Source organism: Pseudomonas khavaziana (assembly GCF_036704165.1).
Classification (GTDB): Bacteria; Pseudomonadota; Gammaproteobacteria; order Pseudomonadales; family Pseudomonadaceae; genus Aquipseudomonas; species Aquipseudomonas khavaziana.
The window spans coordinates 2,654,229-2,710,982 of record NZ_CP129946.1 but is presented as its reverse complement, the minus strand read 5'-3'; the positions used below and the strand labels follow the sequence as shown (position 1 = coordinate 2,710,982).

At 61.7% G+C, this 56,754-nt stretch carries 51 protein-coding genes (2 of these 51 running past the window's edge); 18 read left to right on the top strand and 33 right to left on the bottom strand.

Translation table 11 applies throughout. The annotated features are described in order from the left end of the window. From QYQ93_RS12125 to QYQ93_RS12105, 5 genes are all read right to left on the bottom strand, one after another. Nucleotides 1-285, bottom strand: the beginning of a protein-coding gene (locus tag QYQ93_RS12125) for a hypothetical protein (RefSeq protein WP_338477044.1). 1,203 nt of this gene lie to the left of the window's left edge; the window shows 285 of its 1,488 coding nt (coding positions 1-285); the start codon lies at nucleotides 283-285; its stop codon lies beyond the left edge, outside the window. 135 nt (nucleotides 286-420) lie between these two features. Next, nucleotides 421-969 (bottom strand): histidine phosphatase family protein, encoded by a 549-nt coding sequence (locus QYQ93_RS12120; RefSeq protein ID WP_338477043.1) that lies wholly within the window; start codon nucleotides 967-969, stop codon nucleotides 421-423. 172 nt (nucleotides 970-1,141) lie between these two features. Next, nucleotides 1,142-2,461 carry an MFS transporter gene (locus QYQ93_RS12115; protein WP_338477042.1) on the bottom strand — a complete coding sequence of 440 codons (1,320 nt, stop codon included), beginning with the start codon at nucleotides 2,459-2,461 and terminating at the stop codon, nucleotides 1,142-1,144. A 33-nt stretch (nucleotides 2,462-2,494) separates the two neighbouring features. After that, a complete protein-coding gene (locus tag QYQ93_RS12110) occupies nucleotides 2,495-4,024 on the bottom strand; it encodes a class I adenylate-forming enzyme family protein (RefSeq protein ID WP_338477041.1) in 1,530 nt (509 codons plus the stop codon). Between the two features lie 3 nt (nucleotides 4,025-4,027). Further along, nucleotides 4,028-5,206 carry an acetyl-CoA acetyltransferase gene (locus QYQ93_RS12105; protein WP_043051716.1) on the bottom strand — a complete coding sequence of 393 codons (1,179 nt, stop codon included), beginning with the start codon at nucleotides 5,204-5,206 and terminating at the stop codon, nucleotides 4,028-4,030. Nucleotides 5,207-5,335: 129 nt separating this feature from the next. On the opposite strand from QYQ93_RS12105, the gene QYQ93_RS12100 reads away from it, so the two are divergent. After that, nucleotides 5,336-5,908: a LuxR C-terminal-related transcriptional regulator gene (locus QYQ93_RS12100; protein ID WP_043051715.1), complete on the top strand. Its 573-nt coding sequence runs from the start codon at nucleotides 5,336-5,338 to the stop codon at nucleotides 5,906-5,908. Between the two features lie 610 nt (nucleotides 5,909-6,518). On the opposite strand, the gene QYQ93_RS12095 is transcribed toward QYQ93_RS12100, so the two are convergent. After that, nucleotides 6,519-7,586: an NAD(P)-dependent alcohol dehydrogenase gene (locus tag QYQ93_RS12095; protein WP_046072191.1), complete on the bottom strand. Its 1,068-nt coding sequence runs from the start codon at nucleotides 7,584-7,586 to the stop codon at nucleotides 6,519-6,521. Between the two features lie 142 nt (nucleotides 7,587-7,728). On the opposite strand from QYQ93_RS12095, the gene QYQ93_RS12090 reads away from it, so the two are divergent. From QYQ93_RS12090 to QYQ93_RS12080, 3 genes are all read left to right on the top strand, one after another. Then, entirely contained in the window at nucleotides 7,729-8,625 is an 897-nt protein-coding gene (locus QYQ93_RS12090; protein ID WP_338477040.1) for a glyoxalase, read from the top strand. Then, the gene (locus tag QYQ93_RS12085; protein WP_338477039.1) at nucleotides 8,622-10,013 is read left to right on the top strand and encodes an alginate export family protein; all 1,392 of its coding nucleotides are present in this window, start codon (nucleotides 8,622-8,624) and stop codon (nucleotides 10,011-10,013) included. Before QYQ93_RS12090 ends, QYQ93_RS12085 begins: the two co-directional genes overlap by 4 nt. Nucleotides 10,014-10,111: 98 nt before the next feature. Continuing rightward, on the top strand, nucleotides 10,112-10,930 hold the full coding sequence (locus tag QYQ93_RS12080; RefSeq protein ID WP_043051593.1) for an alpha/beta fold hydrolase: 819 nt from the start codon (nucleotides 10,112-10,114) through the stop codon (nucleotides 10,928-10,930). A gap of 221 nt (nucleotides 10,931-11,151) precedes the next feature. Here QYQ93_RS12080 and QYQ93_RS12075 read toward each other — a convergent pair whose 3' ends face one another. Further along, entirely contained in the window at nucleotides 11,152-11,538 is a 387-nt protein-coding gene (locus QYQ93_RS12075; RefSeq protein WP_043051592.1) for a DoxX family protein, read from the bottom strand. A gap of 80 nt (nucleotides 11,539-11,618) precedes the next feature. After that, a complete protein-coding gene (locus QYQ93_RS12070; protein WP_043051591.1) occupies nucleotides 11,619-12,494 on the bottom strand; it encodes a LysR family transcriptional regulator in 876 nt (291 codons plus the stop codon). 211 nt (nucleotides 12,495-12,705) lie between these two features. Between QYQ93_RS12070 and QYQ93_RS12065 the strand changes: the two genes are divergently transcribed. Beyond that, nucleotides 12,706-13,704: an NAD(P)H-quinone oxidoreductase gene (locus QYQ93_RS12065; protein ID WP_338477038.1), complete on the top strand. Its 999-nt coding sequence runs from the start codon at nucleotides 12,706-12,708 to the stop codon at nucleotides 13,702-13,704. A gap of 223 nt (nucleotides 13,705-13,927) precedes the next feature. On the opposite strand, the gene QYQ93_RS12060 is transcribed toward QYQ93_RS12065, so the two are convergent. From QYQ93_RS12060 to QYQ93_RS12050, 3 genes are all read right to left on the bottom strand, one after another. Then, nucleotides 13,928-15,058, bottom strand: coding sequence for an alkene reductase (locus QYQ93_RS12060; RefSeq protein WP_338477037.1), 1,131 nt, complete (start codon nucleotides 15,056-15,058; stop codon nucleotides 13,928-13,930). A gap of 78 nt (nucleotides 15,059-15,136) precedes the next feature. Then, the gene (locus tag QYQ93_RS12055) at nucleotides 15,137-15,814 is read right to left on the bottom strand and encodes a type 1 glutamine amidotransferase domain-containing protein (protein ID WP_043051588.1); all 678 of its coding nucleotides are present in this window, start codon (nucleotides 15,812-15,814) and stop codon (nucleotides 15,137-15,139) included. Then, nucleotides 15,811-16,440: a TetR/AcrR family transcriptional regulator gene (locus QYQ93_RS12050; protein WP_043051587.1), complete on the bottom strand. Its 630-nt coding sequence runs from the start codon at nucleotides 16,438-16,440 to the stop codon at nucleotides 15,811-15,813. The genes QYQ93_RS12055 and QYQ93_RS12050 overlap by 4 nt, the downstream gene beginning before the upstream one ends. Nucleotides 16,441-16,613: 173 nt before the next feature. On the opposite strand from QYQ93_RS12050, the gene QYQ93_RS12045 reads away from it, so the two are divergent. Continuing rightward, nucleotides 16,614-17,552: a GlxA family transcriptional regulator gene (locus QYQ93_RS12045; protein ID WP_124377537.1), complete on the top strand. Its 939-nt coding sequence runs from the start codon at nucleotides 16,614-16,616 to the stop codon at nucleotides 17,550-17,552. Nucleotides 17,553-17,715: 163 nt separating this feature from the next. On the opposite strand, the gene QYQ93_RS12040 is transcribed toward QYQ93_RS12045, so the two are convergent. Continuing rightward, on the bottom strand, nucleotides 17,716-18,354 hold the full coding sequence (locus QYQ93_RS12040; protein WP_043051768.1) for a GNAT family N-acetyltransferase: 639 nt from the start codon (nucleotides 18,352-18,354) through the stop codon (nucleotides 17,716-17,718). 48 nt (nucleotides 18,355-18,402) lie between these two features. Here QYQ93_RS12040 and QYQ93_RS12035 point away from each other — a divergent pair, with 48 nt between their 5' ends. Then, a complete protein-coding gene (locus QYQ93_RS12035) occupies nucleotides 18,403-19,275 on the top strand; it encodes an undecaprenyl-diphosphate phosphatase (protein WP_217882249.1) in 873 nt (290 codons plus the stop codon). 115 nt (nucleotides 19,276-19,390) lie between these two features. Here the strand turns inward: QYQ93_RS12035 and QYQ93_RS12030 are convergent, their stop codons facing one another. From QYQ93_RS12030 to QYQ93_RS12010, 5 genes are read right to left on the bottom strand one after another with little or no spacing between them, the layout of a single operon-like run. Next, the gene (locus tag QYQ93_RS12030) at nucleotides 19,391-20,344 is read right to left on the bottom strand and encodes a Dyp-type peroxidase (RefSeq protein WP_043051770.1); all 954 of its coding nucleotides are present in this window, start codon (nucleotides 20,342-20,344) and stop codon (nucleotides 19,391-19,393) included. A gap of 50 nt (nucleotides 20,345-20,394) precedes the next feature. Next, complete coding sequence (locus tag QYQ93_RS12025; protein ID WP_338477035.1) at nucleotides 20,395-21,213, bottom strand: sugar phosphate isomerase/epimerase; 819 nt, start codon at nucleotides 21,211-21,213, stop codon at nucleotides 20,395-20,397. A gap of 1 nt (nucleotide 21,214) precedes the next feature. Next, entirely contained in the window at nucleotides 21,215-22,414 is a 1,200-nt protein-coding gene (locus QYQ93_RS12020) for an NAD(P)/FAD-dependent oxidoreductase (RefSeq protein WP_338477034.1), read from the bottom strand. Beyond that, complete coding sequence (locus tag QYQ93_RS12015; protein ID WP_338477033.1) at nucleotides 22,411-22,737, bottom strand: MocE family 2Fe-2S type ferredoxin; 327 nt, start codon at nucleotides 22,735-22,737, stop codon at nucleotides 22,411-22,413. Before QYQ93_RS12015 ends, QYQ93_RS12020 begins: the two co-directional genes overlap by 4 nt. 30 nt (nucleotides 22,738-22,767) lie before the next feature. Beyond that, the gene (locus tag QYQ93_RS12010) at nucleotides 22,768-23,859 is read right to left on the bottom strand and encodes a fatty acid desaturase family protein (RefSeq protein ID WP_338477032.1); all 1,092 of its coding nucleotides are present in this window, start codon (nucleotides 23,857-23,859) and stop codon (nucleotides 22,768-22,770) included. A 163-nt stretch (nucleotides 23,860-24,022) separates the two neighbouring features. Here QYQ93_RS12010 and QYQ93_RS12005 point away from each other — a divergent pair, with 163 nt between their 5' ends. After that, the gene (locus QYQ93_RS12005; protein ID WP_043051775.1) at nucleotides 24,023-25,072 is read left to right on the top strand and encodes a LacI family DNA-binding transcriptional regulator; all 1,050 of its coding nucleotides are present in this window, start codon (nucleotides 24,023-24,025) and stop codon (nucleotides 25,070-25,072) included. 676 nt (nucleotides 25,073-25,748) lie between these two features. On the opposite strand, the gene QYQ93_RS12000 is transcribed toward QYQ93_RS12005, so the two are convergent. Beyond that, complete coding sequence (locus QYQ93_RS12000) at nucleotides 25,749-27,710, bottom strand: sigma-54 interaction domain-containing protein (protein WP_338477031.1); 1,962 nt, start codon at nucleotides 27,708-27,710, stop codon at nucleotides 25,749-25,751. A gap of 184 nt (nucleotides 27,711-27,894) precedes the next feature. Here QYQ93_RS12000 and QYQ93_RS11995 point away from each other — a divergent pair, with 184 nt between their 5' ends. From QYQ93_RS11995 to QYQ93_RS11985, 3 genes are read left to right on the top strand one after another with little or no spacing between them, the layout of a single operon-like run. Next, nucleotides 27,895-28,914, top strand: a complete 1,020-nt coding sequence (locus QYQ93_RS11995) for a Gfo/Idh/MocA family oxidoreductase (protein WP_338477030.1) — start codon at nucleotides 27,895-27,897, stop codon at nucleotides 28,912-28,914. Then, complete coding sequence (locus QYQ93_RS11990; RefSeq protein ID WP_338477029.1) at nucleotides 28,911-29,690, top strand: TIM barrel protein; 780 nt, start codon at nucleotides 28,911-28,913, stop codon at nucleotides 29,688-29,690. Before QYQ93_RS11995 ends, QYQ93_RS11990 begins: the two co-directional genes overlap by 4 nt. 19 nt (nucleotides 29,691-29,709) lie before the next feature. Then, nucleotides 29,710-30,636: a sugar ABC transporter substrate-binding protein gene (locus QYQ93_RS11985; protein ID WP_338477028.1), complete on the top strand. Its 927-nt coding sequence runs from the start codon at nucleotides 29,710-29,712 to the stop codon at nucleotides 30,634-30,636. 228 nt (nucleotides 30,637-30,864) lie between these two features. On the opposite strand, the gene yghU is transcribed toward QYQ93_RS11985, so the two are convergent. Beyond that, nucleotides 30,865-31,695, bottom strand: a complete 831-nt coding sequence (yghU, locus tag QYQ93_RS11980) for a glutathione-dependent disulfide-bond oxidoreductase (protein ID WP_046072168.1) — start codon at nucleotides 31,693-31,695, stop codon at nucleotides 30,865-30,867. 42 nt (nucleotides 31,696-31,737) lie between these two features. Continuing rightward, a complete protein-coding gene (locus QYQ93_RS11975) occupies nucleotides 31,738-32,964 on the bottom strand; it encodes an MFS transporter (RefSeq protein ID WP_338477027.1) in 1,227 nt (408 codons plus the stop codon). Nucleotides 32,965-33,029: 65 nt separating this feature from the next. Between QYQ93_RS11975 and QYQ93_RS11970 the strand changes: the two genes are divergently transcribed. Together QYQ93_RS11970 and QYQ93_RS11965 are read left to right on the top strand one after the other, a co-directional pair. Next, nucleotides 33,030-34,016, top strand: a complete 987-nt coding sequence (locus QYQ93_RS11970; RefSeq protein ID WP_338477252.1) for an AraC family transcriptional regulator — start codon at nucleotides 33,030-33,032, stop codon at nucleotides 34,014-34,016. Between the two features lie 85 nt (nucleotides 34,017-34,101). Next, a complete protein-coding gene (locus tag QYQ93_RS11965; RefSeq protein ID WP_338477026.1) occupies nucleotides 34,102-34,698 on the top strand; it encodes a glutathione S-transferase family protein in 597 nt (198 codons plus the stop codon). A 134-nt stretch (nucleotides 34,699-34,832) separates the two neighbouring features. Here the strand turns inward: QYQ93_RS11965 and QYQ93_RS11960 are convergent, their stop codons facing one another. After that, entirely contained in the window at nucleotides 34,833-35,600 is a 768-nt protein-coding gene (locus QYQ93_RS11960; RefSeq protein WP_043051575.1) for an SDR family NAD(P)-dependent oxidoreductase, read from the bottom strand. Nucleotides 35,601-35,739: 139 nt separating this feature from the next. Here QYQ93_RS11960 and QYQ93_RS11955 point away from each other — a divergent pair, with 139 nt between their 5' ends. Further along, the gene (locus tag QYQ93_RS11955) at nucleotides 35,740-36,888 is read left to right on the top strand and encodes an aldose epimerase family protein (protein WP_043051576.1); all 1,149 of its coding nucleotides are present in this window, start codon (nucleotides 35,740-35,742) and stop codon (nucleotides 36,886-36,888) included. Nucleotides 36,889-37,002: 114 nt separating this feature from the next. Here QYQ93_RS11955 and araH read toward each other — a convergent pair whose 3' ends face one another. The 7 genes from araH to QYQ93_RS11920 form a co-directional block, all read right to left on the bottom strand. Beyond that, on the bottom strand, nucleotides 37,003-37,971 hold the full coding sequence (gene araH, locus QYQ93_RS11950) for an L-arabinose ABC transporter permease AraH (protein WP_057011311.1): 969 nt from the start codon (nucleotides 37,969-37,971) through the stop codon (nucleotides 37,003-37,005). A 9-nt stretch (nucleotides 37,972-37,980) separates the two neighbouring features. Next, nucleotides 37,981-39,483: an L-arabinose ABC transporter ATP-binding protein AraG gene (araG, locus tag QYQ93_RS11945; RefSeq protein ID WP_338477024.1), complete on the bottom strand. Its 1,503-nt coding sequence runs from the start codon at nucleotides 39,481-39,483 to the stop codon at nucleotides 37,981-37,983. Next, entirely contained in the window at nucleotides 39,480-40,484 is a 1,005-nt protein-coding gene (locus QYQ93_RS11940) for a substrate-binding domain-containing protein (protein WP_338477022.1), read from the bottom strand. Before QYQ93_RS11940 ends, araG begins: the two co-directional genes overlap by 4 nt. Before the next feature lie 145 nt (nucleotides 40,485-40,629). Then, nucleotides 40,630-41,493: an SMP-30/gluconolactonase/LRE family protein gene (locus QYQ93_RS11935; protein ID WP_338477020.1), complete on the bottom strand. Its 864-nt coding sequence runs from the start codon at nucleotides 41,491-41,493 to the stop codon at nucleotides 40,630-40,632. Nucleotides 41,494-41,509: 16 nt separating this feature from the next. Continuing rightward, nucleotides 41,510-43,090: an aldehyde dehydrogenase (NADP(+)) gene (locus tag QYQ93_RS11930; RefSeq protein ID WP_338477019.1), complete on the bottom strand. Its 1,581-nt coding sequence runs from the start codon at nucleotides 43,088-43,090 to the stop codon at nucleotides 41,510-41,512. 10 nt (nucleotides 43,091-43,100) lie between these two features. Continuing rightward, a complete protein-coding gene (gene araD1 / locus QYQ93_RS11925; protein WP_043051032.1) occupies nucleotides 43,101-44,093 on the bottom strand; it encodes an AraD1 family protein in 993 nt (330 codons plus the stop codon). A gap of 16 nt (nucleotides 44,094-44,109) precedes the next feature. Then, the gene (locus QYQ93_RS11920; protein ID WP_046072158.1) at nucleotides 44,110-45,432 is read right to left on the bottom strand and encodes an MFS transporter; all 1,323 of its coding nucleotides are present in this window, start codon (nucleotides 45,430-45,432) and stop codon (nucleotides 44,110-44,112) included. 191 nt (nucleotides 45,433-45,623) lie between these two features. On the opposite strand from QYQ93_RS11920, the gene QYQ93_RS11915 reads away from it, so the two are divergent. Both QYQ93_RS11915 and QYQ93_RS11910 read left to right on the top strand, forming a co-directional pair. Beyond that, the gene (locus QYQ93_RS11915) at nucleotides 45,624-47,360 is read left to right on the top strand and encodes an IlvD/Edd family dehydratase (RefSeq protein ID WP_338477017.1); all 1,737 of its coding nucleotides are present in this window, start codon (nucleotides 45,624-45,626) and stop codon (nucleotides 47,358-47,360) included. 48 nt (nucleotides 47,361-47,408) lie between these two features. Continuing rightward, complete coding sequence (locus QYQ93_RS11910; RefSeq protein WP_034119145.1) at nucleotides 47,409-48,131, top strand: FadR/GntR family transcriptional regulator; 723 nt, start codon at nucleotides 47,409-47,411, stop codon at nucleotides 48,129-48,131. 16 nt (nucleotides 48,132-48,147) lie between these two features. Here QYQ93_RS11910 and QYQ93_RS11905 read toward each other — a convergent pair whose 3' ends face one another. The 3 genes from QYQ93_RS11905 to QYQ93_RS11895 all read right to left on the bottom strand — a co-directional run bounded on the left by QYQ93_RS11905 (nucleotide 48,148) and on the right by QYQ93_RS11895 (nucleotide 53,619). Beyond that, nucleotides 48,148-48,747 (bottom strand): hypothetical protein, encoded by a 600-nt coding sequence (locus QYQ93_RS11905; protein ID WP_043051029.1) that lies wholly within the window; start codon nucleotides 48,745-48,747, stop codon nucleotides 48,148-48,150. Between the two features lie 974 nt (nucleotides 48,748-49,721). Then, nucleotides 49,722-51,863, bottom strand: coding sequence for a TonB-dependent receptor (locus QYQ93_RS11900; RefSeq protein WP_338477015.1), 2,142 nt, complete (start codon nucleotides 51,861-51,863; stop codon nucleotides 49,722-49,724). Between the two features lie 664 nt (nucleotides 51,864-52,527). After that, nucleotides 52,528-53,619: an NADH:flavin oxidoreductase/NADH oxidase gene (locus QYQ93_RS11895; protein WP_043051027.1), complete on the bottom strand. Its 1,092-nt coding sequence runs from the start codon at nucleotides 53,617-53,619 to the stop codon at nucleotides 52,528-52,530. A gap of 90 nt (nucleotides 53,620-53,709) precedes the next feature. On the opposite strand from QYQ93_RS11895, the gene QYQ93_RS11890 reads away from it, so the two are divergent. Beyond that, the gene (locus QYQ93_RS11890; RefSeq protein ID WP_217882227.1) at nucleotides 53,710-54,009 is read left to right on the top strand and encodes an ArsR/SmtB family transcription factor; all 300 of its coding nucleotides are present in this window, start codon (nucleotides 53,710-53,712) and stop codon (nucleotides 54,007-54,009) included. Between the two features lie 13 nt (nucleotides 54,010-54,022). Here the strand turns inward: QYQ93_RS11890 and QYQ93_RS11885 are convergent, their stop codons facing one another. After that, the gene (locus QYQ93_RS11885) at nucleotides 54,023-55,051 is read right to left on the bottom strand and encodes a GGDEF domain-containing protein (RefSeq protein WP_338477014.1); all 1,029 of its coding nucleotides are present in this window, start codon (nucleotides 55,049-55,051) and stop codon (nucleotides 54,023-54,025) included. A gap of 3 nt (nucleotides 55,052-55,054) precedes the next feature. Beyond that, complete coding sequence (locus tag QYQ93_RS11880; protein ID WP_173664483.1) at nucleotides 55,055-55,906, bottom strand: hypothetical protein; 852 nt, start codon at nucleotides 55,904-55,906, stop codon at nucleotides 55,055-55,057. A 328-nt stretch (nucleotides 55,907-56,234) separates the two neighbouring features. Between QYQ93_RS11880 and QYQ93_RS11875 the strand changes: the two genes are divergently transcribed. Then, on the top strand, nucleotides 56,235-56,754 hold the 5' portion of the coding sequence (locus QYQ93_RS11875; protein ID WP_043051023.1) for a bestrophin family protein. It continues 371 nt past the right edge of the window; the window shows 520 of its 891 coding nt (coding positions 1-520); its start codon is at nucleotides 56,235-56,237; its stop codon lies off the right edge, out of view.

Genomic DNA, 56,754 nt, shown 5'->3' with positions numbered 1-56,754 from the left:
GTAGGGAACAGGAGAGAAGTAAATCACACCAATACGTTCAAGCTCTTCGTCAGACAGTTTCTCCGACGATGTTTCTCGATCATCATATACGGCTCTTCGAGGGGAAGAGACAGGCGATGAAATATACGCTGCCATGTCACACAATAAGGCGGTTTTACCAGAGCCGTTATTACCCAGAATCAACCGAATCGTATCCACATCGAAAAAGCCATTCCATTTCAGGCTTTCTTCATTTTCGAACTCAAATTTATTCGTACCTGTCTTGACCGCAATCAACTTGTTCATCTGCATAGAATCCTTTACGCAACCCGTCAATCATTAGGCCAATTCAAAAAATCGTATCTCATGGACCAGGCACAGGCGCCGACGAGTGATGCCATTTTGCCACATGCCTGTACTCAGCGGTATGGCATTGGTGCCTCACGCCATTAACCGCAACCGCCAACGCCCATTGAATCGCAACTCAACCGACGACAATGGCTCAACGTCGATCAGGTAGAACATCGAGATTGGCAACTGCATGACGTGAAGCATCGCTGCGCGGATGACAAACGGATGGGTCACGGCGACTACGTGGCCGGAGTGGCTTTCGAGGGATTTGATCCATTGGCCTACCCGGGCGCAAACCTGTTCCACCGACTCGCCGCCGTGGGGTGCGCTGGTGCTGTCGGTGCTCCAAGCCGTCAACGCTTCGCTATCGAGTTCGCTGATGTCCTGGCCTTTCCATGAGCCGAAATCAGCATCGCGCAGCGCCATCTCAATATCAGCGTTAGCGCCGAACAAGCTGGCGGTCTGACGAGCCCTGGCCTCGGGGCCACACAGCAGGCGTGGCTGTTTTTTATAGCGCCCAGCCAGGGATAAAGCCGCACCCTGCCAGTCCATGGCCACGGATTCGTCGTCAGGAAAACACCCCTGTTTTTGCAGGGGGGTGACGGCGTGGCAGACCAGGGTCAGACGGGTAGCCAGCATCGCAACTCACTCGGTTTTCGGTAGGTTACAGCATATCCACTATTAACCATTAACCAGACTTATGCAGCTCAAAATGTGGGAGGGGGCTTGCTCCCGATGAGGACGTGTCAGTAAGTGCATCCGTGACTGACTCACCGCCATCGGGAGCAAGCCCCCTCCCACATCTGGGCCATCAGGCCAATGCCGCATCCGCCGGCACTGCAACTGGCAGACCGCTGGCGACGAAGTCCTCCTTGCGCAACACCACCAGCGCCACCAGCGACACCACCCCGGTTGCCACGTAGAAATACCACGGCGAGGTAATATCCCCCGTTACTTTGATCAACCAAGTGGAAATCAACGGCGCACTGCCGCCAAATACCGCCACCGGCACGTTATACGCCACCGCAATTCCGGTGGAGCGAATCCGCGTCGGCAGCAGCTCGCTCATCAACGCATAGGTCGACGACGCATACAGTCCGAACAAAATCGCCACCGCCATCAACGGCGCGAAGAACGACGCAGGGGTGGCGGTGGGGGCCGATTTGAACAGCCAGAACATCGCCAGGGTCGCCAAGGTACCGATCACCATCAGAAACGGCTTGCGCCCGTACTTATCGGTAAATGCCCCGCCAAACGGCATCACGAAGGCCGCCGAGAAGCTGGCGACGAACACGTAGAGCAAGGTCGTACCGCTGTCGAACTTGAGGATCTTGGCCATGTAGGTCGAGGCGAAGGTCAGCACCAGGTAAAAGATCGAGCTGTGCAGGGTGATGATAAAGAACACCAGGGCAATCGCGCGTTTGTACTGCCACACGTCCCGCAGTGGAGCCCGCGAGGTTTGCCCGGCGCGTTGCAGGGCTAAAAACTCGGGGCTGTCTTCGAGCTTGAGGCGGATGTACATGGAAATAAAGCCCAGGGGTGCGGCGATCAGGAACGGGATGCGCCAGGCCCAGTCCTGCATGACGTCGGCGCCCAGCACCCAGGTCATGCCGTTGGCCACGGCGCCGCCCAGCAGCAGGCCAAGCACGGCGGTGACCATCAACCAGCAGGTGGCGAAGCCGCGTCGGCCGGGGCCGGCGTATTCGGAGATAAAGCTGGTGACGGTGCCGATTTCGCCTCCCGCCGAAAAGCCTTGTACACAGCGCACCAGGATCAGCAGGATCGGCGCGGCAATGCCCAGGCTGGCGTAGGTCGGCAACAGGCCGAGCATCACCGTGGAGCCGGTCATCATCACCAGCGCCATGATCAGGGTTTTGCGCCGGCCGATCTTGTCCGCCAGCGGGCCGAAGAACAGCCCGCCCAGGGGGCGGATAAAAAAGCTCAAGGCAAACGCAGCGAAGCTGGCCAACAGGCTGGTGGTGGGGTCATCGGAGACGAAGAACGCCTGGCCGATATAGACGGCGAGAAAACCGTAGACGCCGTAGTCGTACCACTCGATCAAGTGGCCGGAGGTGGCACCGAGAAACGCACGGCGGCGCTTGCGGACAGTGTCTTGTGCGGGATTGCCCATCGAGGGGACTCCTTGTCTGATTGTCGATCCATGTCAAAGCGCGGCGATACTCGCTGCTTTCAACCACTGCCGCAAGTCGGTCTTGAGAATCTTGCCGTAGCTGTTCTTCGGCAGCTCGCTGCGCCACACATATCTTTTCGGTTTTTTGAACGAAGCCATACGCGCCAGGAACCAAGCGGTGAGTTCGTCCTCATCCAGGGGCTGGCCGCTGCGGGCCACCACGAAGGCCACCACCGACTCGCCCCATTGCGCGTCCGGTTCGCCCACTACGCACACTTCAAATACGTCGGGATGCTGGGCCAGCACTTCCTCGACTTCGCGGGGGTATACATTGCTGCCGCCGCTGATGATCACGTCCTTGGAGCGATCCGTCAGGGTCAGGTAGCCGGCCGCGTCGAGGTAGCCGATATCGCCGGTCAGCAGCCAGCCGTCCACCAGGGTCTGGCGCGTAGCTTGCGGGTTGCGCCAGTAGCCTTGCATGACCGTGGCGCCACGTACGGCGATTTCGCCGCGTTCACCCGTGGGCAGTGGCTGGTGCTCGGTATCGAGAATGCAGATTTCCACACAGGCTTGCGCATGGCCCACCGAGGCGGCGAGGCTATCCCAGTCGGGACGTTGGCGTTCGGCGATCACTGCACGGGGCAACACGCTGATGGTCATCGGGCTCTCGCCCTGGCCGTAGATCTGCACCAGGCGCGGGCCGAAGGTGTCGACGGCTTCACGCAGGTCCGCCAGATACATCGGCCCACCGCCATACACAATGGTCTTGATGCCGGCGCCGTGATAATCCTGACGTCGGGCCTGCTCGACCATGCGCTTGACCATGGTCGGTGCGGCAAACAGCGACACCTGGCCCACCTGCTCTGCCAGCCCGAACAGCTCGGCGGCGTCAAAGCCGTGGGAGGCCGGCACCACATGCCGTGCGCCGCAGCGCACATGGATAAAGTTGTACAGCCCGGCACCGTGGGACATCGGCGCGGCATACACCGCCGCATCGTCAGCGCTGACCGCATCGACATCGGTGGCGTAGCACAGCGACATGGCGACCAGATTGCCATGGGACAGCATCACCCCTTTAGAGCGCCCGGTGGTGCCGGACGTGTAGAACAGCCAGGCAAGGTCCTGATCCTGGCGCGGCACCGGGTGCTCCAGGGTCGGCCAGCCACGGTCTGGCGGCCGCTGGTGGCCGTCCAGTTCTTTGCAGCGCGAGGGCAAATCCCGCGATGAAAACACTCCGCCGCCATCGGTAAAGATCAACCGCGCCTCGGCGTTGTCCGCGATCCACGCCGCTTCGCTGGGGTGCAGCTTGGCGTTGATCGGCACCGCCACGGCGCCCGTCCACCAGATGGCGTAGAGCAATTCCAGGTAGTCGCAGCTGTTTTTCATCAGCAGTGCCACCGCATCTCCCGGCACCAGGCCGTGCTGGTCCACCAAGTGCGCAGCGCGTTGGCGAACATGGGCGGCGAAAGTGGCGTAGTCGGCCACTTGCACGGGGCCGTCGAACAGCGCCGGGCGTTGGGGGGTACGACACTGGGTATCGTGCAGCCAGTTGGCAATGTTCATGGCTCAGCTCCGGCGTGCCTGCAGCACCGAGGCATAGTTGGCCACCGCCATACCGCCCATATTGAACACCAGGCCAAATTCCGGGTTGGGCGCCGCCAGGCCAATCGGCTCGCCGGTCAATTGCCGGAACGCCAAGGCATGCATGGAAACCCCCGTGGCACCGACGGGGTGCCCTTTGGCCTTGAGCCCACCGGAAAGGTTAACCGGCAAGCGACCGCCGGCGCGCACCACGCCGCTGTCGAGTACGCGGTGCCCCTCGCCCTTGGGCGCCAGGCCCATGGCTTCGTAGATCAGCAACTCGGCGATGGTGAAGCAATCGTGCACTTCTGCAAAGCTCAGGTCGGCCAGGGTCACATTCGCCCCGCGCAGGGCCGAATGGATCGCCCGCTGCGGGCCCTCAAACGCCAGGATATCGCGCTGGGCGATGGGCAAGGTGTCGTTGACCTGGGTCATCGCCCGGATCTGCACATCGCGGCGAAATGCCCGTGCACGCTTGGGCGACGCCAGGATGATCGCGGCAGCGCCGTCGCTGATCAGCGAGCAGTCGGTCAGGCGCAGGGAGTCGGCCACGAACGGGTTGCTTTGGGATACGTTGTTGCAGTGCTCGAAATTCATCTCCCGATGCATCTGCGCCAGCGGGTTGGCCATGGCATTGGAGTGGTTCTTGGTGGCGATGGCCGCCATCGAGCCCAGCGGGCAGTGGTAGCGCTCGGCATATTGCTGCGCAGCACGGCCAAACAGTTGCGGGAAACTCAGGCCGGCTTCGGCCGGGTCATTCTGGTAGCCAGCACCGGCGAGCGCTTGAGTGACGGCGGCGGTGCTGGTGTGGGTCATCTTCTCGGCGCCCACCACCAGCACCAGCTCGGCGCTGCCGGAAAGAATCGCATTGACCCCCGCCTGGATCGCCGCCGAGCCGGACGCGCAGGCGTTTTCGCAGCGGGTGGCGGGTTTGAAGCGCAGCCCGGGGTCGGCCTGCAACAGCAACGAGGCGGCAAACCCATCGGGCACCAGCCCCGAATTGAAATGGCCGAGGAACAGCGCGTCGATTTGCGACGCGTCAATCGCGGCGTCGCTCAGGGCTTCACGGGTGACCTGGACGATCAAGTCTTCCAGCGTGGTGCCTTCCAGGCGACCGAAACGGGAGTGACCAGCGGCAACAATGGACACGCAATCAGCAGGCATAATCAATTTCTTCTGTTCTTGATCCGGACTTTACCTACAATGACCCACCCCTCGTCGCGCGCCAATTCGTGTAACTACTTACATAGGTAAGTAGCGCGCCAGGGTATTGAACAACGAGGCAGGACGCCCATGAACGCGCTAGCACGACAATTCCAAGACCTCGAACGCCTGGCGTTCAAGCTGTCCCCTGCCCCGCAGATCGTCACCAGCGATCGCGTGATACTCGACTGCAACGACGCCTTCCTGAAGCTGTTCGGCTATACGCGTGAAGCGCTGGTCAATCAGTTGACCCTGTTGATCTACCCGTCCCAGGCCGACTACCACGCCATCGGCAAGCGCAGCCATGACTGGCTGCTCGACAGCGACAACGGCTTTTACTCCGATGAGCGCTTCATGCAGCACCACAACGGCGAAGTATTCTGGGCCAAGTCCCACGGCTACACCCTCACCCCCAAAGACCCGTTCAAACTGATGATCTGGCACTTCGAACGCCTGGACCGCCTGCACCAGGGCACCGGCGACCTTACACCCCGGGAGCGCGAGATCGCCATGCACATCGTCAATGGCTTCAAGTCCAAGGAAATCGCCCTGCGCCTGGCGATTTCCCATCGCACGGTGGAGGTGCATCGGGCGCGGTTGATGAAGAAGCTGCAGGCCAAGACCGTGGTGGAATTGGTGTCGAAGATCATTATGGTGGCGTGACAGCCGACTGCGAGCTGTTTAGCCTACTCGGTCCAAATGTGGGAGGGGGCTTGCTCCCGATGGCGGTGGGTCAGCCTCAGATGTGTTCATCTGACACTCCCTCGTCGGCGCATGAATATCTACACAACTCTTACGCCAGTAACCACGATGCGCAGCGAGCCGCTCTTGATCTTGCTTTTGATCTGAGGCGCCCCGTTAAACCACGCTGGCCGGAATTCGACAGGGATTTGGGGGGTAAACCGGCAGGGATGCCGGTTTAGCCGCCCCGCGCCATGGATGGCGCGTGGCGGCGGCCCCCCAAATCCATGGCGGATTACGGGCACACCGAGCCTAAGCGAGGTGCCGAGTGGTGGGGCAAGAGCCTTTTGGTTACTTTTGGGCTCTTTTCAAAAGTGACCCGCTGTAAAAGCGGAACCAATAGCGGCCGTTACCCAAATAACGGATATGTACTCGACCAAACTCCAACATCCTGGTGGGCTGCCAGGCCGCCATCGGGAGCAAGCCCCCTCCCTCAGGTCCAGCGGCGTAACCAAAGTTGTGTAGATACCCATCGCCATCGGGGGCAAGTCGAATCGTCGCACCGCCCCTCCCACATTAGATCTGCTGCGTCTCAGGCTGCGTGGTTTTCTCGCTTCAAGCTGTCCATATCGATCACAAAACGATACTTCACATCACCCTTGAGCATGCGCTCATAGGCTTCATTGATGCCCTGGATATCGATCATTTCCACATCCGAGACAATCCCGTGCTTGGCGCAGAAGTCCAGCATTTCCTGGGTTTCCTGGATGCCGCCGATCAGCGAGCCGGCCAGGCTGCGGCGCTTGAAGATCAGGTTGAATACCGTGGGCGACGGGTGCGGGCTGTCGGGGGCGCCGACCAGGGTCATGGTGCCGTCGCGCTTGAGCAGGTTGAGGAAGGCATCCAGGTCATGGGGTGCGGCGACGGTGTTGAGGATGAAGTCCAGGCTATTGGCGACCTTGGCCATTTCATCCGCATTTTTGGACACCACCACCTGGTCGGCACCCAGGCGCAGGCCGTCTTCGCGTTTGTTCGGTGAGGTGGTGAACAGCGTCACGTGGGCGCCCATGGCGTGGGCAATCTTGACGGCCATATGCCCAAGCCCGCCAAGGCCGACCACGCCGACTTTCTGGCCGGGACCGACCTTCCAGTGGTGCAACGGCGAGTAAGTGGTGATGCCCGCGCACAGCAACGGCGCCACGGCCGCCAGGTTCGAGGCATCGTGGGAGATGCGCAGTACGAACTGCTCCTTGACCACGATGTTGTCCGAGTAGCCACCGAAGGTGTTTTCGCCGCCGAACACCGGGCCGTTATAGGTGCCGGTAAAGCCGTTCTCGCAATACTGCTCCTCGCCCTCGGCGCAGGATGCGCACTGCTGGCAGCTGTCGACCATGCAGCCGACACCGGCCAGATCGCCGACCTTGAACTTCTTCACATTGGCGCCGACTGCCGTCACCCGGCCAACAATTTCATGCCCGGGCACCGAAGGGTAAAGGGTGTTGTGCCACTCGTTGCGCACGGTGTGCAGGTCGGAGTGGCATACCCCGCAATAGAGAATGTCGATCTGTACATCGTCAGCCCCCGGCGCACGGCGCTCGAAGGTGTAGGGCTTGAGGGTGTCCTTGGCGTTCTGGGCGGCATAGCTGTAAGTCTTGGCCATTTCGTTCACCTGTGTGATCTGACGTTGAGAAGCAGTTGACCCGCATAGACGCTGAACCGTTCAACCAAGCACGCCCATACAATCGGCACCACTGCCTGAGCCCCTAAGCTTTTGACTTTCTTGACAGCGCTGGAGACTAGGCATGAGTAGACAAGTGAGGGCGGTATCCCTGGCAGTGACGTTGCTGGCCGGGGCCATGATGGGCAACACCTGGGCAGCTACGCCGATGGTCGCCGTAGCGCCGCAATACGACACCAGCCATGTGTATGTGGCACCGGCGGATGTGGAGCGTTTTGCCCAGAGCTTCCTCGCTACGTTTGGCGGCAAGAGCACGCCCCAGGTGGTGGTCAATGTGCTGCCGGTGCCAAGCAGCACCACCTCGCAACTGTTGCAGACCCCGGCCGGCACGGTGTCGCTGTTCGGCTTCACCACGCCCATTCCCCATCCGTTTGGCCAGGAACGCAATGGCTACCTGGTCAAGGACATGGACGTAGCGCTCAAGGCCGCCCGGGAAAACGGTGCCGCGGTGATCGTCAGCGACTTTCCCGACCCTATCGGTCGCGACGCCGTGGTGCAGTGGCCGGGCGGCGTGAACATGCAGCTCTACTGGCACACCAAGACCCCGGATTACGCTGCCTTCCAGACGGTGCCGGAAAACCGCGTATACCTCAGCGCAGACCGTGCCGACCGCTTTATCAAGGCGTTCGTCGGCTTCTCCCATGGCAAAGTCATTGCCGATGACAAGCAGGCGCCCGGGGTCGACGTCGGCCAGGCCAGCGGTACCTATCGACGCGTCGACATCGAGTCACCATTTGGGCGCATGGCGGTGCTGGTCACCAACGGCCAACTGCCCTACCCCTTTGGCCATGAAACCACCGGTTACCAGGTGGCCGATCTGACCGCCACGTTGGCCAAGGCCACTGGTTCCGGGGCCAAAGTCCTGGTGCCGAGCTTCGACAGCAAAGGCCGGCGCAGCGCGTTGGTGGAATTTCCCGGCGGTTACGTCGCGGAAATCCACCAGCTCACCGCGGCAAAATGATTCGCCGTACAGGCTGGGGCCTGGCCGTGCTGTGGCCGCTGCTTGCCGGCAGCGCCCACGTCGACGCGCAACCGACCCGTCCGGCGATCAAGGCCAATCGTTGGCAGGAGGACTGGTCCGTGCTCAAGGATCCGGCGCTGCGCACGCAACCATTGGACAACCTCAAGTACATCCCGCTGTCCGCCGCCAACCCGTTCACCTATCTGTCTTTGGGTGCGACATTGCGCGAACGCTTCGAGATGAACGACGCCAGCGGGTTCGGTGTGCGCGATGTGCAGCGTGACCGCTACCTGATCCAGCGTTTCCAGGTGCATGCCGACTTGCACCTGGACGAGCACTGGCGGCTGTTCACCCAGCTGGAGGATGTGCGGGCTTATGACAAGACCACGATCGGCGGTGCCGACCAGAACCGTGTCGACCTGCGCCTGGCCTTTGCCGAGTATGTAAAGACCTTCAGCGCCGGCACGTTCAAGGCGCGGGCTGGCCGCCAGGATTTTGCCTTCGACTTGCAGCGCTTCATCTCGTCACGGGACGGCCCGAATGTGCGGCAGTCCTTCGATGCGTTGTGGGCCGACTGGGAAACGCCGCAATGGCGTTTTATCGGGATTGCCAGCCAACCGGTGCAGTACCAGGATGGCCGGCATTTCGATGACAAATCCAACCGTGATGCGCGCTTTCACATGCTGCGGGTCGAGCGGCTGGTGGGCGGCAGCAATGAGCTGTCAGCCTATTACGGCGTCTACGAACGCAGGGCCGCGCACTACCTGGATGCCGACGGCGACGAGACCCGCCAACTGCTCGACACTCGCCTGGGTGGTGCGGCCCAAGGGTTCGACTGGGATATCGAAGCCATGCTGCAAAGGGGCTCGGTGGGCAGCAAGACTATCCGCGCCTGGGCGGGCGGCAGTCGCACCGGCTACACCTTCGACACACTGGCATGGAAACCGCGCATCGGCCTGCAGCTGGATATCGCCTCCGGTGACCGCAAGAGCGGTGACGGTCGCGTCGGCACCTTCAACCCGCTGTTCCCCAATGGCTACTATTTTTCCCTGGCCGGTTATACGGGCTACAGCAACCTGATCCACGTCAAGCCGTCGATCACCGTCAAGCCCATCGCCAAGCTCAGCGTGCAAACCGCCATCGGCCTGCTCTGGCGGCAGACCACCGCGGACGCGGTCTACACCCAGCCCAACCTGGCCGTCGCCGGTACCGCTGGCCAGGGTGAACGCTGGACCGGCGCCTACGGTCAACTGCGCACCGACTACGCTTTTACGTCCAACCTCAGTGGCGCAGTCGAAGCTGTGCACTATGCCGTCGGCCAGACCCTGCGCGATGCCGGCGGGCACGACAGCAACTACCTGGGCATGGAGCTCAAGTTCAGTTGGTAAGCCCAGGCAAGCACACCCGTACAAGCCTGTGGTTGGGTTTACGGCAATAGTAACGCGGATTTTTTAACTGCTCTTATCACTCAAGCAAGGAGATTCAGATGAGCACATTCGTTGCCAAAGACGGTACCCAGATCTACTTCAAGGACTGGGGCAGCGGCAAGCCCGTGCTGTTCAGCCACGGCTGGCCGCTGGATGCCGACATGTGGGAATACCAGATGGAATACCTGAGCAGCCGCGGCTTTCGCACCATTGCGTTCGACCGCCGTGGTTTCGGCCGCTCGGACCAGCCCTGGACCGGTAATGACTACGACACCTTCGCCGACGATATCGCCCAGTTGATCGAACACCTGGACCTGCAGGACGTGACCCTGGTGGGCTTTTCCATGGGTGGTGGTGACGTGGCGCGCTATATCGCCCGCCATGGCAGCGCCCGTGTCGCCGGCCTGGTACTGCTGGGGGCGGTGACGCCGATCTTCGGCCAGAAACCCGACTACCCCCAGGGCGTCCCCGCTGACGTATTCGATGGCATCAAGGCAGGCCTGTTGAAAGATCGCGCGCAATTCATCAGCGATTTCAACACCCCGTTCTTTGGCCTCAACAAAGGCCAGGAAGTCTCGGAGGGCGTGCTCACCCAAACCCTGCAGATCGCCCTGCAAGCCTCGCTGAAATCCACCGTGGACTGCGTCACCGCGTTCTCGCAAACCGACTTCCGTCCCGACATGGCCAAGATCGACGTGCCGACCCTGGTGATCCATGGCGACGGCGACCAGATCGTACCTTTCGAGACCACCGGCAAGGTCGCGGCCGAGATGATCCAAGACGCGCAATTGAAGGTCTACAAGGATGCACCCCACGGGTTTGCTGCGACCCACACCCAGCAGCTCAATGAAGACCTGCTGGCGTTCCTGAACCGCTGAACCGCTTGAAACCTCCTCTCCTTGTTTGGCCGGGCTCGCCCTAATGCCAGTCAGTTAAGGCTTTTTTGTAGGAGCGAGCTTGCTCGCGAAAAACTTACAGGCGCCGCGTTCATTCAGCAAAGACGCGTTATCGTTGACGTTTTTCGCGAGCAAGCTCGCTCCTACAGAAGGCGATGACCGCTTAACTGACTGGCATTAGGGCTCGCCCGGCCTTTTTTTGCTCAGGCAAAACGCTGAGCCACTATCAGCCGGCCCGGCCCGGCAATGAGGATGCTGGTAAAGATGATCAACAGCAGCCAGCCGAACTGCCCCTCGAACAGCGTCCACTCCGGGTGCACCACCAGCAAGGCAATCACCAGCACCGCCAGGATCGGCAGGCAGGCCAGACGCACCAGTACACCCGCGATGATCAGCAGCGGGCACAGCACCTCGGCGAAAATCGCCAGCAGCAAGGTGACCTGGGCCCCAAGATGAAACGGGTCTTCGATCAGCTTCAACTGTTCGCCGTAGTTGAGCAATTTGGGCAATCCATGTACCCACAGCAGGAACAGCGCCCCGCTGACCCGCAGGAACAACAACCCGATATCCTGATTTCTTGCTTCGTTCATAGACCACCTGTGTCCGTCGACAATGACTGACCGCAGTGTCTCCACAGTCGCACCCATGCGCTTGCAGGCTTGTGCTGACCTCAGGCCATCGCAGCCGCGAACCCCGCGACGATTTCATCGATCACCACTCGCACCCGCGCGGTATGGCGCAGGTCAGCGTGGGTGACCAGCCACACGTCATAGGGCAACGGTCGCGTGCGTTGCGGCCACAGGCGTACCAGGCCGTCGCGCTCGCCGGTGAGGATCGGCAGCTCACCGATGCCGATCCCGGCGGCGATGGAGCGGCGTACCAACAGGCTGGAACTCAAAGCGGCGACGATGCGCCCGCGACCCAAAGGTTCGCACGCCAGGGTCAGGTCTTTCTGGCTTTGCAGGTGCGGCTGGTAAACCACCAGGTCATGCCCATCGAACAAACTGCCCGGCTCCGGCGCGCCGTGGCGGTCGATATATGCCTGGGACGCAAACAACCCCACCGGCCAACGCCCGACAAGACGGGCAAGCAGGTCGGGGCTGTCCGGGCGCGCGTTGCGTACGGCGATATCGGTCTCGCGCTTGGCCAGGCTGAGGAATTGGGTGGAGGCGTCCAGCTGCACGCGCACATCGGGATGCTGGTCGTGCAGCCGCGCAATGGCCGGGATCAGGAAATCAATGGCAAGGGAGTCGGTGGTGCTGACGCGCACAGTTCCGGTGAGGCGGTCATCCATGCCCTGGATCTGGCGCTCGAGGTCCAGGGCTGAGCGCTCCATTTTCTCCACCGAACGCAACGCGGCCTCCCCCACAGCCGTCAGTGCAAAGCCGTCGCTGGTGCGCAGGAACAAGGTGGCACCCAAGGATTTCTCCAAAGCATTGATCCGTCGCCCTACCGTGGCCTGGTCCACCCCCAACACCCGGGCGGCGCCGCGCGATGTCGTCGCACGGCATACCGCCAGGAACACCCGCGCATCATCCCAATTCATAGCGACCCCCAACGATGCGTATTTGCAGCATTGTGCTGCTTATTCGCTGCATTATTGCATCACCAGAGCACGCTATGCTAAGCAGCGAAGAAAGACACCCGTATGCGCCCCCTAGGGTTGCATTGCCACCGTAACCCGGCATGATCTGGCTGAACTGCCGACTATGCGCCACGGTCCCAACTCATACGCTCATCGCTACAGGAACTCTTCCATGACGCTTCCCCAAGAAATGACCCTGATCGAAATCGCCACCCCGGGTGGCCCCGAAGTCTTGCAGCCACGTCGAGCAGACGTGCCGGTGGCCGGGCCTGGCGAGATTCTGATTCGCGTGCACGCCGCCGGGGTCAACCGCCCCGACGCTCTGCAACGCGCCGGCAAATACCCGATGAAACCCGGCATGAGCCCGATTCCAGGGCTGGAAGTGGCCGGTGAAGTGGTGGCGCTGGGCAGTGGCGTGAGCGACTACAGCCTGGGCGACAAGGTCTGCGCCCTGACCAATGGCGGCGGCTATGCCCAGTTTTGCGCGGTGCCGGCCAGCCAGGCGCTGCCGATCCCGGCGGGCATGGACTGGATCCAGGCGGCTGCCGTGCCGGAAACCTTTTTCACGGTCTGGGCCAACCTGTTTGGCCTGGGCGGTGCGCACAAAGGCCAGCGCGCCTTGATCCACGGCGGCACCAGCGGCATCGGCACCACCGCGCTGATGCTTTGCCAGGAGTTCGGTATCCAGGCGTTTGCCACCGCCGGCAGCGCTGACAAATGCGCAGCGATTGCCAAGCTGGGCGCCGAGCCAATCAACTACCGCGAACAGGCATTTGCCGAGGTCATCGCCCAACAGACCGATGGCAAAGGCGTGAATGTGATCCTCGACATCATGGGTGCCTCATACCTGAACGACAACCTCAAGTCCCTGGGCATGGACGGCCACCTGGTGATGCTCGGCTTCCTCGGCGGCGGCAAGGCCCATGACGTCGACCTGCTGACCATCATGGCCAAACGCGCAGTGATCACCGGCTCGCTGCTGCGTGCCCGCACCCGCGACGAAAAGGCCGCGATTGCCGAGCAACTGCGCGAATATGTATGGCCGGTGTTGAGCGCTGGACGCTGCCTGCCGATCATCGACAAGGTCTACGAATACACCGACGCCGCCCAGGCCCATGCGCGGATGGAGGGTGGGGATCATATTGGCAAGATTGTGTTGCGGGTCGAGTGAGGTGCTTTCTCAATCCCTGGCGACCGGCTTAAGCGTACATCGCCCTCTGTAGGAGCGAGCTTGCTCGCGAAAAACGTCAACGATCACGCGTGCTTGCTGAATGAATGCGGCGCCTGTGAGTTTTTCGCGAGCAAGCTCGCTCCTACAAAAAAGGGCTTGCCCGCGAAGATGTTGGCTGACCCACCGTCATCGGGGGCAAGCCCCCTCCCACATAATGCGTGTGTCACTCTGGTTCGGCATACACCGGATAATCCACATACCCCGCCTGCGTCCCGCCATACAACCCTTCTGCCTTCAACGCATTCAACGGCCAGCCATTGAAGATACGCTGGGGCAAGTCCGGATTGGCAATGAACGGGCGGCCGAACGCGATCAGGTCCGCCAGCCCGGCCTCGACCAGTCGAGCACCGCGCTCGGCGGTGTAGCGGCCGGCGTAGATGATCCTGCCGCTGAAGGTACTGCGCACCGCCCGGCGAAAGGTCTCCGGCAGGTCGGGGGCGTTCTCCCAGTCGGCTTCGGCGATGGACACATAGGCGATGCCCGAGGCTTCCAGCACCTTGATCGCTTCGATATAGGTGTGATGCGGGTCTTCTTCTACCAGGCCGATGTAGACCCGGTCCTGGTCGGTGCCACTGAACAACGGCGAGAAGCGCACGCCCAGGCGCTCAGGCCCGACCACCTTGCACACGGCCTCAACAATCTCGCGCAGCAAACGCAGGCGATTGTCCAGCGAACCGCCGTATTCGTCTTCACGACTGTTGGAATGGGCTGAAATGAACTGGTTGACCAGGTAACCGTTGGCCGCGTGGATTTCCACGCCATCGAACCCGGCATCCAGGGCATTGCGTGCGGCCTGGGCGTAATGCCCGACCAACTCTTCGATCTCCAGCGTCGTCAGCGCCCGGGGCACAGGCGGTTGCACCAGTTCTCCGACACCCGGGCCGGTTTCGATAAAGGCCTTGGCTTGCAGCGCCGGCAGCGCCGATGGGGCTACCGGGGCCGCACCATCGGGCTGCAAAGCGTTATGGGACACCCGTCCTACATGCCACAACTGCGCAAAGATCACCCCGCCCTCGGCGTGCACCGCTGTCGTGACCTTGCGCCAGCCATCGATCTGCGCCGGGCTGTAGATACCTGGCGTCCAGGCGTAACCCTGGCCACGGGGCTCGATCTGCGTGCCCTCGCTGACCATGAAGCCGGCACTGGCGCGCTGGCGGTAATACTCGGCCATCAGGTCGGTGGCAATATCCCCCGGTTGGGCGCTGCGCTGGCGTGTCAGGGGCGGCAGCACGATGCGATTGTTCAAGCGGTGATGCCCCAGTTTTATTGAGGTATTCAAGATGCAGTCAGGCATGGGTTATTCCAAATTCAGGGCGAACGAAAACAGTGGCGACTCCTGGGAGTCGCCAAATGCACATAGCGGTTGGTTGACTTAAGCGATGAGGGTCAGCAGGGCCTTGGCCACCTCGCTGGAGCTACCAGGGTTCTGCCCGGTCACCAGCAAGCCATCGACGATCACGAAGGATTGCCAGTCGCTACCCTTCTCATACTTGCCGCCCAACTTCTTGAACTCATCTTCAATCAGGAACGGCACCACATCGGTCAACTCCACCGCTGCTTCTTCCGAGTTGGAAAACCCGGTCACACGGCGGCCCTTGATCAACGGCTCACCGTTGACCGCCTTGACGTGACGCAAGGCACCCGGGGCATGGCAGACAAAGCCGATGGGCTTGCCGGCCCGTTCGAACGACTCGATCAGCGCGATGGACACCGACGACTCCGCCAAATCCCACAACGGGCCGTGGCCACCTGGGTAGAACACCGTATCGAAGTCGTTGGCATTGATGGTGTCCAACTTGACGGTGTTGGCCAGGGCCTGTTGCGCCGCGGGGTCGGCGGCGAAGCGACGGGTTTGCTCGGTCTGGAAGTCCGGCAGGTCGCTGACCGGGTCCAGAGGCGGCTGGCCGCCCGCTGGAGAAGCCAGCACCACCTCGGCGCCGGCGTCCTTGAAGGCATAGTAGGGTGCGGCAAATTCTTCGAGCCAGAAGCCGGTCTTGCGCCCGGTATCGCCAAGCTGGTCGTGAGAGGTCAGTACCATTAATACGTTCATTTTCCAGTGCCTCGATCGAAGTGGATAACAGGGTTTTCAGGGCTACCCAACAACTGTCGGGTCAGCAGCAGCGCCTCAGCGAACGGCGCAGTGGTACGGGTAATCTTGGCCATGACGCTGGTTCCCAACCACAGCGCATAAAGGCGTTGGGCAAGATTTTGGGGGGCTTGCCCGAAGGTGAGCGAGCCGTCTTCCACGCCGCGTTGCAGGGCTACGGCGAGCAATTCGATGGTGCGTGCAGTCCCGCGTTGCAGGGCCAACCGCATCGGCTCTGACAAGTCCGAGACCTCGGCGCCCAGTTTGACCGCGAGGCATTTGCCGGCATCGGTGCAGCCGGTATGGTTGTCGATCCAGCATTGCCAATAGCGCATCAGCTTGGCGTGGTGGGATAACCCCGGCTGATCGAACAGATCCTGCATGCCTTGGACGTAATGGTCGAAATAGGTATCGAGCAACACCACACCGAACGCATCCTTGGAATTGAAGTAGTGATAAAACGAGCCCTTGGGCACTTCGGCAGCCTGCAGGATTTCGTTCAAGCCCACTGCGGAAAATCCCTTGGCACCGACAATCGATTGCCCACGTTCAAGGATCGCCTGCCGTGCACTTTTGCTTGGGTGGTTCATGCTTGACCTCATCCGATTAGACCAGTCGTCTAGTTCGTTGGGGCCATGTTAGGCAGCGAGGCATTCGCTCACAATGTCATATCCGCAAGGATTCCGGACATGGGCCAAAGTCGGTTGCCGTTTACCTGGCACACGCCGACAATTGCCTCTCCCCCGCCCCTTGGAGAGATGCAATGCACAGCGTTGCGCTGATGGTTTACCCGAATTTCCAGTCCTTGAGCCTCAGCCTGGGCTCGGTGTTCGAGTGCGCCAACCTGCTGCGCGGTGAGCCTGCCTACGAGTTTCACCTGGTGTCGGAAAGCGGCGGCGCGGTGATGACCTCCCAGGGCTTTTCGGTGAACACCACGGCGATCCGGCCAGAGGGCTACGACACCCTGATCGTCAGTGGTTACCTGGAGTTTCGCCTGCCGGAGGCCAACCTGCTGGATCTGGTCAAGGCGGCATCGGCTCAATCGCGGCGCGTGGCCTCATTGTGCATGGGTATTTTCGTGCTGGCCGAGGCCGGTTTGCTGGAAGGCAAGCGCACTACCACCCACTGGATCCACGCGCCGGCGTTTCGCAAGCGCTACCCGGATATCCGCCTGGAAGACGACAAGCTGTTCGTGGTGGACGGCCAGGTGTGGACCGGCGCCGGCATGAGCGCCGGGGTCGACCTGGCGTTGGCCATGGTCGAGAACGACCTGGGCAGCGACCTCGCCCGGCGCATCGCACGCAAGCTGGTGATCGCCCAGCGCCGCGGCAGTGAGCAGTCGCAGTTATCGGCCTTGCTGGAACTGGACCCCAAGTCCGACCGCGTGCAGCTGGCCCTGGCCTATGCCCGTGAAAACCTCACCCACGATTTATCGGTAGAAGCCCTGGCCGACGTCGCCCGGCTAAGCCCGCGCCAGTTCAGCCGGGTGTTTCGCGAAGAAACCGGGCAGACCCCGGCCAAGGCCATCGAGGCCCTGCGGGTGGAAGCGGCGCGGGCGATGATGGAAACCAGTCGCCACCCCGTGGAAGTGGTGGCCCGCGAAACCGGCTTTGGTGATCGCGAGCGCATGCGCCAGGCGTTTCTCAGGGCCTTCGGGCAACCGCCCCAGGCGATGCAGCAGGTGCTGTTCAATCCAGGCTAGGGGCGTGGCCGAGTTGTTGGCGTTCGAACTGTGGGAGGGGGCTTGCTCCCGATAGCGGTGGTCAGTCCCAGCATCAGGTGACTGACCCACCGCTATCGGGAGCAAGCCCCCTCCCACATTTTGATTACGGTGCGCAGCCTTCAACCTCAGCAAAACCCGCCCATCAATGCAGCGAAACCCGGGTAATCAGGTAGCTCACCAGCTGCGGCTCATCCTCCAGCTCAATCGTCTGCACCGGACGCGGCAGGTTATCCAGCACGGTGCGCCAGAACGCCTGGGACACTTCGTCCTGATCATAGAAACGCACCAGCCAATTGGACTCGCCACTGCACAGCACCTGGCTGGCGATGGCGCGGCCAATGCCCTTGCGGCGGTAGCGCTTGAGGATAAACAGGTCGGCCAGTTCCAAGGCGTCGATGCCCGGCAGTTCGCTGCCTTCGATCAACAGGAAACCGGCGATATAGCCATCGACCAGCAACAGGTTGGCGCTCCACTGTGGGTCGTGCCAGTAGCGCGTCAGGTGCTCGTCATGGATATAGAAACGGCCATCGGCCTCGACATCTTCCTGTTCCCAGTCCGAAGACTCGTAGGCGTAGTACTGGTAGAGATTGCGGATCAGCTCGGCGTCTTCGGGGCCGGTCTGGATCAATTCGACGGTGGTTTCAGGCATGGGGCTCTCGGTGAAAAAACGCAGGGCGCCATTGTTCACAAAAGTGCCGGTCACGCCAATGGATTGTCGAATCCTTTCTATTGGCTGAACCGATTGCAGATAGCGCTTGCCCGGGCCAATTTCCTGAAACATTTAGAATAAACTTCGCCGGTTTCCACCTTTCGCTCAAGGACTTGTATTTTGACCAACGTCTGTACCGCCGGCCTGGATGTCGGCTTTGCCTCCCTGGATTACCTGCAGATTTTCATCCTGGGGGTGATCCAGGGCATTACCGAATTGCTGCCGGTATCGTCCACGGCGCATATGCGCGTGGTGCCCGCCCTGCTCGGCTGGCAAGACCCGGGCTCGGCGTTTTCCGCAGCCATGCAGTTGGCGGCGCTGGCGGCGGTGGTCAGTTACTTCTGGCGGGATGTGCGCCAGGTCACCACCGGCAGCATCAGTGCGGTACGCCGGGGCGACTATAACGACCCGTGGTTCAAGCTGGCGGTGGCGATTGTGCTGGCGACACTCCCGATTGGCATTGCCGGCCTCGCCTTGTCTTCGACCTTGAATACCTGCAACTCGCCATTGCGCGGGCTGATGGTAATCGGCATTGCCTGTGTGGTGATGGCGATATTGCTGGCCCTGGCCGAAGTGCGCGCCCGCCACACCCGCGACGTCGGCCAGATGCGCCTGCGCGATGCGCTGATCGTGGGGGTGGCGCAGATCGGCGCGCTGATTCCCGGGGTGTCGCGTTCGGGCTCCACGCTGACCGCAGCGCTGTTCCTGAATTTCAAACGCGAAGAAGCGGCGCGGTTTTCCTTCCTGCTGGGTCTGCCGGCCATCGCCCTGGCCGGTTTGAAAGAACTGTGGGTGCTGCTGCACGCCGACATGCCCGCCCACGCCTGGCCGCATTTGATCTTCGGCCTGGTGGTGGCGAGCATCTCGGCGTTCTTCGCAATCTGGGGCCTGATGAAGTTCCTGGAGCGCTTCTCCACCTGGCCGTTCGTGATCTACCGTGCGCTGCTGGGGGTCTTCCTGATTGTGGCAGTCAGCACCGGGTTGCTTACCTGACGCGATCATTTTTTGTAGGAGCGAGCTTGCTCGCGAAAAATCCAAAGGTACCGCGTACATTCAGGATGCCCGCGTTATCGTTGACGCTTTTCGCGAGCAAGCTCGCTCCTACAGGTTACTGGCGGTCGGCCAGTTCTTCGAGCAGGTCGGCCGAGGGCACGAAGAACAAGCCACCGGTCACTGCCGTACTGAAGTCGAGCAAGCGGTCATAGTTGCCGACCGGGCGGCCGACGAACATGTTTTCCAGCATCTGCTCCAGCGGCTGCGGCGAGCGCGCGTAGCCGATGAAGTAGGTGCCGAACTCGCCGGCGCCCGGGCGGCCGAAGGGCATGTTGTCGCGCAGGATCTTCACTTCCTCACCGTTCTCGTCGGTGATGACGGTCAAGGCGCTGTGGGAGTTGCTCGGCTTGGCTTCTTCGTCCAGTTCGATATCCGCCAGCTTGGTGCGCCCGATCACCTTCTCCTGGGCTTCTACCGTCAAGCTATTCCAGGCGTTCATGTTGTGCAGGTATTTCTGCACCAGCACGTAGCTGCCGCCCTCGAATTGAGGATCTTCGTCACCGACCAGGGTGAATCTTTCGGCCTTGCGCCCTACCGGGTTTTCAGTGCCGTCGACAAAACCGATGATGCTGCGCATATCGAAATAACGGAAACCCTGGACCTCATCCACCACCTTGACGCTCTCGCCCAAGGCGGCCATCAGCTGGGTCGCCAGCTCGAAACACAAGTCCATCTGCTCGGCACGGATATGCAGGAGGATATCGCCAGGGGTCGACACCGCTTTGCGCCCTTCTACCCCGAATTCGCGAAACGGGTGCAGTGCTGCCGGGCGCGGGGCGCCGAACAGCCGGTCCCACGCATCCGAGCCAAAGCCGCAGACGCAGGTCAGGTTGCCCGACGGCACGCGCTTGCCCACCGAACGTACAAGGCCGGCGATGTCGGCACACCAGCCACGCACGTTATCAACCGCATCAGGGGCCAGGGTGGCGACCATGAAAATCGCGCTGCTGGTGATCGGGTGGCACACAGACTGCGGTTCGAGCGGTGGCTGGACAGGGCAGGTTTTCATCAGGCAGATCCATAGGCTAAGGTCGGTTTGAACCGACGCAGGTTAGCAGATCAGCCGTGACAACTGGCCCACACCTGGCGAATCAACGCTTTCATCTTGAGCGCCTCGGCCCAGCGATCAGTGAGTTCCCGACCCTTTGCATCGGTGATCGCATAGGGTGGCGGGCCCAGTTCGCAGGTGAAGGACAGGCTCCGGGGCGTGTCGGCGCGCGTCAGCCAGTCGTCGATCCCATAGCGCCACCAGCTGGTAAAGCGCTCGACCCAAGGCTGGTGCTGAGGAAAATCCAGGCCCACCTGCACCTGTTCGCTGCTGGCGATGCGGCCATGAAAACCCCAGCTATGGCGCAGGATCGTGCGTATCTGCTCGTCGTCTTGCAAGGCGCCGGGTTCTGGCAACTCGCGGCCGACGACGTAGTGAGACAGGTCCGCGAGCAGTTTCAGGTCGGGCATCTGCGCCAGCAGGTCGAGGGTGAACAACAGATCATTGGTCAGTCGATAACGGTGGGTTTCCAGCAGGATCGGAAAGTCCACCTGTTCGGCCAGGCGTTGCCAGCCTTCGATCAGCCTGGCCGCCTCGGCCTGGGTACGCGGACGCACATCGGCTTGCAGGGTGAGGTGGTGGCAACCGTAGCGGCTGATCACCTCCAGTGCAGCGGCCAGGTCATCCACCGATTGCGGGAACAACTGGCCTTCGATCTGCAAACCCCTGGCCGTGGCGGCAGCGTGCAGGCGCGGGACGGCGGCGGGCGTCCAGTAATGGTCGGTGATGCCGTCGAAACCGGCGGCGGCGATGCGGTCCAGCTGCGTGTCGAGGCTGCCGGGCTCGGTTTGCATGGCCCACATCGATTGGAATACCAGAAGTTGACGCATATCAGCCTCGCAACAGTGGTTTGAGAGACACATCGGCATCTGCCAGGCTGCCCGGGTTGAGCACCGTGCCCGCTGCAATCAGGCGTTCGCACAGCTTGATGTCCCTGGCCGCAGCGTTGCCCGGCGCCCAGCCGCAGGCACCTTGCAACCGGGCATCGGCGTCGAGGTAAAACAGCAGCAGGCCAGCGCCAGGCAGCGCGCGGCTGACCGTGCGTGCAGTCATCACCCCGACAGTCTGCAAACCCCAGTCGTATTGGTCGGACCAGAAACCGGGGAGCGTCTCGAATGGCAGTGCTCGCCCCAGCAGGTTCAACGCGGCGTGCCGCCCCTGGGCCTCGGCGTTGCGCCAGGTTTCCTGACGCTGATAGACGCCAGCGAGACGAAACTCGCAGACATCCCCCGCCGCATAGATATCCGCCGCGCTGGTGCGCAATTGCGCGTCGACACGAATGCCCTGCCCGACTTCCAGCCCTGCCGCCGCCGCCAGCTCGATATTGGGTTGCATGCCGATGCCGGCCACCACCAGGTCACAAGGCAGCCGCTGCCCATCGACCAGTTGTACGGCGTCGGCGTGGATGCATTCCACGGCGACGTTCAAGCGCACGTCCACACCCTGCTCACGATGCAGCGCCAGCAGCGCTGCACTGATCGGCGCCGGCAACACCCGGCCCGCCAAGCGTGGCCCGGCTTCAAGCAGCGTGACCTCACACCCCAGCCCCCGGGCGGTCGCGGCCACCTCGAGGCCAATAAAACCACCACCGATCACGACCACCCGGGTGCCGGAACGCAACCTGTCACGCAGGGCCAAGGCTTCATCGTGGGTACGCAGGTAAAGCACAGGCGCCTGCGCCTCGGGCAAGCGCCGCGCCCGGCCGCCGGTAGCCAGCAACAACCCGGTATAGGTCAACCATTGGCCATCGGCCAGTTGCAGCCGGTGTTGCTGCGTGTCCAGGCGGCTCACCGGGTTGCCGGCGATATGCTCGATGCCCAGCGCTGCCAGCCGTGCGTTGTCGCACAGGCTGCAGCCCGCCAGGTCGGTCGAGCCTTGCAGCACACCTTTGGAAAGCGACGGCCGTTCATAAGGCAAGTGCGCTTCATCACCGATCAGGATCAGGCGCCCGGTGTAGCCTTCTTCACGCAAGGTCAATGCAGCACGGCCACCGGCGTGACCGGCGCCGACGATAATCAGGGCCTGGCTCATCTTTCGGCCGTGACGGCGAGCAATACCCGCCCCGCTTCGACCCGCACCGGGTAGGTCTTGAGGTTGACGCACACCGGCGCGCCCAGGGCTTTGCCGGAACGGTAATCGAAGCGTCCGTTGTGCTTGGGGCATTCAATCACGTGGTTCATCACCAAACCGTCCGCCAGGTGGATTTTCTCGTGGGTGCACAGGCCGGCGGTGGCGAAGAACTCATCCTCGGCAGAGCGGAACACCGCATAGGTGTGCGCGCCGTGGTCGAAGCGCAGTACGTCTTCGGGGTCTATTGCGCCCACGGCGCAGACATCGATCCATTGATCGTTCATGGCATTGTTCTCTTGTACGAAGGATGAAGATCAGCCAGCAGAGGCTTCTGCGTGGAGGGCGGCAGGGGCGGATTGCGCCTTTGGGCGAATCGGACGCTGGACGAAATAGCTCGGGTCGCTGCGCTGTTTGCGGATCGTCGCGATGATTTCCCTGTAGGCCTCGAACAGGTTGGCGTACGGCGGCGGGCAGTCGCTGCGGATTTCTTCGTGCAGTTGTTCAAGTGCGTGGTAAGGCACCATCGGATACATGTGGTGTTCGAGGTGGTAGTTCATGTTCATGTAGATAAAGCGCAGCACCCGGTTCATGTAGATGGTGCGGCAGTTGCTGCGGTGGTCGAGCACATCTTCGGCCAGGCCCACATGCTGGCTGAGCCCAAACAGGTAGCCGAGCCAGGCACCATAGAGACTGGGCAAGCCCACCAGCATCAGCGGTAGCCAACTGTGCAGGTACAACGCGGTGCCGATGATCAGCGCATAAATCCCAATCCATATACGGGCGGCACGGAACACCTTGGGCCACTCGGTTTCGGGGATGAAGTCCTGCTCCTGGGCACTCATGCACCCCAGCGCATGGCGGGCCACGCCGCTGAAGGTCTTCCAGGCCAGGGGCAGGTTGAACAGGCTGAGGGCCATCATCCACAGGCTCGGCGGGCGCGGCTCGACGATCTCCGGGTCGCGGCCGACGACAATGGTGTCGGTGTGATGACGGGCATGGCTCCAGCGCCAGACGTGGGGTTCGAACAGGCACATGAAGCACGCGACCTGGTACAGCCCATCGTTCATCCAGCGGGTCTTGAACGCGGTGCCGTGGCCGGTTTCATGCCAGCGCGGGTTGGACGCGGTGCCGTAGAGCACGCCATAAGCCAGGAAGAATGGCACACAGGCCCAGGAGCCCCAGAACCAGTAACCACCAACGCCTGTGACCAATAGCGTCGAAACCCATATGGCCGTATCGAGCAAGGCCGGGCCGTCGCGGCGCTGCATCAGTTCTTTCATACGTTTGCGCGAGATAGGCGACTGGTACCAGCTGGCCGAGACCAGGCCCTTTTCCGCGGCACGTGCCGCTTCGGGACCAGTGAGGCTGTAGTCGCGCCGGGCGCGGTAAGCGGTGTGTTCAGGCATTGTTATTGTTCTCCGCAAGCGTGAGGTTTCAGGTGCTTTGCGGAACCCACCATAGAGCGCAGCCAAATCACCCTCAAGGCCTTGAATCCATTCCCTATCAAGCTATCATCCAGCCCCAGCGGGACTTGATAGTTTTCTATCAAGACGCTCAAGGGGCCTGCCAATGCACAACCATAAACGCCCAACCATCGCCACCGTCGCCGCCCACGCGGGGCTCAGCGTGGCCACCGTCGACCGGGTATTGAACGCCCGCGCCCCGGTCAACCCGGGCACGGCCGAACAGGTGTTCCAGGCCGCCGAAGCCGTGGGCTACTTCGCCGCGCGACTGATCGGCCAGCGCATTCGCGAACGCCGGCCCACCTACCGATTCGGCGTGTTGTTGCTGGGCACCGCCCAGGCCTTCTATGCCAACCTCGCCCAGTCCATCAGCGATGCCGCGCAGCATCACGCCAGCGCCAACCTGAGCTGCCAGTTCGACTACATCAACGACCGTTCCCCGAGTGCCATCGTGGCGCAGATCGAGCAACTGGCGGTGCAGTGCGACGCCCTGGCGGTGGTCAGCTTCGCTCATCCGCTGATCAACGCCTGCCTGGCGCAGATCCGTGACGCCGGCGTGCCGGTGGTTGCCCTGCTCTCGGATATCCATGAACAGGCCCTCGAACCCTATGTGGGCCAGGACAACCACGTCGTCGGGCGCACCATGGGCTGGCTGCTGGCACACACCTGCGGCGCACGCAAAGGCAGCGTTGGCATTTTACTTGGCGGCCATCGTTTCCTCGGGCACCAGGCACGGGTCAAAGGCTTGCACAGCTACCTGGCCGAGCACGCACCGGGCCTTAAGCCGTTGGAGCCGCTGATCAACCTGGATAACTGCGACATCACCGAGGAAGCCACCCTCGACCTGCTCGCCCGCCACACCGACCTGCGCGGCCTGTGCGTGGTGGGCGGCGGCGGTGACGGCGTGATCAACGCCCTGGCGCAACTCCCCAAGCGCCCGGCGCTGTGTTGCATTCTGCAGGAGTCAACCGAACTGTCACGCCAGGCGTTGAGCCGCGGCTTGATCGATGTGGTGATGGACTCGCAGCCGCGGCAGACGGCCGCGGCGCTGGTGCAACTGCTGGTGCAGTTGCTGAATGACGAAGGCTTCGATCCAGGGCGGCATCGGGTGCATATACCACCGCAGATAGTGACCTCGGAAAACATGGGCACCTGAGACATGGAGAGGACAATGCGGGGCGGTGCGACGATTCAACTTGCGCCGATGACGACGGCCCCGTCAAAAACTCGGAGGCTGACACCCCGCTAGCGGAGCATGGATGTCTACTCCGTAGCAGTCCCAGGTAACCGCGATGCGCAGCGAGCCGCTCTTGATCTTGATCTGCTTTTGATCTTGATCTCAGGCGCCCCGTTAAACCACGCTGGCCGGAATTCGACAGGAATTTGGGGGGTAAACCGGCAGGGATGCCGGTTTAGCCGCCCCGCGCCATGGATGGCGCGCGGCGGCGGCCCCCCAAATCCCTGTCGGATTACGGGCACACCGAGCCTAGGCGAGGTGCCGAGTGGTGGGGCAAGAGCCCTTTGGTTACTTTGGGGCTCTTTTCCAAAGTGACCCGCCGTCAGGGCGGAACCCTAAGTGGCCGTTACCGCAGAAATGGATATGTACTCGGTATGATCCAACATCCTGGTCGGCTGTCAGGCCGCCATCGGGAGCAAGCCCCCTCCCACACTTGGATCGCGGGGCATCAGTTAGTTAGCGGTCGGTTGTCAGGCAGCCATCGGGGGGCAAGCCCCCCACACTTGGATCGCTGGGCATCAGTTAGTTAGCGGTCGGCTGTCAGGTTGCCATCGGAGCGACCCCTCCCACATTCAATCTGCACTCGGACAATCATTCACCGCCCGCGAAAATCCCCTGCATCCAAGCCAAACCGACTCATCTTGTTATACAGCCCACCCCGCGACACGTTAAGTTGCCGGGCCGCCAGGCGAATATTGCCACCCGTGTTTTTCAGCGCGGCGACGATGGCGTGCAGTTCATGGCTGCTCAGATCCTGGGCGGGCTGGGGCTGGTAAAGGCGCAGCGTCTCCCGTTGCTGGGTTTCCAGCGGCAAATCAGCCGGCTGGATCAACTCGCCCATCGCCAGGTTGGTCGCCCGTTCGATGGCGTTTTCCAGTTCACGCACATTGCCCGGCCAGCCATGGGCTGACAGCAGCGCCAGCGCCTCCGGCGAGAAACCCTGCACTGGCTTACGCAACGAACGCACACAGCGCTGCAGGAAATGCCGTGCCAACAGCGGAATATCCTCGCGACGCATACGCAACGGCGGCACGGTGAGGTTCAACACATTGAGGCGGTAGTAAAGATCCTCACGAAACGCACCTTCGGCCACTGCCTGGCTCAAGTTGCGATGGGTGGCGGCGATGATGCGCACGTCCACTGGCCGCGAATTTTTCGCGCCCACGCGGGTCACTTCTCCCTCTTGCAACACCCGCAACAGGCTGACCTGGGCATCGAAGGACATATCGCCAATTTCATCCAGGAAGATGGTGCCGCCATCGGCCAATTCAAATTTGCCCGCCGACCCACCCCGTGCCGAGCCGGTGAACGCGCCTTCGACATGGCCAAACAGTTCGCTCTGTACCAGGTCCCGGGGGATGGCGCCGCAGTTGACCGCCACGAACGGGCCGTTGCAACGCTCGCTCGCGTTATGAATGGCCTGGGCAAACAGCTCCTTGCCGGTGCCGCTTTCGCCGAGGACCAAGGTGGTGGCGTCGCCGCGACTGGCAATGCGCCCCAGGTGCAACGCGTCCTGGATCGCCCGCGAGGTGCCCTGGATGGTATCGAAGGTGTAGCGAGCCTGGGTGCCGATAAGGCGCCGGGTGATTTCGCGGATGCGACGGTTTTCGCGTACCGACACGATCACCCCGCCCTGCTCCAGCGGGCATACCGAGACCAGGCACGCGAGCTGGCTGCGGTCGTGCAGCTCGAAGGTACAATCGAGGTCGCGCACCGGCTCACCCAGCGCGCCACCCAACTCACTGCGCCCCAGGCGCTGGAACGAACTGCCGATCAGCTCCAGCCCCACCCCGAACAACTGCCGCGCATAACGGTTGAGTGCCTTGATGCAGCCGCGCTCATCCAGTACCACCAAGCCTTCGTTCAGCACTTCGAGCACCGCTTGTTGTTCTTCCAGCAACACCTGCAGCGCCATCTGTCGCGACACCGCTTCGGCGGCCGCCTGGACGGTGCCCAGGGTATGGAAATGAAACCAGCCGGGCTCGGCGGTCAGCGTGAGCATGGCCAATGTCAGGCCCTGGGCATCCTTGATCGGCGCGGCGGCGCAGTGCATGCGGCGCTGGCGCAGGGCGCCGGCAAAGTTCTCCTCGGCCAACACGTACATCAGGCGGTCTTCGGCCAGCGCCAACCCGGTACAGTTGGTGCCCTGTACCGATTCCAACAGGCGACTGCCGACGGGGGTGATATCCAGCCCGCAGAAATACAGGGTGGTGCCCTCGGCATCGGTAAGGTTGATATGGCCACGTGGGTTATAGGCCAGCAAGCCGTGCATGACTTGCGCGGCGGCGGCGATCAATACGCGGTGATTGGCCAGGGTTGCCGCCAGCGCTTGGGCGGCAACGAAACGGTAGCGGCTGTCCTCGGGATCGATACCTGCCTCGACGCTGCGTCGCCAGGAATCCCAGATGACCTGGCGTACCTCGGCCGGGCGTTCGAGCTGGCCAGACAGACACGCTCGCCAGCCCTGCTCCAACGCAGCGACGGGGCCGTCATTCAGCGCATCAGGTCCAAGGGCCGTGAGGTATTCGAGGTCTTGCACGCTGAATGTGAGGCTCATCAAGGCATCCATGTTCATATTTTTGACATGTCAGTATAGACATGTCATCTGAATGAACACATTTTGTTTACTGATTTTAATAACCTATTAAAAATCAGTTAGTTATGAGTTGGCACACCCCTTGCTCTTACCTCTATGCCAGCCAGGACTGTCCTGCGGGCCAACAATAAAAAGGGGTCACTTCATGAGTACACAGAATATCCGCCTGGGTTTGATCGGTGCCGGTCGCATGGGCAGCTTCCACGGCCTTACGGCGGCGCGCCACATCCCCGGTGCCTGCCTCGCCGCCATCGCCGATCCTACCCCAGGCCAGGCCGCACGCCTGGCAGCAGAGCTGGGGGTGGACAAGGTCTACACCGACCCGCAACAGCTGGTGGACGACCCGGACATCGACGGCGTACTCATCGCCGCCCCCGCCCGCAGCCACGCCGAACTGGTGATCAGCGCCGCCCGCGCCGGCAAAGGTATCTTTTGCGAAAAACCCATGGCGATCACCCTGGATGAAGCCGATCGCGCCATCGCCGCTGCCGCCGACGCCCGCGTGCCGTTGCAGGTCGGTTTCAATCGGCGTTTCGCCAAGAGCTTCCGTACCGCCCACCTCGATATCGCCGCCGGCCGCATCGGCACGCCGCAGTTACTGCGCTCGTTGACCCGCGACCCGGCGCTGAACAACCCAGCCGCTTCACCACAATGGGTGATCTTCCTGGAGACCCTGATCCACGACTTCGACACGCTGCGCTACCTCAACCCCGGCGCCGAAGCGGTGCAGGTATATGTGATGGCCGACGCGCTGATCGCCCCAGCGTACAAAAGCCAAGGCTTGCTCGACACCGCCGTGGTCACGATCCGCTTCGACAACGGCGCCATCGCCACCGCCGAGGCCAACTTCCAGGCGGTGTATGGCTACGATGTGCGCGGTGAAGTGTTCGGCAGCCAAGGCATGCTGAGCATGGGCAGCCTCAATGACTGCGACCTGGTGCGCTACCTGGCCGAGGGCATCCAGGCCGACACCCAACGAATGGACACTGACCTGCTGCGCGACGCCTACATTGCCGAACTCAACCACTTTGTCGACTGCCTGCGCAACGGCGCCAAGCCCCTGGCCAGCGGTGAGGATGCGCGCGCGGCCCTGGCGATTGCGCGCGCTTGCATCGAGTCGTACGAAACCGGCAAGTCTGTGGCCGTGCAAGGGGCGCGGCCATGATGCCGTTCAAATTAGCCGTCAGCGCCGAGATGGTGTTCCTCGACCTGCCCTTCATCGAACGGGTCAAACGTATCCACGCCCTGGGGTTCAGCGCCGAAATCTGGAGCTGGACCGACAAGGACATCGACGCCCTGGCCGCGACCGGCGCGGACTTCACCTCGATGACCGGCTACATCAGCGGCACCCTCACCGACCCCGAAGGCAGTCGCCAACTGCTCGACAGCGCCCGCGAATCCCTGGGCATCGCCAAGCGCCTCAATTGCCCCAGCCTCAACCTGCACGGCACCGGCCTGGGCGACGGCGGCCTGCCGACACAACCGGTCAGCCAGACCTCGGGGCGCATGTGGCTGAGCGCCTGCAAGACCCTGGAAAAAATCGCGCGCCTGGGGGAAGACGCCAGCCGTGTGTTCCTGCTGGAAAACCTCAACACCGCCGTCGATCACCCCGGCACGCCGTTCGCCCGCGCCGACGAGACCCTTGCGCTGATCGAAGCCGTGGGCAGCCCGCACCTGAAGATGAACCTGGACCTTTACCACGCGCAGATCGGCGAAGGAAACCTGATCGAATTGATCCAGCGCGCCGGCAGCGCCATTGGCGAAATCCAGGTGGCCGACGTGCCCGGGCGCAAGGAGCCCGGCACCGGCGAAATCCACTACCCGGCGATTGCCCGTGCGCTGCACGCCATGGGCTACACCGGCGTAATCGGCCTGGAGGGCTGGGCCAGCGGCACCAGCGAATTGGCCCTGGAACGCTTCCGCCAGGCATTCACCCTATAACAATAAAAGGAACACCCTTATGCATCGTTATTCATTGCTAGTGGCCGCGCTGCTGTTGCTGTTCAGCCAATGGACTTTCGCCGCGTACCGCATTGGCGTGAGCATTGCCCGGGTCGACGATAACTTCATGACCTATGTACGTAGCGGCCTTGAGGCCGCGGCGAAACAGCAGGACGTGCAGATCCAGTTCGAAGACGCCCAGGGCGATGTGGTGCGCCAGCTCAACCAGGTCGAAGGTTTTCTCAACCAGAAAGTCGATGCGGTGATCGTGCTGCCGGTCGACACGGCTGCCACTGCCAACATCACCCGCGCCGCCGTGGCGGCCAAGACCCCGCTGGTGTACGTCAACCGCCACCCGGATGAACGCACGCTGCCCAAGGGCGTAGTCACGGTGGCGTCCAACGACATCGAGGCCGGGCAATTGCAGATGCGCTACCTCGCGGAAAAACTCGGCGGCCAGGGCAGCGTGGCGATCATCATGGGCGACCTTGCGCAGAACGCCACCCATGACCGCACCGAAGGCGCCAGGCAGGTGCTAAAGGACTTTCCCGGTATCAAGATCGTCGAGCAGCAAAGCGCCGAGTGGCAACGCAACAAAGGCATGGACCTGACCAGCAACTGGCTGCTGGCAGGCACGCAGTTCGATGCGATCGTGGCCAACAACGATGAAATGGCAATCGGTGCGGCCATGGCGTTGCAGCAGGCGGGCAAGGCCAAGGGCGAGATTGCGATCGTCGGCATCGACGGTTTGCCCGACGGTTTGGCGGCGATCAAGCGTGGGCTGCTTGCTGCCTCAGTGTTCCAGGACCCCAAGGCCCAGGCGACCCAGGCGGTGCAAGCGGCGATCAAGATGATCAAGGGCGAACCGATTGAAGCCGAAGTGTGGGTGCCGTTTGAACTGATCAAGCCCGAACAGGTGGCGGTATTCGAACAGCGCTACAAGTAAACCGAGGCTAAGGATATCCAAATGTGGGAGGGGGCTTGCCCTAATGCCAGTCAGTTAAGCGGTCATCGCCTTCTGTAGGAGCGAGCTTGCTCGCGAAAAACGTCAACGATAACGCGTGTTTGCTGAATGAACGCGGCGCCTGTAAGTTTTTCGCGAGCAAGCTCGCTCCTACAAAAAAGCCTTAACAGACTGGCATTAGGGCTTGCGCCCTTCAATACTGGATCTGAATCAGTCCAGGTCACTCGCGTCATGCCGTTCGGGCAATTGCTCCTCACCCGACACCCGATTCACCCGCCGGCCGCGCTGCACCGCCGGCCTGGCGTCAATTGCGTCGGCCCAACGCAGCACGTGTTTGTATTCATGCACAGAGAGAAACTCCGCCGAGTCGCCGTACAAGCGGCCCTTGACCAGCCCGCCGTACCAGGGCCAGATGGCGATATCGGCAATGGTGTACTCATCGCCGGCGATGTACTCGCTCACCGCCAGGCGCTTGTCCAGCACATCCAGTTGGCGCTTGGCTTCCATGGCAAAACGGTTGATCGGGTACTCCATCTTGCTCGGCGCATAGGCATAGAAATGCCCGAAGCCACCCCCCAGGTAAGGCGCGCTGCCCATCTGCCAGAACAACCATGACAGGCATTCAGCCCGGGCCGCAGGCTCGCTGGGCAAGAACGCGCCGAATTTCTCGGCCAGGTACTGCAGGATCGCGCCGGACTCGAATACCCGAATCGGCGTGGCACCACTGCGGTCCATCAGGGCGGGAATCTTCGAGTTTGGATTCACCGCCACGAAGCCACTGCCGAACTGGTCGCCGTCGCCGATCTTGATCAGCCAGGCATCGTATTCGGCGCCGGTGTGCCCGAGGGCCAGCAACTCTTCGAGCAGGATCGTGACCTTCTGCCCGTTGGGCGTGGCCAGGGAATACAGCTGCAGCGGATGCTTGCCGATCGGCAGCTCTTTATCGTGGGTAGCACCGGCGATGGGCCGGTTGATACTGGCGAAGGTGCCGCCGCTCTCGGTGTCCCAGGTCCAGACCTTTGGGGGTAGATAGTCAGCCATGCCACTGCTCCTCAGGGATTGTGATCAACGAAGCGTTCCAGACTAAACCAAAGACGGGTGGTGCGTCACACCGGCATCCCGGTCTTGTCGAGGCACCTGTACGCGCAGGGCGATAAGCAAGGCCGCGAGCAGCATCAACACACCCGCGCCCGCAAACACCCCACCAATGCCGCTGATGCTGAACATCAACCCGCCACCGGCGGCCCCTGCGGCAATTGCCGACTGCACCGAAGCGACCACCATGCCGCCGGCACTTTCGGCCTGGTCCGGCACGGCACGGGCAACCCAATTGGACCATGCTACCGGTACGCCGCCGAACGCCATGCCCCACAGCGCCAGGAGCAACGCCTGGCCCGGCAGTGACACCGGCAGCCAGACCAGGGCCAGTGCCGCAATGCCCACCAGCACCGGCATCAACACCAATGTCCCACGCGGGTGGCGTACCAGCAGCCAACCGGCGAGCAAAGTGCCGACGAAATTCGCCACACCGAAGCCCAGCAGCATCAAAGCCAGCCCTTGGGTATCGACGCCGGTGGTGCTTTCCAGGAACGGGCGAATATAGGTGAACAATGCGAAATGCGCGGTATGTACCAGTACGCAGCCGAACATGCCCATGGCGATTCCCGGGCGCAGCAACACCTCCAGCACGGTGCGCAGGCGCGCGGTGCCGTTGGGCACCAGGCGCGGCAGGGTGAACGCCTGGAACGCCAGTGTCACCGCACCCACGGCAGCCGCCGCGATAAACGCACTGCGCCAGCCGTACAGGCCACCCAAGTAGCTGCCCAGCGGCACGGCGACCACCGTGCCCGCCGCAATCCCGCTGAAGATGATCGACAGCGCCCGTGGCAGGGAAGCCGCCGGCACCAGGCGCATCGCCACCGCCGCCGCCATGCTCCAGAAACCGCCCAGGGCGATGCCCAGCAGGATGCGCATCAACAACAGCACGGTCAGGCTGGAAGACAGCGCCACCAGCAGGTTGGAGGCGATCATCAGCGTGGAGAACCCCAGCAGCACCACGCGCCGGTCGATGCTTCGAGTCAGCCCGGGCATCAGCAAGCCGGCAAACAACGCCACCACCGCCGTCACCGTCACCGCCTGGCCGGCCAGCGCTTCCGAAACACCCAGGTCCAAGGCCATGGGGGTCAACAAACTGGCCGGCAGGTATTCCGCCGTCAGCAAACCGAACACCCCCATTGCCAAAGAAAACACCGCCAGCCAGGCCGGCTCAGTCACCACCCCGGCAGGGGCTTGGGCTGCATATTCACTCATCACAGGTCATCCTCAGATCATTAGCAAGGCGGCCAGTCTAGGTTTGCCCGGCAGGATGATCTATGATGCAAACCCTTGAGTTTTTGACCGAAACCCCGACCATGACTGCCGCGGATGTTTTTACCCTGTCTTCCGACCTGATCAATGAACTGTTGCGCGGTATGCGCCTGCGCGGTGTGCAGTACCGGCGCATCCAGGCCGGGCCGACCTTCGGCATGGGCTTTGGCGCCAAGCCCGGCCATGCCTATTTCCACTTTCTCGCGGCCGGCCACGTGACCTTGCGCGGCGAGGATGGCGACCTATTCGAACTGTCGGCGGGCAATGCGGTGTTCATCGCCCATGGCGGCGCGCATGCACTGTTATCCGACGCGAGCATCGATGTGCAAGACATCGGCGATTTCGACAGCGCACCGCTGGGAGACGCCGTCTGCGCCGTGGATGCGTCACCCGAGACCGTCCCCAACACTTTGCTGTTCAGTGCCTGCATGGAGTTCGAACTCGGCAGCATCCAGGGGCTCGGCAACCTGATGCCGGCGCTGATGCTGATCGATGCCGGGGGCCAGCGTTACCCTGGCCTGATGCCGATCCTGGCGGTGATGGAACGGGAAGTATCCACGGCCCGTATCGGCTTCGCCGGCATTCTGGCGCGCCTGGCCGATGTGGTGGCGGCGATGATCGTACGCGGCTGGGTCGAATGCGCCTGTGGCAACGCCTCGGGCCTGGTGGCGGCGCTACGCGACCCACGCCTGGCCCGCGCCCTCCTCGCCCTGCACCAGCAACCGGGCCGCGACTGGAGCGTGGCGCAACTGGCCGCGCAGTGCCATACCTCGCGCTCGGTATTTGCCGATCGCTTCCAGGCAATCCTCGGCATACCGCCATTACGCTACGCCACGGAGCTGCGCATGCGCCTGGCCAGCCAGTGGCTGACGCTGGAGCGCATGCCCATCGAAACCGTCGCGCAACGCCTCGGCTACACCTCCCAGGCGGCGTTCAGCCGTGCCTTCAAGCGCATCACCGGGCAACCGCCCGGGGCGGCCCGCAGTTCAATGTAGCGACCGCCCCTTCAAGCATTGCGCACCCTGATCATGAAGCCTTAATCTCGTCAGCCACTCACACCGCGAAAGCAATGGAGGCTGCATGAAACTGGTCGGAATGCTGGACTCGCCCTACGTACGCCGCGTGGCGATTTCCCTGGACCTGTATGGGATGGAGTTTGTGCATGAGCCGCTGTCGGTGTTCAGCACCTTCGCGGAGTTTTCCCAGGTCAACCCCGTGGTCAAGGCGCCTACGCTGGTGCTGGATGACGGCACAGTGCTGATGGATTCGAGCCTGATCCTCGATTACCTCGAAACCTTGGCGCCAGCTGACAAGAAGCTGCTGCCCCAACAACCGGCGGCACGCGCCCACGACCTGCACCTGCTCGGGTTGGCCCTCGCGGCCTGTGAAAAGAGCGTGCAGATCGTCTATGAACACAAACTGCGCCCAGCCGAAAAACTGCATGCGCCGTGGATCGAGCGGGTCAGCGGGCAATTGCTGGCGGCTTATGCGTTGCTGGACAAGCAACTGGACGACGGCGAAGCGCTGACCCAGGCATCAATTACGGCGGCGGTCGCCTGGTCGTTCAGCCAGTTCACCGTGGCCTCGGTGGTGAAGGCGGATGCGTTCCCCAACCTGAAGCGCCATGCTGAACGCCTCGAACAGCACCCGGCGTTCAAGCGTTACCCCATCGCATAAACACCACCGTTCAAATGTGGGAGGGGGCTTGCTCCCGATGGCGGCGGGTCAGCTGATGCATCTGTAGCTGATCCACCGCGATCGGGAGCAAGCCCCTCCCACACTCGACCTTCATCGTTTTGATAATCGCGTTTCTACACCCAGCCGCCGTCAACGATGAAGTTCTGCGCCGAACACATCGCCGAGGCGTCCGAGGCCAAAAACAACGCCATATTGGCGATGTGTTCCGGCATCACACTGCCGGGCAGGCATTGGCTGCGGGCGATGAGCTCCCTGGCCGCATCGTCAACCCACATGGCCAGCTGCTTTTCCGTCATCACCCAGCCCGGCACCAGCGTATTGACGCGGATATGGCTGGGCCCCAATTCCCGCGCCAGGCCGCGGGTCATGCCGTGGGCCGCGGCCTTGCTGGCGGCGTACACCGGGTAACCGGCCGAGGCCATCATCCAGCCGACCGAGCCCAGGTTGATGATCGAGCCCCCACCGGCCTCTTTCATCATCGGTACTACCGCCTTGGCGGCGAAGAAAGCGTGCTTGAGGTTGACCGCAATCAGCCGGTCGAACATTTGCGAGTCGATTTCTTCCAGGCTGTGGCGCACGTCATTGGCTGCATTATTCACCAGCACCGTGATCGGCCCCAGCGACTGCTCGAAACGCCCGATGGCGGCGCGGTAGCCAATTTCGTCAGTGATGTCGCAGCACTCGAACTCGACGGTAAAGCCTTTGGAATTCAACAGCGCAGCCAAGCGTTCGCCCTGGCTTTGCGCACGGTCCACGAACCCCACTTTGGCGCCTTGGGCAGCAAAGGCGCGCACCATGAATTCACCAATCCCCGAGGCACCGCCGGAAATCAGCACGGTTTTGTCCTTGAGGTCGGGATAAATCGCTTGCTGGGTAGTCATATCAGTGATCGCTCTGCTTAATTAGTCTTATTTTATTTTGCAAATACGCCGTTAAAGGCTATAAATCCGGGGTCATTACGACAAAATATCTCAAATTAGTAGAACTATTCCATCCAAAACAACAAAAGGAAGTTCGACCATGAAGCACCCTCGTTACCTGCTGTCCGGTCTGGCGCTGTCCATGCTGGTCGCCAGCGGCGGCACCCAGGCCGCCGGCCTGACCAGCGAACACAAACCCTTCGGCAAAACCAATGACGGCACCGCCGTCGAACAGTACATATTGCGCAACAGCCATGGCATGCAAGCCACGGTCATCACCTACGGCGGCGTATTACAGTCGCTGAAGGTGCCGGACAAACACGGCAAGGTCGACGACGTTGTGCTGGGTTTCGATGACGTGCAGGGCTATCAGGCCGGCACGGCATTTTTTGGCGCAACCATCGGCCGTTTCGGCAACCGCCTGGCTGGCGGCGCCTTCGAGCTCGACGGCAAACGCTACCAGGTGCCGCTCAACGACGGTCCCAACTCCCTGCATGGCGGCGCCCAAGGCTTCGACAAGCAGGTATGGCAAGCCCAGCCGGTCAAGGACAAGGACTCGGTGGGCGTCACCCTCACCTACCTGTCCAAGGACGGTGAAATGGGCTTCCCCGGTAACCTGAAGACCGAAGTCACTTACCGCCTCAACGACAACAACGAACTGCACATCGACTACAAGGCCACCACCGACAAACCGACGGTACTCAACCTGACCAACCACAGCTACTTCAACCTCGCCGGCGCGGGTAACGGCGACATTCTCAAGCAGGTCGCCACCCTGCATGCCAGCCACTACACCCCCGTGAACGCTACCCTGATCCCCACCGGTGAACTGGCGCCAGTCAAGGGCACGCCAATGGACTTCCTGAAGCCCACGCCTATCGGCCAGCACATTAAGGCGGACCATCCGCAGCTCAAGTTCGCCGAACCGAAACAGGGTGGGTTCGATTTCAACTGGGCGCTGGACACCAAGGGTGACATCAAGCAGCTCGCCGCGGACGTGCATGACCCTGAGTCGGGCCGGCGCTTGCAGCTCTACACCAGCGAACCGGGTGTGCAGTTCTATACCAGCAACTTCCTCGATGGTTCGGTGAAGGGTAAAGGGGGCAAGACATATCAGCATTGGAGCGGGTTTACCCTGGAGACCCAGCATTTTCCGGATGCGCCTAACCAGCCAGGCTTTGCCTCAACTCGTTTGAATCCTGGGCAGACCTATACCCAACACACCCTTTTCAAATTCTCCGCCGATTAAAACTGTGGGAGGGGGCTTGCTCCCGATAGCGGTGGGTCAGTTGATGCATCTGTAACTGACCCACCGCTATCGGGAGCAAGCCCCCTCCCACATTTAGTCCTCACCTGGCTTGGGTTAGCGTTGTTTCATGCGGTCGATGACCACGGCCAGGAGCAGGATCGAGCCGCGAATCACGTACTGGTAGAACGTGTCGATGTTCTTCAGGTTCATCGCGTTCTCGATGATCGCCAGGATCAGCACCCCAGCGATCACGTGGCGGATCATGCCGATGCCGCCGCTCAGCGATACCCCGCCCAGTACGCACGCCGAAATCACCGTCAGCTCGAAGCCCTGGCCGATCATCGGTTGGCCGGAGGTCATGCGCGAGGCGAGGATCACCCCGGCCAGCGCGCCGATCAGGCCATGAACGGCGAAGATCAGGATCTTGGTGCGGTCCACGTTGACCCCGGCCAACAGCGCCGCTTCCGGGTTGCCGCCGATGGCCATGGTGTTGCGCCCGTAGGTCGTGTAGTTGAGCAGCCAGCCGAAGAACAGGAAGCAGACGATGGTGATCAGGATCGGCACCGGCACGCCGAACAGTTGGCCGTTGCCGAAGACGAAAAACTGCTCCTCGGAGACCCCTACTGCCTTGCCGTCGGCAAAAATGTACGCCAGGCCGCGCACGATCTGCATGGTCGCCAAGGTGGTGATCAAGGCGTTGACCCGCAGCTTGGCGATCACGATGCCATTGATCAGCCCCACCATCAGGCCCATCAGCAACGCCGCGCCAATGCCCAGCATCACGCTGTCGGTATCGCGCATCACAATCGCCGCCACCACTCCGGCACAGGCGATCACCGAGCCCACCGACAAGTCGAAGTGCCCCGAGGCCAGGCAGAACAGCATGGTGCACGCGGCAATACCTACGGTGGAAATCGCCAGGCCCAGGCCGCGCATGTTCAGCGGCGACAGGAAGTTATCAATCAACAAGGCGCACAGCACAAAGATGCCCACTGCCGCCAACAGCATCGCCCAGTTGTCGAGCAATGCGCGCATATCGAGGGGTTTGCGTGCCGAGGGCAACGCGTTGGGTTGGGTTGTCATCGTCTTCTCTCAGTTCGCCACGCCGCGTGGCAAGGCCAGTTGCAGCAGGTTGGATTCGGTGGCGTGTTCACGCCGTTGTTCGCCACGCAGGGCACCTTCGCACAGCACCAGAATGCGATCGGCAATGCCCATCACTTCCATCAGGTCGCTGGACACCACGATCACCGCAATGCCGCTGGCCGCCAGGTTATGGATGATCTGGTAGATCTCTGACTTGGCGCCGATATCGATGCCACGGGTGGGCTCGTCCAGCAGCAGCACCTTCATCGGCATCGACAGCCAGCGGCCGAGAATGGCCTTCTGTTGGTTGCCACCGGACAGGTACATGATCTTCTGCGCGGCGTTTGGGGTTTTGACCCGCATCGCCTGGATCTGCCGGTCGGCGTTGCCCTTCTCCCAGCCGTCGCGCAGCAGCCAGCCAAAGGTGGAATGCGCCGCGCGGGCACTGATGTTGATGTTTTCGGCAACGCTGGCCAGTGGGATGATGCCTTCTTTCTTGCGGTCCTCCGGGCACAGCAAGATGCCGGCGGCGATGGCGTCGCGGGGTGAGCGCAACTGCAGCGCTTGGCCGCACAGCGCCAGGCTGCCGGCGCTGGCGCGCTCCAGGCCACTGAGCAAACGAAACAGCTCGGTGCGCCCCGCGCCCACCAGCCCGAACAGGCCCAGGATCTCGCCCTTGCGCACCTGGAAACTGATCGGATCACGCAGCCCCGGGCCGAGCAGGCCGTCGACCTTGAGCGCCACCTCGCCCTGCTCCCGCGGGCGGTAGTCGTAGATGTCCTGGATATCGCGGCCGACCATGCAGGTCACCAACTGGTCGTGGGTCAGGCTGCTCATGTCTTCGAAGGTGCGCACATAGCGACCGTCCTTGAACACCGTCACCGCGTCGCAGATACGGAACACCTCTTCCATGCGGTGCGACACGTAGAGCACCACTTTGCCCTCATCCCGCAGGCGCGCGATGATCGCCATCAGCCGGTCGATTTCCCGCGCCGACAAGCTGCTGGTGGGCTCATCGAAGGCGATCACGTTGGCACCACGGGACAGCGCCTTGGCGATTTCCACCAGTTGGCGCTGGCCCAGGGACAGGCGCCCGAGCTTCTCGTCGGGGTCGATCTCATCGGCCAGGCCCTTGAGGCACGCCAGCGCCTGCTGGCGCAGCAAGCCGCGATTGACCACGCCCAGGCGCGTCGGCAAGTGCCCGAGGAACAGGTTCTCGGCGACGCTCATTTCCGGCACCAGGTGCAGTTCCTGGTGGATCACCGCGACGCCGCTGGCGATGCTGTCGGCGGCATTTTTGAACGCCATGACCTGCGCGCCGATCTGCACGCTGCCGCTGCTGGGGATGTAGGCGCCGCCGAGGATCTTCAGCAGCGTCGACTTGCCCGCACCGTTCTCGCCCATCAGGGCGTGCACCTGCCCGGGGTGGGCGGTGAAGCTGATGCCATCCAGCGCCTTGACCCCGGGAAAGGTTTTGCCGATCGCGTCGAAACGCAGGGCCGCAGCGGTCATTTCCACAGCCCGATCTTGGTCAGTTCTTCCTGGAAGTTTTCGCGGGTGATCAGGGTGACTTCGTCCATGGCGGTGTACTTAGCAGGTTCCTTGCCTTTGGTGACCCATTCGTACATCGCCAGCGCGGTGTTGTAGCCCTCGATATGCGGGCTCGGCAGCATGGAGCCGAAGAAACCGCTGTCGGCTTTCTTCAATTCGCCGATGGCATCGGTGCCATTGATGCCGATGCCAATCACGTTGGCCGCCTTGAAGCCGGCGCTTTCAGTGGCGCGCACGCCGCCGAGCACGGTGTTGTCGTTCATGCCGCCGATGATCAGGTTTTTCGCGCCACTGGGCAGCTTGACCAGGGCCGAGTTGGTGGCGTCCATGCTGCCGGGAACGTCGAGGGTTTTAAGCGCGGCGGTGAGGATGTGATCCTTGGGAATGCCGGCTTCTTCCAGGGATTTGATCGAGCCGTCGGTGCGCTTTTTACCGGTGTCGAGCTCGTTGAAGGTGTTGATCACCGCATAGGTGTCCTTCCAGTCCCAGCCACGTTTCTTCGCCTCGGCGGCCATGGCGGCGCCCTGCTTCTGGCCCACTTCGAAGGCGGCCATGCCCAGGTACGGCACATCCTCCATGAAGTTGCCCTTGGCATCGACAAAGCGGTCATCCACGGCCATGACTTTCAGGCCATTGACCTTGGCCTTGGCGACGATGGCCGGGCCCAGGGACACGTCCGGTGGGCAGATCACAAAACCCTTGGCGCCGTTGGCGGCCAGGCTGTCGATGGCCGAGAGGGTTTTCTCGCCGTCGGGCACGGCGATCTTGATCACGGTGAAACCGTGTTCCTTGCCGGCTTTTTCGGCGAAGGCCCATTCGGTTTGAAACCAGGGTTCTTCGGCCTGCTTGACCAGGAAGCCGATCTTGACTTCTTCAGCGGCAAGCAACAGGCCGCTCAAGCTCATGGCCGAGACCGCCACAGCGGCGCAGCATAGGGAACGCAAACCACGACGACGATTCATACGGGTGACTCCTTGTTGTTGTTTTGGGGCATACGTAGAACTTTGTAGGAGCGAGCTTGCTCGCGAAAAGCCCGAGGGCGACGCGTTCATCCAGCATGACCGCGTTATCGTTGACGTTTTTCGCGGGCAAGCCCGCTCCTACAGGTTATCCGGCGAAGCGGTGACAGGGCTTACCTGGCACGTCGACCTCAATGGCCAATACCGCACCATCAAGGGGGTGACCCAAGGGGCTGGCGGCGCTGGTGATATACAACGTGGTCAGGTCGGGCCCACCGAACACGCAACTGGTGGGACGGCTGACGGGCAGTTCGATGATGCGGTCCACCTTGCCAAGGGGCGTCAGGCGCAGCAGGCAACTGCCGTCCCAACGGGCATTCCAGATGTAGCCTTCGGCGTCCATGGCCGAACCGTCCGGGCCGCCCCGCTCGTGGGGCCCGAACCACATCCGCGCGGGATCGAGTTGGCCGTCAGGCTGAATTGCATGGTGGTACAGCGTGCCGTCCATGCTGTCGCCGAAATGCACGTGACCACCGTCTTCACTCCAGAGCAGTGTGTTGGGAATGCCCAGGCCGCTGAGCAGCGGCGTGACCGTGGCATCGGAATCGATGCGGAACAATCCTCCGGAACGCCGGGTGATAGGCAAGTCCTCGCCTTGCTCACCGATATTGTTCTGCATGGTGCCCAGCCACAGCCGGCCCTGGGCATCGCAGCGCGCTTCATTGCCGCGGTTGCCGGGTTGCGGGTCGGCGACGCACAGCAGGGTCAGCGCTTCGGTGGCCAGGTCCAGGCGATACACGCCGCTGCTCAAGGTCACCAGCGCATCGCCGCTTTCACAGGGGATGAATGCCGAGACATGCTCGGGCAATTGCCAGACCTGCAACTCACCGCCCATCAGGCGCAGGGCCTGTTTGGCGGCGATATCCACCCAATAAAGCGCCTGGGATCGAACATCCCAGAACGGCCCCTCGCCCAACCGGGCACGGTGTGGGGTCACTGCATTCACTGTCATGAAGCCTCCTGGTGACTTACAGCGAATCGCGGGATGGCGTGCCATCCACCAGCCGCTGGATACGCAACGGGTTGGCGTTTTTCAACGCCTCGGGCAGCAGGCTATCAGGGTAGTTCTGGAAGCACACCGGGCGCAGGAAGCGGTCGATGGCCAGGGTGCCGACCGACGTGCCGCGGGCGTCGGACGTTGCCGGATACGGCCCGCCGTGCACCATCGAATCGCAGACTTCGACGCCAGTGGGATAACCGTTGAGCAGGATGCGCCCGACTTTCTGCTCCAGCAGCGGCGTGAGTTCGGCGAACTGTTGCAGGTCAGCCGGTTCGCCGATGATGGTGGCGGTCAATTGCCCGTGCAACCCCTGCAAGGCGGTGCTGAGCTGAGCCTGGTCGGCAACTTCGACGAACACCGTGGTGGGGCCGAACACTTCTTCCTGCAGCACTTCGTCGCCGTCGATCAACAGGCGTACATCCGCCTTGAACAGCTGCGGTTGAGCCTGGTTGCCCGATTGCGCGTTACCCGCCAGGTGCTGGATGCCTGGGTGAGCCAACAGTTTTTCCAGGCCCTTGCCATAGCTGCCCAAAGTGCCGGCGTTGAGCATGGTCTGCGCCGGTTGCGCACCGATCAATTGCGCGACCTGTTGAGTGAACGCCGTGAATTGTGGCGACGCGATACCGATGACCAGGCCGGGGTTGGTGCAGAACTGGCCGCAGCCCTGCACCACGGAGGCGGTCAGGTCGCGGGCCACGCTTTCGGCGCGGGCGTGCAAGGCCTGGGGCAGCACGATCACCGGGTTGATGCTCGACATCTCGGCAAACACCGGGATCGGTTGCGGACGTGCCGCGGCCATGTCGCACAGAGCACGACCGCCCTTGAGCGAGCCGGTGAAACCCACGGCCTGGATCGCCGGATGCTTGACCAGGGCTTCGCCGACGCCGCCGCCGAAGATCATGTTGAATACCCCCGCCGGCATCTCGGTGGCCTCGGCCGCGCGGATGATCGCATCGGCCACCTGCTCGGCCGTCGCCATGTGCCCGCTGTGGGCCTTGAACACCACGGGGCAGCCTGCGGCCAACGCAGCGGCGGTATCGCCACCGGCCGTGGAAAAGGCCAGGGGGAAGTTGCTGGCACCGAACACCGCCACCGGGCCCAGGCCGATACGGTATTGGCGCAGGTCCGGGCGTGGCAGCGGCTGGCGATCCGGCAAGGCTTTATCGATACGCGCTCCGTAGAAATCGCCACGGCGCAGCACCGTGGCGAACAGGCGCATCTGGCCGCTGGTGCGCCCGCGCTCGCCTTTGATGCGGGCGGCAGGCAGCGCGGTTTCGCGGCAGACCAAATCGATGAAGTTATCGCTCAGGGCATCCAGCTCGTCGGCTATCGCGTCCAGGAACTGCGCACGGCGCGCGGCACTCAGCGCACGGAACGCCGGATACGCAGCGGCGGCGGCCTTGGCGGCGGCATCGACCTCTTGCGGTGTGGCCTGGTAGAAATCCTGCGGCAAGGCTTCACCGCTGGTGGCATCGACGCTTTGCAGCTTGACGTTGCCGTTGGCGCTGCGCTGGCCGCCGATATAGTTGTGGCCGAGGAACTGGGTCATGTTGATCTCCTTAAAGAGGGGTGACTTGGCCGGGTTCAAATGCCGCATCGCTGCTGCCGATACCGTTGATCAACGGCGCGCCGAATTCAGCCTGGCTGATCTCGAACACGTCGCCCGGCTGGGTACGTATACCGTCGGCAAATGACAGCGTAGCGGTGCCGAAGAAGTGAATATGCACATCCCCCGGCTTGAGGAACTGGCTGTATTTGAAGTGGTGATACTCAAGGTTTTCCAGGCTGTGGCACATATTGGCCTCGCCACTGAGGAATTCGTTCCGCCAGATTTCCTCGCCATTGCGCAGGATGCGGCTGCTGCCGGCCAGGTGCTGGGGCAGCTCGCCCACGCGCAGTTCCGGGCCATAGCTGCAACTGCGCAGCTTGGAATGGGCCAGGTACAGGTAGTTCTTGCGTTCCATCACATGGTCGGAAAACTCATTGCCCACCGCGAAGCCCAGGCGGTAGGGTTTGCGGTCGTGGCCGATCACGTAGAGGCCGCCGATCTCCGGCTCTTCGCCAGCGTCTTCAGCAAACGGCGGCACCGCAAAGGCGGCGCCCGGGCGTACGACAATGCTGCCGTCGCCCTTGTAGAACCACTCCGGCTGCACGCCTGCCTGGCCGGCCGCAGGCTTGCCGCCCTCCACGCCCCATTTGAAGATGCGCATGGTGTCGGTCATGGCGCTGTCGTCGCCGGCCTGCTGGTGCATCTTGTCGCGGGCCGAAGCGCTGCCCAGGTGGGTCAGGCCGGTGCCGCTGATCAGCATATGGGCCGGGTCCGGGTGGTCCAGTGGCGGCAGGATCTTCAGCTCGGCCAGCAGCGCGGCGTAGTCATGGCTGTCGCCCAGGCCCAGGCCCTGCACCTGTTGCACAAGGCCCGTGCCGGCCTTGATGGCGCCCAGCGCCAACTCGCGTACGCTGTGTGCGCCCTGCACTTCGCGCAGGGTGTTGCCTTCCACAACGCCGACGCGGCGCTCACCGTTACCCAACTCGAACTGAACTAGACGCATGCATTTTCTCCAGGATTTAAGTGCGTGTGGCGCCACGGGCGCTGGCGGCGAATTGGTCGACCGGCAGCACGTGCTTGCGCTCCAGCACGCGGTAGACCACGAGGGTCAAGACCAGCCCGAACACCATCACGCCGGATAAGAAGTACAGGCCCGAGGCCAGGTTGCCGGTGTACTCCTTGAGCGCACCGATCACGAACGGGCCGATGTAGCCGCCGAGATTGCCCACCGAGTTGATCAAGGCGATACCGGCGGCCGCGCTGGCCCCGGCAAAAAAGCGCCCCGGCAAGGTCCAGAACACCGCGGTGCAGGAAAACATGGCGAACGCCGCCAGGCACAGCGCGGCCATCTGCAGCACCGGCACACTCAGCCAGGCGCTGCAGAACAGGCCAATGGCGCCGAGCACATACAGCACTGCGAGATGGCCGTAGCGATCATTCAAGCGGTCGGAACTGCGCGGGATAATCAACAGGCCGATGATGCCGAAGATATACGGCACGGCGGAGATGAAGCCGGTGGTGAGGTCGCTGCCGCCGAACTGCTTGATCAGGGTCGGCAGCCACAGCCCCAGGCCGTATATGCTCAGGGTCACCGGCAGGTAGAACAGCGCCAACAGCAGCACGCGCTTGTCCTTGAGGGCATGCAACGGATTGCCATGGCGGGTCTGGCCGTAGGCTTGCAGGTCTTTTTCCAGCTCGCCGGTGAGCCAGGTCTTTTCTTGCTCGCTCATCCAGCTGACCTGTTTCGGGCCGTCCGGCAGGTAGCGCAGCACCGGCCAGGTCAGCAGGATCGCCGGGGTGCCGATCACGATAAACAGCCACTGCCAGCCGTGCAGGCCAAGGATGCCGTCCATGCCGAGCAGACCGCCGGACACGGGCCCCGTAATCATCATCGCGATGGGCTGGGAGAGGATGAACAGCCCGAGGATCTTGCCGCGATGGCGTACCGGGAACCATTGGGTGATGTAGTACAGCACGCCAGGAAAGAACCCCGCCTCCGCCGCGCCGAGCAGAAAGCGCATTACATAGAAGCTGTGCGGGCCCTGCACGAAGGCCATGCCGATGGTGATGGCGCCCCAGGTGATCATGATGCGCGCAAACCAGCGCCGCGCGCCGAAGCGGTCGAGCATCAGGTTGCTGGGGATTTCGAACAGGAAATAGCCAATGAAGAACAGCCCGGCACCGAGGCCATAGGCGGCGTCACCGATGCCGACGTCGGCGCCCATGTGCAGCTTGGCGAACCCTACGGCGGAACGGTCCACGTAGGCGATCAGGTACAGCAGGATCAGGAAGGGAATCAGTTTCAGCGTGATGCGCCGAATAAGCCGCAATTCCTGGCTCATGGGGTCGATCTCCGATTGTTGTTTTTATAGAAGCTCGGGGGACGCCTCTCGCGAAATCCGCCAGGGTCATACCTCAGTTGAGATCGACTATATAGTAGGACTATTTGCAAAACAACACTTCCAAAGCATCGATTTTGCGCTTATGTTTAACCACGCATAGAACATATAGTCATACAATAAGAGAATCGATCATGCCTGACAAAAAGCCCGGCCTACGCTCCGCCCAGTGGTTTGGTACCGCCGACAAGAACGGCTTCATGTACCGCAGCTGGATGAAGAACCAGGGCATTGCCGACCACCAGTTCCATGGCAAGCCGATCATCGGCATCTGCAATACCTGGTCGGAGCTGACCCCGTGCAACGCGCACTTCCGCCAGATCGCCGAGCACGTCAAGCGCGGCGTGATCGAGGCCGGCGGCTTCCCGGTGGAATTCCCGGTGTTTTCCAACGGTGAATCCAACCTGCGCCCTACCGCCATGCTCACCCGCAACCTGGCGAGCATGGATGTGGAGGAAGCCATTCGCGGCAACCCCATCGATGGCGTGGTGCTGCTGACCGGTTGCGACAAGACCACCCCGGCGCTGCTGATGGGTGCGGCCAGTTGCGATGTGCCGGCCATCGTGGTCACCGGCGGGCCGATGCTCAATGGCAAGCACAAGGGCCAGGACATTGGCTCAGGCACCGTGGTGTGGCAGCTCAGCGAACAGGTCAAGGCCGGCACCATCACCCTGGATGACTTCCTCGCGGCCGAAGGCGGCATGTCACGCTCGGCGGGCACCTGCAACACCATGGGCACGGCGTCGACCATGGCCTGCATGGCCGAGGCACTGGGCACGTCCCTGCCCCACAACGCGGCGATCCCGGCGGTGGATGCGCGGCGTTATGTGCTGGCGCATATGTCGGGCATGCGTGCGGTAGAGATGGTGCGCGAAGACTTGAAGCTGTCGAAGATCCTCACCAAGGAAGCGTTTGAAAACGCCATCCGGGTAAACGCGGCCATCGGCGGTTCGACCAACGCGGTGATCCACTTGAAAGCCATTGCCGGGCGCATCGGGGTTGAACTCGACCTGGATGACTGGACCCGCATCGGCCGCGGCATGCCGACCATCGTCGACCTGCAACCGTCCGGGCGCTTCCTGATGGAAGAGTTCTACTATGCCGGTGGCTTGCCCGCGGTACTACGTCGCCTCGGTGAAGCCAACCTGATCCCCCATCCCGATGCCTTGACCGTCAACGGCAAGTCCCTGGGCGAGAACACCAAGGACTCGCCGATCTACGGCCAGGATGAAGTGATCCGCACCCTCGACAACCCGATCCGCGCCGACGGCGGCATCTGCGTGTTGCGCGGCAACCTGGCGCCCCTGGGTGCGGTGCTCAAGCCATCGGCGGCCAGTCCCGAGCTGATGCAGCATCGCGGCCGTGCGGTGGTGTTCGAGAACTTCGACATGTACAAGGCGCGCATCAACGACCCGGACCTGGACGTGGACGCCAACTCGATCCTGGTCATGAAGAACTGCGGCCCCAAGGGTTACCCGGGCATGGCCGAAGTCGGCAACATGGGCTTGCCGGCCAAGCTGCTGGGCCAGGGTGTGACCGACATGGTGCGTATTTCCGATGCACGCATGAGCGGCACCGCCTACGGCACCGTGGTCTTGCATGTGGCGCCGGAAGCCGCTGCCGGCGGGCCGTTGGCCACGGTGCAGGAAGGCGACTGGATCGAGCTCGATTGTGCCAATGGCCGCCTGCACCTGGACATCCCCGACGCCGAGCTGGCGGCACGCATGGCCGACCTCAAGCCGGCGCAGAACCTGATCGTCGGCGGGTATCGCCAGTTGTACATCGACCATGTGCTGCAGGCCGACCAAGGCTGTGATTTCGACTTCCTGGTGGGTTGCCGTGGCGCCGAAGTCCCACGGCATTCCCACTAATTGGGATGCTATGATGCGGCGAATCTAAGCCAGAGCCTATCCGTCGTTATGGATCACCAGCCGCCCAAGCCGCGCAAGAGCCAGCATGCCCAGATCGTCCAGGACTTGGGCATGCACATCGTTTCCGGCCGCTTCAAGCCTGAAGAACGGTTGCCCATGGAAGCCACGCTGTGCGAGGAATACCAGGTCAGCCGCTCGGTATTGCGCGAGGCGACGCGGGTGCTGAGCGCCAAGGGCCTGGTGTATTCCAAGCCGCGGGTGGGCGCGGTGGTGCGGCCGCGCTTGAAATGGCACCTGCTCGACCCGGACGTGCTGTCCTGGTTGATGCAGTCCACACCCCACAGCGAGTTCTTCAACACCCTGGCCGGGGTGCGTCGTATCCTGGAGCCGGAAATCGCCGCCATGGCCGCGACCACCGCCACCGATGAAGACATCGCCACCATCGAACAAGCCTACCAGGGCATGGAAACCGCGCAGACCCACGAACAGCTGTTGCAGGCCGACCTGGACTTTCACCGTGCGATTGCCGACGCCACCCGTAACGACCTGCTCGCCTATATGTGCAACATGCTCTCGCTGCCGTTGCGCGAGTCGATCAACATCACCAACCGCCGTCCGGATATCCAGGGTTTGAGCCTGCCCCGGCACAAGGCGATCCTCACCGCGATCCAGAACCGCGATGCCTTGGGGGCGCGGCACGCCTCGCTGGTGCAATTGGATGACACACGGGTGGCGCTGGATACGGTGATGAATGTGCTGACGCCGTTGTGACCCGGCGCTGTGGCACTTATTCCTGATTATTGGCGTTGGCTCTGGGGCAGGTGTTATCTCCGTCTTTTTTCAGCGCCAGCACCGCTTGGCGCTCGGACAACAAGTGGGTAATGGCCCCGCCGATAGCGGCGGAAATAAGTGCCAGGGCTTCTTTGGGCAGATTGATCGCCGCCCAGGTCAACCCGCCGATCAACAAAATGACAAAGAGGATATTGAAGCGCGACACGCCGAGTTTGATCGAGCGGACGATATCGGAGGTGTCCTGCATTTTTTCGAAGCGCTTGAGGTCTTCGAACTTGCGCACCGACTCCAGGGTTTCCAGGTAATGGGTTTCGGCGCGCTTCAATTTCTTGATCACCTCGGCCTCTAGCATGACCTCCTCTATCTCGATCCTGACCAGGCTGATATTGGCGCCTGGCCGGCCGAGTATTTCCGAACTCAGCGAACTCTCGGCCAGCTCGGCCAATAGATAGGTGTACGAGGTCTCGCTGATTTCCTTGACGTACTTTTGCAGGGCTGAGGTGTAGCACTTGGTGGCGTAACGGGTGAAGAGACGCTCGGCGTCGTTGGTCTTTTTAATCAGTTCATCGGTTTCACTGACAAGTTCCCGTTCCATTTTCAATATCCCTATCAAGCGTGGCTTCGAAAAGCATGGGCGCCGACAACTAGGCTGACACGTTAATGGCAAACATCTCTCCATGGTCCTGCACTGTCTACTGTCAACCTTGACAGTCATGCAGATCCAAATGTGGGAGGGGAGGTGCAACGATTCGAGTGGCACCGATGGCGGTGTATCAGCCCCGCATATGCTGGTTGAAATAATGCTATCGGGAGCAAGCCCCCTCCCACATGAGATATGCATGCCAGGCTGACAGAGAGCCCCCTGGACGCATGCAGTCCAAATGTGGGGGGGCGGTGCGACGATTCGACTTGCTCCCGATAGCGGTGGATCAGCACCAGATACCTGGCTGACATACCTATATCGGGGCATAGGTATCTACACAACTGACCGTGCCGACTTGCTGCTTGCTCTTGCTCTTGCTTTTGCTCTGCTTTTGATTTTAGGCGCCCCGTCAAACCACGCTGGCCGGAATTCGACAGGGATTTGGGGGGTAAACCGGCAGGGATGCCGGTTTAGCCGCCCCGCGCCATGGATGGCGCGTGGCGGCGGCCCCCCAAATCCCTGGCGGATTACGGGCACACCGAGCCTGGGCGAGGTGCCGAGTGGTGGGGCAAGAGCGTTTTGGTTACTTTTGCGCTTTTCAAAAGTGACCCGCTGTAAAAGCCAGCCCTTTCAAGGTCTTTGCCTAAATCGCGTCCTACGCCAATTCCAGGCTGAAATTAAGAAATAAACGAGTTGAATTTGGCTCAGCCAGCATCTCTTTTGGTCAAAAAACGATCATATTTTGGGGCTTTTTCCAAAGACCTTGAAAGGGCTGGCTGTAAAAGCGGAACCAATAGCAGCCGTTACCGCAGAAATGGATATGTACTCGGTATGATCCAACATCCTGGTCGGCTGTCAGGCCGCCATCGGGGGCAAGTCGAATCGTCGCACCGCCCCTCCCACATTTTGGACCTGTGTATAGCGCGTTATAGGGTGTAGGAAATTCCAACCTGCACCGTACGCGGCGCACCTGGGTAGGCATAGATATTGCCGAACGCCCCTTCCTCATACTCGCGATTGAACAGGTTCTTCACGTCCAGGTTCAGGCGTACCTGCTCATTGACCTTGTAATAGCCGAGCAGGTCGACCACGGTGTAGGCGTCCATCGAGAAGCCAGTGTTGGCGGTCTGGCCGGCGCGCTGGTCGACGTACTTGCCGCCGGCCCCCAGGCCCAGGCCTTTGAGCGCGCCGTCCTGGAACTCGTAGACGTTGAGCAGGCTGAAGCTGTTGCGCGGGATGTTCATCAGGCGGGTGCCGGCACGGAAGGTGTTGTCGCGGGTGACCTCGGCATCCACGTAGGCGTAGCCGCCAATCACGCGCCACTCGGGTGTAAGGTTGCCCGCCACGTTCAGGTCGAAGCCGCGGCTGCGCACCTGGCCAGCGGCGACGCTGAAGGTGTTGGTGGGGTCGGCCGGGTCGTTGGTCAGCACATTTTTCTTTTCGATCTGGTAGATCGCCGCGTCGACACTCAGTTGACGATCGAGCGCCTCCCACTTGATCCCCATCTCATAGGACTTGCCTTTCTCCGGTGCAAAACCACCGCCTTCACGGCTGGCGCCGGTATTGGGCTTGAACGAACGGGCGGCGTCGGCATAGACCGCGACGGTGTCGGTGAGGTCGTAGATCACGCCCACACGCGGGGTGACCGCGTTGTCAGCGGCGGTCCAGGGTTTTACCCCCGTTACGTAGCTTTCATAGTCATGCTCAAAACGCTCGAAACGCGCCCCTGCCAAGACCTTCAAGCGCTCGGTCAGCGCCACCTGATCCTGGATAAACGCCGCATAGGTCTTGAGGTTCTCCTTGTCGTGGGTCGGCGTGCGCGTCAGCGGCGGACGGGCCTGGCCATACGCCGGATTGAAAATGTCGATCGGATAGGTACCCGGGACCGCACTGGAGCGTTGAATGATCGACTTGTAGTCGTAATCCTCGTACTCGATACCAGTGAGCAAGGTGTGATCGAAGCCGCCCGTGGAAAAGTGCCCGGTCAGGTTGAGCTGGTAATCCTTGTCGGTCCATTCCAGCTTGCGGTAGTTGAAGTTGCGTTGCAGGGTGCGGCCATCGGTGCCCAGGCTGCCCGCCCCATTGGCTTCGATGGCATTGCCTTTCAAACTGCCGTCCAACCACTGGAAACCAACGCCCAGGGTCCAGTTGTCGTTGAGCGCATGCTCGAAACGCAACTGCGCCATATTGTTGTCGTTGTGCAGCTTGCCGGCGTCCTTGTCGCCCCAGAACGTATCGCGCGACGGCGTGCTGCGCTGGTTGGGCAGGCGCGTCAGGCCACGGTCCAGCGGGTGGTTGTTGCGCATGAAGTCGCCTTCGAAGGTCACCTTGGTGTCATCGCTGGCCTGCCAGGTGATCACCGGAGTCACGCCATAGCGCTCGGTCTCGACATGATCGCGGAAGGTATCGCCGCCCTCACCCACCACGTTCAGGCGATAGGCCAGGCGGCCCTCCTCGTCCAGCGGGCCAGAGGCATCCAGGGTGCCACGCTTCATGCCCTGGTCATTCACTTGGCTGCCCAGGGTAACGGTGCGTTCGGCCAGGGGCTGCTTGGACACCACGTTGAAGGTGCCACCGGGGTCGCCACGGCCGTAGAGCATGGTCGCCGGACCACGCAATACCTCAAGACGCTCGATGGTATTGGCGTCCGGCATGTTCGGGTAGCCGCGGTTGATCGGGAAACCATTGCGATAGAACTCACCGGTAGTAAAGCCACGCACGGTGAAGGTGGTCAGGCCCTGGCCGCCGAAGTTGTTGGCGCGGCCGACACCGCCGGCATAGTCGAGGGCATCCTGCAGGCGCGTCGCACCGATGTCCTCGACCACGTCCTTGGATACAACGCTGATGGATTGCGGGGTCTCATGAATGGAGGTGTCGGTACGCGTCGCACTGGCTGATCGTGTGGCGTGGTAACCCTGCACCGGGCCCTGGGCCGACTCGAAGTCGGCGGTGGCGGTGACGTTGGTGGCTTGCAACTCGATACTGGCAGTTTCTGCCGGGGCGTCCTCTGACCACGCAAAGGGGGAAAACGCCTGAAGCACACAAATGGAAATCAGGGTACGACGCATGGGTGTTGAACCTAGTGAAAGAGCCAGATGGGACGGCAAACCTGCCAAGAATTCGCGAGCATCATAGCCCAGTCGATTCTCATTTGGCATCCATTCTCATTTGTTATTTTTCACGTATCTGCCGTGTATCGAATGGCTCGGTCTTTACCTGGCTACGAGGATCAAAATGTGGGAGGGGGCTTGCTCCCGATGGCGGCCTGACAGCCGACCAGGATATTGGATCATACCGAGTACATATCCATTTCTGCGGTAACGGCCACTTAGGGTTCCGCCCTGACGGCGGGTCACTTTGGAAAAGAGCCCCAAAGTAACCAAAGGGCTCTTGCCCCACCACTCGGCACCTCGCCTAGGCTCGGTGTGCCCGTAATCCGACAGGGATTTGGGGGGCCGCCGCCACGCGCCATCCATGGCGCGGGGCGGCTAAACCGGCATCCCTGCCGGTTTACCCCCCAAATCCCCGTCGAATTCCGGCCAGCGTGGTTTAACGGGGCGCCTAAGATCAAGATCAAAAGCAGATCAAGATCAAGAGCGGCTCGCTGCGCGTCGTGGTTACCTACGCGCCGATAGCAGTGGGTCAGTCTGACTGTTTTTGACTGATACACCTATATCGGGAGCGAGTCGAATCGGCTCTAAGGCTGCCACACAAACAATCCCTCTGCCCGCCTCAGCGATAGCGTTCCAACCAATGCGCGTAAGGCGCCGGCAAGGTCCAGGAGGATTTTTCCACGCCCAGCTCCTTGGCGGCAAAGTACGCCCAATGCGGATCGGCCAAGTGGGCACGCCCTACCGACACCAGGTCCAGGTGCCCGGCCTGCAACGCGCTTTCGGCCAGTTGCGGGGTACCGAAGCCCCAGGCGGATGTCACCGGGATACCGGCTTCACGACGCACACGTTCGGCAATCGGCCCCATGAAGGCCGGGCCCCACGGAATGTTGGTATCGGGAATGGTGAAACCGACGCTGACGCTCAGCAGGTCGAGGCCACCGTCCTTGAAGCGGCGCGCCAGCTCGATGGACTCGGTGAGGGTCTGCTCATCACGGCCGTCGTATTCGATCACGCCGAACCGCGCGGTAAGCGGCAGGTTTTCCGGCCAGACCTCACGCACGGCGGCCAGGGTTTCCAGGAGGAAGCGGCTGCGGTTGTCGAAGCTGCCACCGTAGGCATCGGTGCGCTGGTTGGAATGCTCGGAGAAAAAGCTCTGGCCCAGGTAGCCGTGGGCGAAGTGCAGCTCGATCCATTCAAAACCGGCGTCACGGGCGCGGCGGGCGGCGTCGACGAAGTCCTGCTGGACGCGGGCGATATCGTCCAGGGTCATGGCACGCGGTACGTTGGGCAGGTTGGCCCCGAACGCGATGGCCGAAGGGGCGATGGTTTCCCAGCTGCGTGCATCGGAAGCCGGGATGTGGTCATCGCCTTCCCATGGGCGGTTGGCGCTGGCCTTGCGACCGGCGTGGGCGATCTGAATGCCCGGCACCGAGCCTGCGGCCTTGATGGCCTTGACCATGGGCACGAACGCCTGGGCATGGGCGTCGCTCCAGATACCGGCGCAGCCTGGGGTGATACGTCCTTCGGGAGCGACTGCGGTGGCCTCGACCACCAGCAGGCCGGCCCCGCCACGGGCCATGCCTGCCAGGTGCACGTGGTGCCAATCGTTGACCATGCCGTCGTCGGCCATGTATTGGCACATCGGCGGGATGGCAATGCGATTGCGCAAGGTAACGTCTTTAAGTTTGAACGGTTCGAACAAGGCGGACATCAGATACTCCGGGGAAGGGTGTGTGATTCGATAGTTCGATGGTAATCGAACTATGGTATTGAACGCTACCCCCCTGTTATGATCCGCCCCATGCGAGCCTTCAAACACCCTACACCGCAAGAATTGACGCTTGAGCGCGTGCTTTACGCCTTGAGCGACCCCGTACGCCTGGACATCGTGCGCTGCCTGGCCGGCGTGCCCGAGGCCAGCTGTGGCGAACTGGATGGCGGGCGGCCTAAATCCAGCATGTCCCACCACTTCCGCGTGCTGCGCGATGCCGGCCTGGTACACACCCGCAATGTGGGCACCACCCATATGAACTCATTGCGTCGCGACGAGCTGGAGAGCCGCTTTCCCGGGTTGCTGGCAAGTATTCTGTCGCAGCAGTAGATAGGCCTGTGCGTCAGGACAACACCGGCTGTAGCAGCGCACCGTCCAGATGCACGCAGTCCTTGCCGTTGCGCTTGGCGCCATACAGGTTCTTGTCCGCCATCTTGAGCACCGTCGACAGGTCGTCGCCCGCTGAAAAACGCGCCATGCCCGCACTGCACGTGTAGTTATGCGGTGCAGCGACACTGCCGCGGATCGACTGCAGTAACGCCAGGGCATAATCGCACGCCAGTTCCGGGTCATCGCCCTGCAACAACACACCGAACTCTTCCCCGCCGATCCGACCAAAACTGTGGCTGCCCTTGGCGTTTTTCAGGCACACGGCCATGGCACGCAGGATCTTGTCGCCCACATCGTGGCCATACAGGTCATTTTTTTCCTTGAAACTGTCGATATCCAACATGATGAAGTAGCCACCCTGACCACCACTGAGCAACTTTTCGAAACTTTGCATAAAGGCGCGCCGGTTGAGGATCGAGGTCAGATAATCAGTCTCGGCCAATGCGCGAAACTCACTTTCCACCAGCAATACCGAGCGCAGGTTCTTCAAGTAGGAGTAACTCAAGATAAAACCAATAGACACCGAAGAAGCACAAAACATCAGCAGATAGACCTCGGTGCCCGCATATATATCGGCCTGCATCGGCGGCCACAGAATAAGCCAGACCAATAGCGCGTCGGCCAGATAATCCTGGACACTGATAAACAAGATGGCGCTGCCCACCACCAGGGTGACGGCCAATGGCAGGCCATAAATGCGCAACTCTTCATTCAAGCGAATGATGTAGGCGAAGCCGACCGACAACAGCACCATATAGGTCACCCCCAGCACCCGCCAAAGCAGAAAGTTGGCGGTCCTGGTATGCACGCGGCAAACAACCAACAGGCCAAGCGTGACGCCCACCGTATAAATATCCAACTGCAGGGCCGGATGAATCAACAACATGCCGACCCAGGCAATAATCCCTATCCATTCGGCTTGCGTCACCGCAGGCGACAGCAAACTGCGCATCCGGGGCCGCAACTTCAAGTTAGCAGGCATCCCCTACGCTCCCATCTCAATAGCATGCAGGCCAACCGCAAATGAAAAGGCCATGAAGCGCTTTACCAGACTGGCGAAAGGTGGCAGTACTTCCAGCCGGGTCTTGGAGTGAGCCTTGAAATAGCCCTTCTCCACACCCTCCTGCACCATGCGGATAATGTGGGTCTTGGACACGGAAAGTTGTTTGGCCAATGCAAGGTAGGACGACGACCTGAAGGTAGTGCGGTCATTGTCCGGCGCAAAGGCATCGTTATAGATAGCCAGCATCAACAGATGCCCGGCATCGCGTTTCACCAGCCAATAACATTCGGGCAGTAACACATCCACCGTCAGTTCAGACGCGAGGATTACGGCAAAACCCTTGAAATAGAGGGCCAGGAACCCGCGATCATCGAGGTCGCGCATCTGCCGGAAAATCTCCCGCTCCGGGTACAGCAGCGCCAACGACTCAGTCAGGGCGGTCAGCATCAAGCGTGCTTCACGGCAAGCTTCATCCGAGGGTGAATACACCCGGAAGCGACTGTCTTCTGGGTGCGGTGCAACCTCCATGAAACCCAGGGCACGAAACAACAGGAAGATTGATTCCAGGCTGTTTTTCGAACAATACCTGCGCGTCACGCACAGGGCCTTAACTTCTGCCAACAATGGCAGCGGGGTGGAAAAGTACTGGCTCAATAACGCAAACGACACCATCAAGCGGCTGTATTTAAGTGCACTCTTGTAGAAAAACGGTCGTCTTGAATAGGGCACGAGCAGCACGTGGTAATGCGCTCTCATGCACGCTTCAAAATCCCTATGACGTTCGAGTGCTTGCGCGGTATTACACATAGCTGACTTCAACGAACTGACACGCATGAAAGAGCCCTGATCAACCAATTATTCCACTGATCTCGGCTACGAAATCCCTGCAGCCAGGCCCCAAAAACAAATCACGTCAAAAACCCTGCCATTAATGGCTTTTTGCCTCGAACGCAATGTACAGCGATTGCCGCACCAGACGTCATCAGTACCAAAGTTGTTCCACATTCAAATCATCTGTGGCCCGCAGTTTCGCGACACCTCTCGTTACATTCTCCCGGGATAGCGACTTATCAACTAATCGATTCAGCACCCTGCGAACCTTCCCTCTCTCGCGACGTCGTAACAGGGCATTGTTGCCAACCACCCACTGCGAGGTGCTCGTTTGAAAGCTGCCGTCCTGAAGAAATACCGCCTGATCATCAAGACCATGGGCTATGTGGGCTGGGCGCTGTTCTGGCTGTTGCTATGGGATGTGGCCGTGACGGTGGACTTCATGCTGTTTCTCACCGCCAAGATCAACTTGCCGCTGATGCCCCTGACCTTGCTGGGTTCGGCGCTGGTGGTGCTGATCAGTTTTCGCAACAGCAGCGCCTACAACCGCTGGTGGGAAGCGCGCACGCTGTGGGGGGCGATGGTCAACAACTCGCGCAGCTTTGCCCGGCAAGTATTGACCCTGCTGGATGACGCTCCCGGTGAGGTGAACCCGGTCAAGTCAACGCTGTTGCGCCGGCACGTGGCCTACGTCAATTGCCTGGCCGCGCACCTCAAGGGCCAGCCGTGCCCGGAAGAAGTGCGGGCATTTATCCCCGCCGAGGAATTTGCGCGCAACGGCGCTACCAATAACTTTGCCAATGACATCCTCACCGGCTCCGCCACCTTGCTGGCCCGCGAATACCAGGCCG

Coding starts and splice junctions, on each gene's coding strand:
- QYQ93_RS12120 (WP_338477043.1), bottom strand. CDS start 969: ATGCTGGCTACCCGTCTGACCCTGGTCTGCCACGCCGTCACCCCCCTG.
- QYQ93_RS12115 (WP_338477042.1), bottom strand. CDS start 2,461: ATGGGCAATCCCGCACAAGACACTGTCCGCAAGCGCCGCCGTGCGTTT.
- QYQ93_RS12110 (WP_338477041.1), bottom strand. CDS start 4,024: ATGAACATTGCCAACTGGCTGCACGATACCCAGTGTCGTACCCCCCAA.
- QYQ93_RS12105 (WP_043051716.1), bottom strand. CDS start 5,206: ATGCCTGCTGATTGCGTGTCCATTGTTGCCGCTGGTCACTCCCGTTTC.
- QYQ93_RS12100 (WP_043051715.1), top strand. CDS start 5,336: ATGAACGCGCTAGCACGACAATTCCAAGACCTCGAACGCCTGGCGTTC.
- QYQ93_RS12095 (WP_046072191.1), bottom strand. CDS start 7,586: ATGGCCAAGACTTACAGCTATGCCGCCCAGAACGCCAAGGACACCCTC.
- QYQ93_RS12090 (WP_338477040.1), top strand. CDS start 7,729: ATGAGTAGACAAGTGAGGGCGGTATCCCTGGCAGTGACGTTGCTGGCC.
- QYQ93_RS12085 (WP_338477039.1), top strand. CDS start 8,622: ATGATTCGCCGTACAGGCTGGGGCCTGGCCGTGCTGTGGCCGCTGCTT.
- QYQ93_RS12080 (WP_043051593.1), top strand. CDS start 10,112: ATGAGCACATTCGTTGCCAAAGACGGTACCCAGATCTACTTCAAGGAC.
- QYQ93_RS12075 (WP_043051592.1), bottom strand. CDS start 11,538: ATGAACGAAGCAAGAAATCAGGATATCGGGTTGTTGTTCCTGCGGGTC.
- QYQ93_RS12070 (WP_043051591.1), bottom strand. CDS start 12,494: ATGAATTGGGATGATGCGCGGGTGTTCCTGGCGGTATGCCGTGCGACG.
- QYQ93_RS12065 (WP_338477038.1), top strand. CDS start 12,706: ATGACGCTTCCCCAAGAAATGACCCTGATCGAAATCGCCACCCCGGGT.
- QYQ93_RS12060 (WP_338477037.1), bottom strand. CDS start 15,058: ATGCCTGACTGCATCTTGAATACCTCAATAAAACTGGGGCATCACCGC.
- QYQ93_RS12055 (WP_043051588.1), bottom strand. CDS start 15,814: ATGAACGTATTAATGGTACTGACCTCTCACGACCAGCTTGGCGATACC.
- QYQ93_RS12050 (WP_043051587.1), bottom strand. CDS start 16,440: ATGAACCACCCAAGCAAAAGTGCACGGCAGGCGATCCTTGAACGTGGG.
- QYQ93_RS12045 (WP_124377537.1), top strand. CDS start 16,614: ATGCACAGCGTTGCGCTGATGGTTTACCCGAATTTCCAGTCCTTGAGC.
- QYQ93_RS12040 (WP_043051768.1), bottom strand. CDS start 18,354: ATGTTTCAGGAAATTGGCCCGGGCAAGCGCTATCTGCAATCGGTTCAG.
- QYQ93_RS12030 (WP_043051770.1), bottom strand. CDS start 20,344: ATGAAAACCTGCCCTGTCCAGCCACCGCTCGAACCGCAGTCTGTGTGC.
- QYQ93_RS12025 (WP_338477035.1), bottom strand. CDS start 21,213: ATGCGTCAACTTCTGGTATTCCAATCGATGTGGGCCATGCAAACCGAG.
- QYQ93_RS12020 (WP_338477034.1), bottom strand. CDS start 22,414: ATGAGCCAGGCCCTGATTATCGTCGGCGCCGGTCACGCCGGTGGCCGT.
- QYQ93_RS12015 (WP_338477033.1), bottom strand. CDS start 22,737: ATGAACGATCAATGGATCGATGTCTGCGCCGTGGGCGCAATAGACCCC.
- QYQ93_RS12010 (WP_338477032.1), bottom strand. CDS start 23,859: ATGCCTGAACACACCGCTTACCGCGCCCGGCGCGACTACAGCCTCACT.
- QYQ93_RS12005 (WP_043051775.1), top strand. CDS start 24,023: ATGCACAACCATAAACGCCCAACCATCGCCACCGTCGCCGCCCACGCG.
- QYQ93_RS12000 (WP_338477031.1), bottom strand. CDS start 27,710: ATGAGCCTCACATTCAGCGTGCAAGACCTCGAATACCTCACGGCCCTT.
- QYQ93_RS11995 (WP_338477030.1), top strand. CDS start 27,895: ATGAGTACACAGAATATCCGCCTGGGTTTGATCGGTGCCGGTCGCATG.
- QYQ93_RS11990 (WP_338477029.1), top strand. CDS start 28,911: ATGATGCCGTTCAAATTAGCCGTCAGCGCCGAGATGGTGTTCCTCGAC.
- QYQ93_RS11985 (WP_338477028.1), top strand. CDS start 29,710: ATGCATCGTTATTCATTGCTAGTGGCCGCGCTGCTGTTGCTGTTCAGC.
- yghU (WP_046072168.1), bottom strand. CDS start 31,695: ATGGCTGACTATCTACCCCCAAAGGTCTGGACCTGGGACACCGAGAGC.
- QYQ93_RS11975 (WP_338477027.1), bottom strand. CDS start 32,964: ATGAGTGAATATGCAGCCCAAGCCCCTGCCGGGGTGGTGACTGAGCCG.
- QYQ93_RS11970 (WP_338477252.1), top strand. CDS start 33,030: ATGCAAACCCTTGAGTTTTTGACCGAAACCCCGACCATGACTGCCGCG.
- QYQ93_RS11965 (WP_338477026.1), top strand. CDS start 34,102: ATGAAACTGGTCGGAATGCTGGACTCGCCCTACGTACGCCGCGTGGCG.
- QYQ93_RS11960 (WP_043051575.1), bottom strand. CDS start 35,600: ATGACTACCCAGCAAGCGATTTATCCCGACCTCAAGGACAAAACCGTG.
- QYQ93_RS11955 (WP_043051576.1), top strand. CDS start 35,740: ATGAAGCACCCTCGTTACCTGCTGTCCGGTCTGGCGCTGTCCATGCTG.
- araH (WP_057011311.1), bottom strand. CDS start 37,971: ATGACAACCCAACCCAACGCGTTGCCCTCGGCACGCAAACCCCTCGAT.
- araG (WP_338477024.1), bottom strand. CDS start 39,483: ATGACCGCTGCGGCCCTGCGTTTCGACGCGATCGGCAAAACCTTTCCC.
- QYQ93_RS11940 (WP_338477022.1), bottom strand. CDS start 40,484: ATGAATCGTCGTCGTGGTTTGCGTTCCCTATGCTGCGCCGCTGTGGCG.
- QYQ93_RS11935 (WP_338477020.1), bottom strand. CDS start 41,493: ATGACAGTGAATGCAGTGACCCCACACCGTGCCCGGTTGGGCGAGGGG.
- QYQ93_RS11930 (WP_338477019.1), bottom strand. CDS start 43,090: ATGACCCAGTTCCTCGGCCACAACTATATCGGCGGCCAGCGCAGCGCC.
- araD1 (WP_043051032.1), bottom strand. CDS start 44,093: ATGCGTCTAGTTCAGTTCGAGTTGGGTAACGGTGAGCGCCGCGTCGGC.
- QYQ93_RS11920 (WP_046072158.1), bottom strand. CDS start 45,432: ATGAGCCAGGAATTGCGGCTTATTCGGCGCATCACGCTGAAACTGATT.
- QYQ93_RS11915 (WP_338477017.1), top strand. CDS start 45,624: ATGCCTGACAAAAAGCCCGGCCTACGCTCCGCCCAGTGGTTTGGTACC.
- QYQ93_RS11910 (WP_034119145.1), top strand. CDS start 47,409: ATGGATCACCAGCCGCCCAAGCCGCGCAAGAGCCAGCATGCCCAGATC.
- QYQ93_RS11905 (WP_043051029.1), bottom strand. CDS start 48,747: ATGGAACGGGAACTTGTCAGTGAAACCGATGAACTGATTAAAAAGACC.
- QYQ93_RS11900 (WP_338477015.1), bottom strand. CDS start 51,863: ATGCGTCGTACCCTGATTTCCATTTGTGTGCTTCAGGCGTTTTCCCCC.
- QYQ93_RS11895 (WP_043051027.1), bottom strand. CDS start 53,619: ATGTCCGCCTTGTTCGAACCGTTCAAACTTAAAGACGTTACCTTGCGC.
- QYQ93_RS11890 (WP_217882227.1), top strand. CDS start 53,710: ATGCGAGCCTTCAAACACCCTACACCGCAAGAATTGACGCTTGAGCGC.
- QYQ93_RS11885 (WP_338477014.1), bottom strand. CDS start 55,051: ATGCCTGCTAACTTGAAGTTGCGGCCCCGGATGCGCAGTTTGCTGTCG.
- QYQ93_RS11880 (WP_173664483.1), bottom strand. CDS start 55,906: ATGCGTGTCAGTTCGTTGAAGTCAGCTATGTGTAATACCGCGCAAGCA.